Origin of the sequence: Anaeromyxobacter sp. SG64 (assembly GCF_022690745.1) — a bacterium.
Lineage (GTDB): Bacteria > Myxococcota > Myxococcia > Myxococcales > Anaeromyxobacteraceae > Anaeromyxobacter > Anaeromyxobacter soli.
In genome coordinates this window covers 1-56,755 of the sequence record NZ_JALCZB010000020.1, presented here as the reverse complement: position 1 = coordinate 56,755, position 56,755 = coordinate 1, and the positions used below count along the sequence as shown (strand labels likewise).

At 74.0% G+C, this 56,755-nt stretch carries 47 protein-coding genes (1 of these 47 cut by a window edge); 22 read left to right on the top strand and 25 right to left on the bottom strand.

Annotated features, from left to right (window positions below):
- Positions 1 to 1,604, bottom strand: the 5' portion of a protein-coding gene (locus MNZ29_RS08680) for an APC family permease (RefSeq protein WP_242336408.1). Its footprint begins 343 nt before the window's first position; only the first 1,604 of its 1,947 coding nucleotides appear in the window; the start codon lies at positions 1,602 to 1,604; its stop codon lies beyond the left edge, outside the window.
- A gap of 412 nt (positions 1,605 to 2,016) precedes the next feature.
- Here MNZ29_RS08680 and MNZ29_RS08675 point away from each other — a divergent pair, with 412 nt between their 5' ends.
- From MNZ29_RS08675 to MNZ29_RS08640, 8 genes are all read left to right on the top strand, one after another.
- Positions 2,017 to 2,190, top strand: coding sequence for a hypothetical protein (locus MNZ29_RS08675; protein ID WP_242336405.1), 174 nt, complete (start codon positions 2,017 to 2,019; stop codon positions 2,188 to 2,190).
- Entirely contained in the window at positions 2,187 to 2,279 is a 93-nt protein-coding gene (kdpF, locus tag MNZ29_RS08670) for a K(+)-transporting ATPase subunit F (protein WP_242336402.1), read from the top strand. Before MNZ29_RS08675 ends, kdpF begins: the two co-directional genes overlap by 4 nt.
- On the top strand, positions 2,276 to 4,021 hold the full coding sequence (gene kdpA / locus MNZ29_RS08665; protein ID WP_242336399.1) for a potassium-transporting ATPase subunit KdpA: 1,746 nt from the start codon (positions 2,276 to 2,278) through the stop codon (positions 4,019 to 4,021). The genes kdpF and kdpA overlap by 4 nt, the downstream gene beginning before the upstream one ends.
- A gap of 3 nt (positions 4,022 to 4,024) precedes the next feature.
- Positions 4,025 to 6,109: a potassium-transporting ATPase subunit KdpB gene (gene kdpB, locus MNZ29_RS08660; RefSeq protein WP_242336396.1), complete on the top strand. Its 2,085-nt coding sequence runs from the start codon at positions 4,025 to 4,027 to the stop codon at positions 6,107 to 6,109.
- A gap of 8 nt (positions 6,110 to 6,117) precedes the next feature.
- Positions 6,118 to 6,684, top strand: coding sequence for a potassium-transporting ATPase subunit KdpC (kdpC, locus tag MNZ29_RS08655; RefSeq protein ID WP_242336393.1), 567 nt, complete (start codon positions 6,118 to 6,120; stop codon positions 6,682 to 6,684).
- A 33-nt stretch (positions 6,685 to 6,717) separates the two neighbouring features.
- A complete protein-coding gene (locus MNZ29_RS08650) occupies positions 6,718 to 9,414 on the top strand; it encodes a sensor histidine kinase KdpD (RefSeq protein WP_242354904.1) in 2,697 nt (898 codons plus the stop codon).
- On the top strand, positions 9,411 to 10,112 hold the full coding sequence (locus MNZ29_RS08645) for a response regulator (RefSeq protein ID WP_242336387.1): 702 nt from the start codon (positions 9,411 to 9,413) through the stop codon (positions 10,110 to 10,112). The genes MNZ29_RS08650 and MNZ29_RS08645 overlap by 4 nt, the downstream gene beginning before the upstream one ends.
- Before the next feature lie 84 nt (positions 10,113 to 10,196).
- Positions 10,197 to 10,577: a hypothetical protein gene (locus tag MNZ29_RS08640; protein ID WP_242336384.1), complete on the top strand. Its 381-nt coding sequence runs from the start codon at positions 10,197 to 10,199 to the stop codon at positions 10,575 to 10,577.
- 33 nt (positions 10,578 to 10,610) lie between these two features.
- On the opposite strand, the gene MNZ29_RS08635 is transcribed toward MNZ29_RS08640, so the two are convergent.
- The 6 genes from MNZ29_RS08635 to MNZ29_RS08610 all read right to left on the bottom strand — a co-directional run bounded on the left by MNZ29_RS08635 (position 10,611) and on the right by MNZ29_RS08610 (position 19,049).
- Positions 10,611 to 12,110, bottom strand: a complete 1,500-nt coding sequence (locus tag MNZ29_RS08635; protein ID WP_242336381.1) for an RIO1 family regulatory kinase/ATPase — start codon at positions 12,108 to 12,110, stop codon at positions 10,611 to 10,613.
- Between the two features lie 27 nt (positions 12,111 to 12,137).
- Positions 12,138 to 12,893: a translation initiation factor 2 gene (locus tag MNZ29_RS08630; protein ID WP_242336378.1), complete on the bottom strand. Its 756-nt coding sequence runs from the start codon at positions 12,891 to 12,893 to the stop codon at positions 12,138 to 12,140.
- 133 nt (positions 12,894 to 13,026) lie between these two features.
- Entirely contained in the window at positions 13,027 to 14,046 is a 1,020-nt protein-coding gene (locus tag MNZ29_RS08625; protein WP_242354902.1) for an electron transfer flavoprotein subunit alpha/FixB family protein, read from the bottom strand.
- 17 nt (positions 14,047 to 14,063) lie between these two features.
- The gene (locus MNZ29_RS08620) at positions 14,064 to 14,876 is read right to left on the bottom strand and encodes an electron transfer flavoprotein subunit beta (protein ID WP_242336372.1); all 813 of its coding nucleotides are present in this window, start codon (positions 14,874 to 14,876) and stop codon (positions 14,064 to 14,066) included.
- 52 nt (positions 14,877 to 14,928) lie between these two features.
- Positions 14,929 to 16,749: a 4Fe-4S ferredoxin gene (locus MNZ29_RS08615; RefSeq protein WP_242354900.1), complete on the bottom strand. Its 1,821-nt coding sequence runs from the start codon at positions 16,747 to 16,749 to the stop codon at positions 14,929 to 14,931.
- 74 nt (positions 16,750 to 16,823) lie between these two features.
- Positions 16,824 to 19,049 (bottom strand): acyl-CoA dehydrogenase, encoded by a 2,226-nt coding sequence (locus tag MNZ29_RS08610; protein ID WP_242336366.1) that lies wholly within the window; start codon positions 19,047 to 19,049, stop codon positions 16,824 to 16,826.
- Between the two features lie 347 nt (positions 19,050 to 19,396).
- On the opposite strand from MNZ29_RS08610, the gene MNZ29_RS08605 reads away from it, so the two are divergent.
- Positions 19,397 to 19,912: a superoxide dismutase family protein gene (locus MNZ29_RS08605; RefSeq protein WP_242354898.1), complete on the top strand. Its 516-nt coding sequence runs from the start codon at positions 19,397 to 19,399 to the stop codon at positions 19,910 to 19,912.
- Between the two features lie 112 nt (positions 19,913 to 20,024).
- Entirely contained in the window at positions 20,025 to 20,426 is a 402-nt protein-coding gene (locus MNZ29_RS08600) for a four-helix bundle copper-binding protein (protein WP_242354895.1), read from the top strand.
- 88 nt (positions 20,427 to 20,514) lie between these two features.
- Here MNZ29_RS08600 and MNZ29_RS08595 read toward each other — a convergent pair whose 3' ends face one another.
- Entirely contained in the window at positions 20,515 to 20,874 is a 360-nt protein-coding gene (locus MNZ29_RS08595) for a pyridoxamine 5'-phosphate oxidase family protein (protein ID WP_242336358.1), read from the bottom strand.
- A gap of 79 nt (positions 20,875 to 20,953) precedes the next feature.
- Between MNZ29_RS08595 and MNZ29_RS08590 the strand changes: the two genes are divergently transcribed.
- On the top strand, positions 20,954 to 21,322 hold the full coding sequence (locus tag MNZ29_RS08590; protein WP_242354893.1) for a DUF488 domain-containing protein: 369 nt from the start codon (positions 20,954 to 20,956) through the stop codon (positions 21,320 to 21,322).
- A 46-nt stretch (positions 21,323 to 21,368) separates the two neighbouring features.
- On the top strand, positions 21,369 to 21,821 hold the full coding sequence (locus tag MNZ29_RS08585) for a copper-binding protein (RefSeq protein ID WP_242354891.1): 453 nt from the start codon (positions 21,369 to 21,371) through the stop codon (positions 21,819 to 21,821).
- Positions 21,822 to 21,919: 98 nt separating this feature from the next.
- On the opposite strand, the gene MNZ29_RS08580 is transcribed toward MNZ29_RS08585, so the two are convergent.
- Entirely contained in the window at positions 21,920 to 23,158 is a 1,239-nt protein-coding gene (locus MNZ29_RS08580; RefSeq protein WP_242354889.1) for an MFS transporter, read from the bottom strand.
- Between the two features lie 222 nt (positions 23,159 to 23,380).
- Here MNZ29_RS08580 and MNZ29_RS08575 point away from each other — a divergent pair, with 222 nt between their 5' ends.
- Complete coding sequence (locus MNZ29_RS08575; protein WP_242354887.1) at positions 23,381 to 24,238, top strand: pirin family protein; 858 nt, start codon at positions 23,381 to 23,383, stop codon at positions 24,236 to 24,238.
- Between the two features lie 43 nt (positions 24,239 to 24,281).
- Here MNZ29_RS08575 and MNZ29_RS08570 read toward each other — a convergent pair whose 3' ends face one another.
- Complete coding sequence (locus MNZ29_RS08570) at positions 24,282 to 25,133, bottom strand: hypothetical protein (RefSeq protein WP_242336344.1); 852 nt, start codon at positions 25,131 to 25,133, stop codon at positions 24,282 to 24,284.
- 511 nt (positions 25,134 to 25,644) lie between these two features.
- Between MNZ29_RS08570 and MNZ29_RS08565 the strand changes: the two genes are divergently transcribed.
- The gene (locus tag MNZ29_RS08565) at positions 25,645 to 26,244 is read left to right on the top strand and encodes a YceI family protein (protein WP_242354886.1); all 600 of its coding nucleotides are present in this window, start codon (positions 25,645 to 25,647) and stop codon (positions 26,242 to 26,244) included.
- Positions 26,245 to 26,311: 67 nt separating this feature from the next.
- Here MNZ29_RS08565 and MNZ29_RS08560 read toward each other — a convergent pair whose 3' ends face one another.
- Positions 26,312 to 26,554, bottom strand: a complete 243-nt coding sequence (locus tag MNZ29_RS08560; RefSeq protein ID WP_242336339.1) for a DUF2249 domain-containing protein — start codon at positions 26,552 to 26,554, stop codon at positions 26,312 to 26,314.
- 350 nt (positions 26,555 to 26,904) lie between these two features.
- Between MNZ29_RS08560 and MNZ29_RS08555 the strand changes: the two genes are divergently transcribed.
- Positions 26,905 to 28,410, top strand: coding sequence for a Ppx/GppA phosphatase family protein (locus MNZ29_RS08555; RefSeq protein ID WP_242336337.1), 1,506 nt, complete (start codon positions 26,905 to 26,907; stop codon positions 28,408 to 28,410).
- A 41-nt stretch (positions 28,411 to 28,451) separates the two neighbouring features.
- On the opposite strand, the gene MNZ29_RS08550 is transcribed toward MNZ29_RS08555, so the two are convergent.
- From MNZ29_RS08550 to sixA, 3 genes are all read right to left on the bottom strand, one after another.
- Entirely contained in the window at positions 28,452 to 29,414 is a 963-nt protein-coding gene (locus tag MNZ29_RS08550; RefSeq protein WP_242354884.1) for a CHAD domain-containing protein, read from the bottom strand.
- A 3-nt stretch (positions 29,415 to 29,417) separates the two neighbouring features.
- Positions 29,418 to 29,924, bottom strand: coding sequence for an inorganic diphosphatase (locus MNZ29_RS08545; RefSeq protein ID WP_242336331.1), 507 nt, complete (start codon positions 29,922 to 29,924; stop codon positions 29,418 to 29,420).
- A gap of 91 nt (positions 29,925 to 30,015) precedes the next feature.
- Positions 30,016 to 30,528 (bottom strand): phosphohistidine phosphatase SixA, encoded by a 513-nt coding sequence (gene sixA / locus MNZ29_RS08540; protein WP_242336328.1) that lies wholly within the window; start codon positions 30,526 to 30,528, stop codon positions 30,016 to 30,018.
- 198 nt (positions 30,529 to 30,726) lie between these two features.
- On the opposite strand from sixA, the gene ptsP reads away from it, so the two are divergent.
- Entirely contained in the window at positions 30,727 to 32,454 is a 1,728-nt protein-coding gene (gene ptsP, locus MNZ29_RS08535; RefSeq protein WP_242336325.1) for a phosphoenolpyruvate--protein phosphotransferase, read from the top strand.
- Positions 32,455 to 32,503: 49 nt separating this feature from the next.
- On the opposite strand, the gene MNZ29_RS08530 is transcribed toward ptsP, so the two are convergent.
- Positions 32,504 to 32,884, bottom strand: coding sequence for a response regulator (locus MNZ29_RS08530; protein WP_242336322.1), 381 nt, complete (start codon positions 32,882 to 32,884; stop codon positions 32,504 to 32,506).
- Positions 32,885 to 33,101: 217 nt separating this feature from the next.
- Between MNZ29_RS08530 and MNZ29_RS08525 the strand changes: the two genes are divergently transcribed.
- On the top strand, positions 33,102 to 33,482 hold the full coding sequence (locus MNZ29_RS08525) for a tautomerase family protein (RefSeq protein ID WP_242336319.1): 381 nt from the start codon (positions 33,102 to 33,104) through the stop codon (positions 33,480 to 33,482).
- Between the two features lies 1 nt (position 33,483).
- On the opposite strand, the gene MNZ29_RS08520 is transcribed toward MNZ29_RS08525, so the two are convergent.
- The 8 genes from MNZ29_RS08520 to glk all read right to left on the bottom strand — a co-directional run bounded on the left by MNZ29_RS08520 (position 33,484) and on the right by glk (position 42,149).
- Positions 33,484 to 33,894 carry a hypothetical protein gene (locus MNZ29_RS08520; protein WP_242336316.1) on the bottom strand — a complete coding sequence of 137 codons (411 nt, stop codon included), beginning with the start codon at positions 33,892 to 33,894 and terminating at the stop codon, positions 33,484 to 33,486.
- A gap of 145 nt (positions 33,895 to 34,039) precedes the next feature.
- Complete coding sequence (gene pgl, locus MNZ29_RS08515) at positions 34,040 to 34,798, bottom strand: 6-phosphogluconolactonase (RefSeq protein WP_242354883.1); 759 nt, start codon at positions 34,796 to 34,798, stop codon at positions 34,040 to 34,042.
- A gap of 11 nt (positions 34,799 to 34,809) precedes the next feature.
- On the bottom strand, positions 34,810 to 36,342 hold the full coding sequence (zwf, locus tag MNZ29_RS08510; RefSeq protein WP_242336310.1) for a glucose-6-phosphate dehydrogenase: 1,533 nt from the start codon (positions 36,340 to 36,342) through the stop codon (positions 34,810 to 34,812).
- Positions 36,339 to 37,364 carry a phosphogluconate dehydrogenase (NAD(+)-dependent, decarboxylating) gene (gene gnd, locus MNZ29_RS08505; RefSeq protein WP_242336307.1) on the bottom strand — a complete coding sequence of 342 codons (1,026 nt, stop codon included), beginning with the start codon at positions 37,362 to 37,364 and terminating at the stop codon, positions 36,339 to 36,341. The genes zwf and gnd overlap by 4 nt, the downstream gene beginning before the upstream one ends.
- A gap of 14 nt (positions 37,365 to 37,378) precedes the next feature.
- Entirely contained in the window at positions 37,379 to 38,518 is a 1,140-nt protein-coding gene (gene tal, locus MNZ29_RS08500) for a transaldolase (protein ID WP_242336304.1), read from the bottom strand.
- On the bottom strand, positions 38,499 to 38,981 hold the full coding sequence (locus MNZ29_RS08495; RefSeq protein WP_242336301.1) for an RpiB/LacA/LacB family sugar-phosphate isomerase: 483 nt from the start codon (positions 38,979 to 38,981) through the stop codon (positions 38,499 to 38,501). The genes tal and MNZ29_RS08495 overlap by 20 nt, the downstream gene beginning before the upstream one ends.
- A 5-nt stretch (positions 38,982 to 38,986) precedes the next feature.
- Positions 38,987 to 41,086 (bottom strand): transketolase, encoded by a 2,100-nt coding sequence (gene tkt, locus MNZ29_RS08490; RefSeq protein WP_242336298.1) that lies wholly within the window; start codon positions 41,084 to 41,086, stop codon positions 38,987 to 38,989.
- Between the two features lie 76 nt (positions 41,087 to 41,162).
- Positions 41,163 to 42,149, bottom strand: coding sequence for a glucokinase (gene glk / locus MNZ29_RS08485; protein WP_242336295.1), 987 nt, complete (start codon positions 42,147 to 42,149; stop codon positions 41,163 to 41,165).
- Between the two features lie 168 nt (positions 42,150 to 42,317).
- Between glk and MNZ29_RS08480 the strand changes: the two genes are divergently transcribed.
- From MNZ29_RS08480 to MNZ29_RS08470, 3 genes are all read left to right on the top strand, one after another.
- On the top strand, positions 42,318 to 45,983 hold the full coding sequence (locus MNZ29_RS08480) for a phosphoketolase (RefSeq protein WP_242354881.1): 3,666 nt from the start codon (positions 42,318 to 42,320) through the stop codon (positions 45,981 to 45,983).
- Positions 45,970 to 48,819 (top strand): cation-translocating P-type ATPase, encoded by a 2,850-nt coding sequence (locus MNZ29_RS08475; protein WP_242354879.1) that lies wholly within the window; start codon positions 45,970 to 45,972, stop codon positions 48,817 to 48,819. Before MNZ29_RS08480 ends, MNZ29_RS08475 begins: the two co-directional genes overlap by 14 nt.
- A gap of 214 nt (positions 48,820 to 49,033) precedes the next feature.
- A complete protein-coding gene (locus MNZ29_RS08470; protein ID WP_242336286.1) occupies positions 49,034 to 49,696 on the top strand; it encodes a DJ-1/PfpI family protein in 663 nt (220 codons plus the stop codon).
- Positions 49,697 to 49,852: 156 nt separating this feature from the next.
- Here the strand turns inward: MNZ29_RS08470 and MNZ29_RS08465 are convergent, their stop codons facing one another.
- Entirely contained in the window at positions 49,853 to 52,579 is a 2,727-nt protein-coding gene (locus MNZ29_RS08465; protein WP_242336283.1) for a hypothetical protein, read from the bottom strand.
- Between the two features lie 884 nt (positions 52,580 to 53,463).
- Between MNZ29_RS08465 and MNZ29_RS08460 the strand changes: the two genes are divergently transcribed.
- Positions 53,464 to 54,747 (top strand): NAD(P)/FAD-dependent oxidoreductase, encoded by a 1,284-nt coding sequence (locus MNZ29_RS08460; RefSeq protein WP_242354877.1) that lies wholly within the window; start codon positions 53,464 to 53,466, stop codon positions 54,745 to 54,747.
- A gap of 44 nt (positions 54,748 to 54,791) precedes the next feature.
- On the top strand, positions 54,792 to 56,225 hold the full coding sequence (locus MNZ29_RS08455) for a GuaB1 family IMP dehydrogenase-related protein (RefSeq protein ID WP_242336277.1): 1,434 nt from the start codon (positions 54,792 to 54,794) through the stop codon (positions 56,223 to 56,225).
- Here the strand turns inward: MNZ29_RS08455 and MNZ29_RS08450 are convergent.
- Positions 56,198 to 56,536 carry a ubiquitin carboxyl-terminal hydrolase 14 gene (locus tag MNZ29_RS08450; RefSeq protein ID WP_242336276.1) on the bottom strand — a complete coding sequence of 113 codons (339 nt, stop codon included), beginning with the start codon at positions 56,534 to 56,536 and terminating at the stop codon, positions 56,198 to 56,200. The two genes, MNZ29_RS08455 and MNZ29_RS08450, sit on opposite strands and share 28 nt — an antisense overlap.
- Positions 56,537 to 56,755 lie beyond the last annotated feature (219 nt).

Sequence of the window (56,755 nt, the reverse complement as noted above, 5' to 3'; positions counted from 1 at the left end):
TCCACCACCCCGACCGAGATGAAGACGAAGTTCTTGAAGAAGTTGGGGAACGTGCGCTGCACGGTGAGGAGCGCGTGCACGCCGAGGCCGCTGTAGCCCCCGACGAGGAGCACCGCGGTGGGCGCGCGCGGGTCCATGGCCGGCCGGGGACCACCCGGCGCCGGCGGCAGGACCTCGAGGATCGCGTCGAGCCGCTTCAGGCTGTCCTGCACGGCCCGGTAGTGCCGCCGGATCACGAAGCAGAGCCCGACGACGAGCCCCGTCACGGCGATGGTGATCCAGCCGCCCTGCTCGCCCTTCTCGTAGATCGTGCCCGCGAGGATCGACGCGCAGAGCGCGAAGGCGACCCCGTGGATGGCGAGCCCGCGCCGGCGGCCGGCCGTCCGGGTGCGACGCCAGTAGCGCAGCATGGCGAACTGGGAGATCGAGAACGTCACGAACACGTTGATCGCGTACATCGTGACGAGCCGGGTGATGTCTCCCCGCGTGTAGTAGAGCGTCGCGAGCGACGCCGCGCCCATGAGCAGCACGCCGTTCTGCGTGGTGAGCCGGTCGGAGAGCTGGGCGAACCGGTGCGGCAGCCATGAGTCGGTGGCCATGTTCGCCATCACGCGCGGACCGTCGATGAAGCCGGCCTGCGCGGCCACCACGAGGAGCGCGGCCTCGGCGAGCAGCGTGACGACCACGAACCCGTGGCCCACGGCGAGACCGCCGGGCCGGAAGCCGCCGGCGAACCGCTCGAGCAGCACGGCGTTCATGGTCTTGCCCGGCTCCGGCGCCGCGCGGAAGAGCAGGTAGCAGACGAGGATCCCGGCGGCCGTCACCGCGAGCGAGACCGCCATGTAGGTCATGGTCCGGCGGGCCGTCGCGACCTTCGGCTCGCGCATGATCTGGATGCCGTTCGAGACGGCCTCGATGCCGGTGTACGTCCCGGCGCCCATCGAGTAGGCGCGGAGGAAGACCGCGAAGAGGCCCACCGCGCCGAGCTCGGCGACGCCGGCGCGCAGGCCATGCGTGACCTCCCCCGCGACGCGGGGCACCTCGGTGACGTGCGAGCCGACGCCGCCGGCGATCAGGATCACGTGGGTGACGAGGAACAGGCCGAAGATCGGCGCGAGGAAGGAGACGGACTCCTTCACGCCGCGGAGGTTGAGGACGACGAGCAGCGCGATGGCGGCGATCTCGGCGGGCAGCTTCCACGGGCTGGAGCCGCCGGAGAGGAAGCTCCAGATCGCGTCCCCGCTCGAGGCGATCGACACGGAGATCGTGAGCACGTAGTCCACGAGCAGCGCCGCCCCGGACACGACCCCCACCCGCGCCCCGAGCAGCTCGGTCGCGACCACGTACCCGCCGCCGCCGAAGGGGAAGCGCTTGATGATCTGCCCGTAGGCGACCGAGATGATGAGGACCGTGAGGCCGGTGGCGAGCGCGAGCGCGACCGCGAGCGACGTGTGGTGGCCGAGCGCCCGGAATGCCTCGTCGGGACCGTAGGCGGACGACGAGAGCCCGTCGGCCCCGAGGCCCACCCACGCGAGGAGCGCGACGAGCGAGATGCCGTGATGCGTGCGCGGGTCCTGGACGTCCCTCGGCGCTCCGAACAGCACGCGTCGAAGGCGGGCGCCGAGGGTCGCCGGGCTCTCCGCCTGGGAAGGTGCCGTCTCGGCCGGCGCCGGTGCGCCGTTCCCTTTGCGTCCTTGGAGGGGCTCTAGCGGGGGGTTTGCCATGTGCACGGAGAGCTTCGCGGCCGGGACCTCGGCCCGGCATCAAGACTGCGCATGCCCGTATCAAGGCGGCGTCAAGGTGCCCGGTGCCGGGCGAGCGCGACCTCCGCCGGCCGCCGTGTTCGTTGACGGGACGCTGACGGCGCGGCGACGAAGCTTGACCCGGCGCTGACCTCCCCGCCCGTACGCTCCAGGGTGAGGAGAGATTATGCCGTCACGACCCGGCCGACTTCGACTCGTCGTCACCTCGCGAGAGGGCACCGCGGCCGCGTCCGTGCCCGCCCGCGGAGATCTGGTGCTCCTGGCCATGCTCCTCGCGGTGAACCTCGTCCCCGTGATCGGGGAGATCGCTCACCTTGGCCGCTGGGGCGGCTCGACGCTCGGCTTCGCGACGGCGTGCGTGCTCGTCACGGGCCGGGAGCTCTGGCTCGAGGTCCGGGCGTTCGCCCGCGCCCGGAGGACCGCGTGACGATCCTCACCTCGATCGCCGGCGCGCTCGCGCTCGGCCTGACCGTGTACCTCGTGTTCGCGCTGCTCTTCCCGGAGAGGCTCTCGTGACCGGGGCGGCGTACGCCGAGATCGCGGTGTTCTTCGGCACGCTCACGGTGCTGGCCGTCCCGCTCGGCGGCTGGATCGGCCGCGCGATGCGCGGCGAGGCCCCGCTCGTGGGACGTCTGCTGGGCCCCGTGGAGCGCGCGGTCTACCGGCTCGCCGGCGTCGATCCCGCGGAGGAGATGAGCTGGCGCCGTTACGCGGCGGCCGTGCTCGCCTTCAACGGTGCCGGGCTCCTGCTGCTCTACGCGCTGCAGCGGCTCCAGCCGGCGCTGCCGCTCGACCCGGGGCGGCTCGCCGCGGTCCCGCGCGACGTCGCCGTGAACACCGCCGTGAGCTTCGTCACCAACACCAACTGGCAGAGCTACGGCGGCGAGGCGACGCTGAGCCCGCTCGTCCAGATGGCAGGGCTCGCGGTCCAGAACTTCCTCTCGGCGGCGACGGGGATCGCGGTGCTCGCCGCGCTCACGCGCGGGCTCGTGCGCCGCTCGACGCAGGGGCTCGGCAGCTTCTGGGTCGACCTGACGCGGAGCACGCTGCACGTCCTGCTCCCCCTGTCGCTCGGCCTCGCCCTGCTGCTCGCCGGGCAGGGGGTGGTCCAGTCCTTCGGTGGCGTGGGGCGATGGCCGCTCCGCGACCCGGTGCCCGACGCGAGCGGTCGGCCGGTCGTCGAGCAGGCCATCCCGATGGGCCCCGTGGCCTCGCAGGTCGCGATCAAGCAGCTCGGCACCAACGGAGGCGGCTACTACGCCGCGAACTCGACGCATCCCTTCGAGAACCCGACGCCGCTCACGAACCTCGCGGAGGCGCTCGCCATCCTCCTCGTGCCGGCGGCGCTGTGCTTCACCTTCGGCGGGTGGGTGGGGGATCGGCGGCACGCGTGGACGCTGTACTCGGCCATGCTCGTCATCCTCGTTCCGCTCACCATGGCGACCGTCGCCGCCGAGCAGGCCGGTAACCCGGCGATCACGGCGGTCGGCGTGGACGAGCAGCCCGGGCCGCTCCAGGCGGGCGGAAACATGGAGGGCAAGGAGGCGCGCCTCGGACCGGTGGACGCCGGGATCTGGGCGGCGGCGACGACGGCCGCGTCGAACGGCTCCGTCGACGCGCAGCACGACAGCCTCACGCCGCTCGGCGGCCTCTGGCCCATGTGGCTCATGCAGCTCGGCGAGGTCGTGTTCGGCGGCGTCGGCTCCGGGCTGTACGGGATGCTCCTGTTCGTCGTCGTGGCGGTGTTCGTCTCCGGCCTGATGGTCGGCCGCACCCCCGAGTACCTCGGCAAGAAGATCGAGGCTCGGGAGATCAAGCTGGCGAGCGTCGCCATCCTCCTGCCGTCGGCGGTCGTCCTCGGCGGTACGGCGCTCGCGTGCCTCGTCCCCTCCGCGGCGGCCGCGGCGGCGAACCCCGGGGCCCACGGGTTCAGCGAGCTCCTCTACGCCTTCTCCTCGGCGGCGAACAACAACGGCTCCGCGTTCGGCGGCTTGACCGCGGACGGACCGTTCTGGACGCGCGCGACGGACGTCGCGATGCTCGTCGGTCGTTACGGGGTGCTCGTCCCCGTCCTCGCCATGGCGGGAGCGCTCGCGCAGAAGCGCACCGTTCCGCCGAGCGCAGGGACGCTCCCGACCCATGGCCCGCTCTTCGCCGGGCTGCTCGTGGGGACCGTCCTCCTCGTGGGCGCCCTCACGTTCCTGCCTGCGCTCGCGCTCGGGCCGATCGTGGAGCACCTGCAGCTCCACTCCTGGTGATCCATGGACGTCGCCGCCCATCCGCCTGCCCGAAGCCGGACGCTGCTTCCACGAACGGTCGTCGGGGCCGCTCTGCTCGACGCGCTGCGGAAGCTCGACCCGCGAACCCTGGTCCGCAACCCCGTGATGTTCACGGTGGAGGTCGGCAGCGCCTTCACGACCGCGCTCTTCCTCCACGCGCTCGTGACCGGGCGGGGCGACGCGCCCGCCGGGTTCATCCTCGCCGTCGCCGCCTGGCTCTGGTTCACCGTGCTGTTCTCGAACTTCGCCGAGGCGATCGCCGAGGGGCGCGGGAAGGCGCAGGCCGACACGCTGCGCCGCGCCCGCCGCGAGGTGGTGGCGACGCGGCTCGCGACCCCGTCCCGCGCCTCGCCGCGCGAGGACGTCCCCGCCGCTCGCCTCCGCCCGGGGGACGTCGTCTGGGTGGAGGCTGGCCAGATCGTGCCCGGCGACGGCGAGGTGATCGAGGGGATCGCGTCGGTGGACGAGAGCGCCATCACCGGCGAGAGCGCCCCCGTCATCCGCGAGAGCGGCGGAGATCGGAGCGCGGTCACGGGCGGGACGCGCCTCCTCTCCGACTGGCTCGTGGTCCGCATCACCGCCGAGCCTGGCGGGTCGTTCCTCGACCGGATGATCGGGCTCGTGGAGGGCGCGAAGCGCCAGAAGACCCCCAACGAGATCGCGCTCGACATCCTGCTCGCCGCGCTCACGCTGGTCTTCCTCCTCGCGACCGCCACGCTCCTGCCGTTCTCGGTCCACGCGGTCCGGACGGCCGGCGCCGGGGCGCCGGTGGGGCTGACGGTGCTCGTCGCGCTCCTCGTGTGCCTCATCCCAACGACCATCGGCGGGCTCCTCTCCGCGATCGGGATCGCCGGGATGGACCGGATGATCCGCGCGAACGTGATCGCCACCTCCGGCCGCGCCGTCGAGGCCGCCGGCGACGTGGACGTGCTCCTCCTCGACAAGACGGGGACGATCACCCTCGGGAACCGCCAGGCCACTGCGTTCCTGCCGGGCGACGGCGTCGCGGAGCGAGCGCTCGCCGACGCGGCGCAGCTCGCGTCCCTCGCGGACGAGACGCCGGAGGGGCGCAGCATCGTGGTGCTCGCGAAGGAGCGGCACGGGCTCCGCGGGCGGACGCTCGAGCCCGGCGCGCTGTTCGTCCCCTTCGCCGCCCAGACGCGGATGAGCGGCGTCGACGTCGGCGCCCGCCGCGTGCGGAAGGGGGCGCTGGACGCCGTCGCCCGGTTCGTCGAGGCGGAGGGTGGACGCCTCCCGGACACCGTGCGCACGATCGCCGAGGACGTCGCGCGCCGCGGGGCGACGCCGCTCGTGGTCGCCGACGGGAGCAGGGCGCTCGGCGTGATCGAGCTGAAGGACGTCGTGAAGGGCGGCATCGCGGAGAAGTTCGCCGAGCTGCGGCGAATGGGGATCCGCACCGTCATGATCACCGGCGACAACGCCCTCACCGCGGCCTCCATCGCCGCGGAGGCAGGCGTCGACGACTTCCTGGCCGAGGCCACGCCGGAGATGAAGCTCGCGCACATCCGCGGCTGGCAGGCGAAGGGCCACCTCGTGGCCATGACCGGCGACGGCACGAACGACGCGCCTGCCCTCGCCCAGGCCGACGTCGCCGTCGCCATGCACACGGGCACGCAGGCGGCGAAGGAGGCCGGCAACATGGTCGACCTCGACTCGAACCCGACGAAGCTCATCCAGATCGTCGAGATCGGAAAGCAGCTCCTCATGACGCGCGGGGCGCTCACGACCTTCAGCATCGCGAACGACGTGGCCAAGTACTTCGCCATCATCCCCGCGGCGTTCGCCACGACCTACCCGCCCCTCCGCGCGCTCGACGTCATGCGGCTCCACTCGCCCGCGAGCGCGATCCTGTCGGCCGTCATCTTCAACGCGCTCGTGATCGTCGCGCTCATCCCGCTCGCGCTCCGCGGCATCGCCTACCGTCCCGCGCCGGCGAGCGCGATCCTCGCGCGGCACCTGCTGCTCTACGGGCTGGGGGGGCTCGTCCTGCCCTTCGCGGGCATCAAGCTCATCGACCTCGCGCTCGCTGCGCTCCACCTGGCCTAGAGGTGCCCGTGATCCGCGCCGTCTCCGTGCTGCTCGCCGCCTTCACCCTCCTCCTCGGCGGCGTCTACCCGGCCGTGGTGACCGGCCTGTCGCGCGTGCTGTTCCCCGCGCAGGCGACCGGCAGCGTCGTGAGCGCCGGCGCTCGCCCCGCCGGCTCGGCGCTCGTCGGGCAGCCCTTCACCTCGCCGCGGTACTTCTGGAGCCGGCCCTCCGCGACGACCCGCGTGCCCTACGACGGCCTCGCGTCCGCGGGATCGAACCTGGGCCCGACGAGCCCCGCGCTCGTCGCGGCCGTTCGCCGCCGCGTCGAGGCGCTCCGGACGGCCGACCCCGGGAACGTCGCGCCCGTTCCGGTGGATCTCGTGACCGCCTCCGGCAGCGGGCTCGACCCGCACGTGTCGCCCGCCGCGGCGCTCTATCAAGTGCGGCGCATCGCGCGCGCGCGCGGCCTTCCGCCGGACCGGGTGCGCGCGCTCGTCGAGGCGCACGTCGAGCGGCCGCTCCTCGGGCTCTTCGGGGCTCCCCGGGTGAACGTCCTCGCGCTCAACCTGGCGCTTGACGGGCTCGGTCAGTGATGGCTTGGGTTCGGAGGTGACTGGAGCGCGGCCATGACACGGCAGCCGGGGCGCCCGGATCCGGACGCGCTCCTCGCGCGCGTCACGGCCGAGGCGCGGCGCGAGGCGCGCACGCGGTTCAAGATCTTCTTCGGCTTCGCGCCCGGCGTGGGCAAGACGTATCGCATGCTGCAGGTCGCGCGGGACCTCGAGGCCGAGGGGGTCGACGTGGTGATCGGCGCGATCGAGACCCACGGCCGCTACGACACGGCCGGCCTCATGCTCGGGCTCGAGATGCTGCCGCGGCGTGCGCTGCCGTATCGCGGCCGGGTGCTCGAGGAGTTCGACCTCGACGCCGCGCTCGCACGCCGCCCCCGCATCCTCCTCCTCGACGAGCTCGCGCACACGAACGCCCCCGGCTCGCGCCACGCGAAGCGCTGGCAGGACGTGGTCGAGCTGCTCGACGCGGGCGTCGAGGTGTACACGACCCTCAACGTCCAGCACGTCGAGAGCCTGAACGACGTGGTGGAGCAGATCACGCACGTCCCCGTGCGCGAGACGGTGCCCGACTCCATCCTGGAGCGCGCGGACGAGGTGGAGATCGTGGACGTCGCGCCGGAGGAGCTCCTCCAGCGCCTCCGGGAAGGCAAGGTGTACCTGCCCGAGCAGGCGGAGCGCGCCCGGGAGCACTTCTTCCAGCGCGGGAACCTGCTCGCGCTCCGCGAGCTCGCCCTGCGCCGCATGGCGGAGCGCGTGGACTCCGACGTCCTCGAGTATCGCGCGGAGCACGGGGTGGACGTGCCCTGGCCCACCGCGGAGCGCGTCCTCGTGTGCGTCGGCCCCGCGCCCGACTCGGCCCGGCTCGTCCGCGCCGCGCGCCGGATCGCGGCGGGCCTGCGAGCTCCCTGGGTCGCCGCGTCGGTGCAGGCCTCGGGGAGGCCGCCGCTCGGCGACGAGGATCGCGAACGCCTCGAGGCCCACCTGCGCCTCGCCGAGTCGCTCGGCGCGGAGGTCGCGCGGCTCACGGGGGTGGGCGTCCCGGACGCGATCCTGGAGTTCGCCCGGCGGCGCAACGTCACGCGCATCGTGCTCGGCAAGCCGCGCCACCCGCGCTGGCGCGACCGGCTTCGCGGCTCCCTCCTCGACGACATCATCCGCGGCAGCGGGGACATCGAGGTGACCGTGCTCGCCGGCGGGGCCGACGATGATCACGAGCGCGTTTCTGCGGTGCAGCGAGCGCCCGCGCGCGGCGCCGGATACCTGCGGGCGCTCGTCGTCATCGCGCTGACCACCGCCGTGGCGCGCGCGGCGCGGGCGCTCCTCGGCGTCCCCGACGTCGAGATGCTGTTCCTGCTCGGGGTGATGATCGCGGCGCTCACCACCGGACGCCGCGCCTCCGTCCTGGCGGCGGCGCTGGCGGTCGTCTCGTACGACTTCTTCTTCGTGCCGCCGCCGTACACGCTGAACGTGTCCGACGCGCGTTACCTCCTCACCTTCGTGATGCTCTTCGGCGTGAGCGTCGTCATCGGCACCCTCACGCTGCGGCTGCGCGAGCAGCAGGCGGCGGCGGTCGGCCGCGAGCGCAGGACCTCGGCGCTGTATGGGATCAGCCGCGAGCTCGGCGCGGCCCTCGACGACGAGGGCGTCGCGGCCGTGTGCGCCAGGGCGATCGCCGAGGCGTTCGACGTCGAGGTCGTGTTCCTGCGCGTACGTGGCGACGGCGATCTCTCCGACCTCGCGGCGGTTCCGCGCGAGGCGGCGCTCAGCCCGTCCGAGCGCGCGGTCGCGCAGTGGGTCGCCGCGCACGGGCAGCCCGCCGGGCGCGGGACCGACACCCTCCCCGGGGAGCCGGTGATCTGCGCACCCGTGCGCGCGTGGGGTGACGTCCTCGCGGTGCTCGCCCTTCGGACCGAGGGCGAGCGCGGGCTCGGCGCAGAGCAGCACACGCTGCTCGAGGCGCTCGCGCGCCAGGTGGCGCTCGCCCTCGATCGCGTGCGGCTCGCCGCGGAGGCGCGTCAGGCTGCGCTGCGGGCGAAGACCGAGGAGCTGCGCAGCGGGCTCCTCTCCTCGGTCTCCCACGATCTCCGGACGCCGCTCGCGGCCATCACTGGGGCCGCCTCGACGCTGCGCGCCGAGGCGGAGCTGGATGCCGCCACGCGGAGGGATCTCACGGACGCGATCTGCGAGGAGGCGGAGCGGCTCGAGCGGCTCGTCGCGAACCTGCTCGACATGACCCGGCTCGACTCCGGCACCGTGGAGCCGAAGCGCGAGTGGGTGCCGCTCGTCGAGGTGATCGGCGGGGCGCTCACCCGGCTCGAGCGCCGGCTCGCGGGGAGGCCCGTCACGACCACGCTGCCGGACGATCTGCCGCTCGTCTCGATCGATCCGGTGCTGCTCGAGCAGCTGTTCAGGAACCTCCTCGAGAACGCCGCGAAGTACACGCCCCCGGGCTCGCCGCTCGACATCCGCGCGGAGCGCGACGGGGGTACGCTCTCCGTGGACGTGGCGGACCGCGGCCCCGGGATCCCCTCGGGCGACGAGGAGCGGATCTTCGAGCGGTTCCACCGCGGCGCGCACGCCGGGGTCCGGGGCGTCGGCCTGGGCCTGCCCATCGCCCGCGCCATCGCCCAGGTGCACGGGGGCAGGCTCGTCGCCGCCAATCGCCCCGGCGGGGGCGCCGTGTTCCGGCTCACCCTGCCCTTGCCGTCCGAGCGGCCGCCGCCCGCCGAGCCCGCGGAAGGCAGCGCATGACGGCGACCGGACCGCTCGTGCTCGTCGTCGACGACGAGGCGCAGGTGCGCCGGTTCCTGCGCGCCGCCCTCACCTCGCGGGGGTACCGGCTCCTCGAGGCCGAGACGGCGCGCGAGGCCGAGCAGCTCGCGACGAGCCACACCCCCGACGTCTACCTCCTCGACCTCACGCTGCCGGACGGCGACGGGGTGGATCTGGCGCGGCGCCTGCGCGAGTGGACGACGGCGCCGATCGTCGTGCTGTCGGCGCGAGGCCGCGAGGAGGACAAGGTGAACGCCCTCGACGCGGGCGCGGACGACTACCTCACGAAGCCGTTCGGCGTGAACGAGCTGCTCGCCAGGCTCCGGGTCGCGCTGCGGCATGCCCAGGCGCGGCCCGGCGAGCCCGCCGTGATCGAGGCCGGACCGCTCCGCGTGGACCTCGCCCGGCGCGAGGTGACCGTGGACGGTCGCGAGGTGCGGCTCACGCCGACCGAGTTCCGCCTCCTCGCGCTGCTCGCGCGACACGCCGGAAAGGTGCTCACCCACCGTCAGATCCTGCGGGAGGTGTGGGGTCCGAACGCGACGGAGGCGCACTACGTCCGCGTGCACATGGCCGAGCTCCGCAAGAAGGTCGAGGCGGACCCCGCCCGGCCCCGCCTGCTCGTCACCGAGCCGGGCGTCGGCTACCGGCTCCGCGACCGCGTCGAGGGCGCCTGAAGCGTTCGCCGCGGGGCGCACGGGCCGCGCCGGTGGCCGCCCGCCGAGCGCGAGGCCACCTTCTCTGCAGGGAGGGAGAAGATCATGCGACTGTCACTGTTCGTGTCGGCGCTCGTCCTCGCCGCGGGGCTCGCGGGCTGCGCGACGTCCACGCGCGAGACCCAGCGGCCCGCCAGCCCGGCGGCCGCTCGCTCGCCCATCGCCAGCGACCATCCGTTCGAGGTGAAGGGCACCGTGAAGTCGGTCGGCGATGGGCTCCTCGGGATGGGGCGCAGCGTCACCATCGCGCGCGAGGGCGCGCCCGCCGCAGAGCTTCACGTGGCGGAGGAGACCCGCGTGACGCTCGACGACCGTCCGGCCAAGCTGTCGGACCTGCGCGAGGGAGACGAGATCCGCGCGCGCTTCGACTTCGACAAGAGCACGCCGGTGGCGATCGAGCTCCAGGCGAAGCCGAAGCGACGCTGACGCGCCGGGCGCCTCGCCGGCTCGACCGATGTTCTACCCGCGCCTGCGGTGCGGGTGACGGCGCTCGTGCTGGGGGGACGGCCCCTCCCCGCGCGGAGCGCCGGGAGGCGGACCGGAGGGTCTGCCCTGCTGCGGTGCGACGGGTGCAGCCGGGCCGAGCGGCGGACGACTCACGCGGATCACCTCCGGCGCGGGAGCGTCGCGGCGACGGGCCGGTCCGCCACGTCCAGGCTGCCGCGGTCCGCCCGCGCGCGGCGCGTTCTGCGGCTGGCGCGGTCCGGACTGCTGCTGCGGCTGGCGCTGTCCGGGCTGCTGCGGCTGGCGTGGCCCGGACTGCTGCTGCGGCTGGCGCTGTCCGGGCTGCTGCGGCTGGCGCGGTCCGGGCTGCTGCGGCTGGCGCGGCCCGGACTGCTGCTGCTGCTGGCGCGGCCCGGACTGCTGCTGCTGGCGCGGCCCGGACTGCTGCTGGCGCTGTCCCGGCTGCTGCTGCTGGCGCTGTCCGGGCTGCGCCGGACGCTGTCCGGCCTGCTGCGTGGTCGGCTCGTGGCGTGCGCCGGGCGAAAGGTGCGAAATCTGCCGCGGCCCGGACCCGGAGGGCTCGTGGTGGGCGCGCGGCTGCGCGGGCGCGTGGGTCTCGCGCGCCGGGGGCGCGTGCGCCGGCCGCTCCCGCCGTTCCTGCCAGACGCGATCCCGGCGCGGCTCCTGCTGCTGCGGCCGCTGCGGGTGACGCTCGCCGTGACCGCGCCCGTGCCGCTGTCCCTGCCTCTCGCCTCCCCGCGCGGCGGGCTCCGGCGGCCGGCCACTCGGCACGAAGTCGGAGCTGAGCTCGCGCCGTACGTACGCGCGCCAGATCTCGTGCCCGTCCCCGGAGGCGGCGTGGAGCTCGGGGGCGATGCCGGCGAAGAACCGCCGCACGTTCTCGAGGTCGCGCTGGAAGAACGACTCCGCCTGGCTGTTGTGCGCGGCGCCGACCACCTGCGGGAAGTCGATCACCACCGGGCCGTTCCAGCCGAGGAGGATGTTGTAGGGCGAGAGATCGCCGTGGATGAGATCGCACCCGAGCATCCGGACGATCTGGCTGCGCAGGTCGGCGTAGAGCGCCGCCGCCTCCTCGGGCGCGACCTGCGCGTCCACGAGGCGCGGCGCTGGGTGTCCGTTCGCGTCGACGACGAGCTCCATGAGGAGCACGCCCTCGTAGAACATCACCGGCCTGGGGACCCGGACGCCGGCGGCGTGCAGCGCGTGGAGCGCGTCGGCCTCCTTCGCCTTCCACGCCTCCTCGGCGGCGGCCTGCCCGAAGCGGCTGCCCCGGTCCATCGCGCGCTGCATGCGCGAGTCGCGGACCTGCCGCCCTTCCTTGTAGCCGGCGTTGTTCCGGAAGCTCCGCGCCTCGCGCGCCTTGTAGACCTTGGCGGCGACGACCTCGCCGCCGTGGCGGACGAGCCAGAGGTCCGCCTCCTTGCCGCTCTTGAGGCGCGCGCAGACCTCTTCGATGACGCCGTCCGCCAGGAGCGGTGCGAGGGGATCGTGCATGCTCGTCGGGTGGGTCCTTGCGCGAGGCTACTTCTTCGGGGCACCGCCCGGACGACCGCCACCGGCGCCGCCACCCGGCCTCCGGCCACCGCCGCCCGGCCGTCCGCGACCGCGCTCGTTCTTGCGATCCTCGCGGAGCGAGTCCATCGAGAAGCCGCCGGTCGCGCCGGCCTTGGTGCCGCCAGCGCCGCGGCCGCCACCGCCGCCTCCCCGACCGCCGCCGGGTCCACCGCGACCGCCACGGCCACCGCGGCCGCCGCGCTCGTCGCGGGGAGAGCTCACGGTCTGCTTCATGCTCTGCGGGAAGAAGTCCACGAGGTACTGGTGACCGCCGCTCGTCTTCGCGCCCGGGACCGGCTCCTCGACGCCGAACACGCGGACGAGCCGCACGTCCTCGGCCCGGCGCCCCACCACCTCGACGGCGGCGCGAAGCATGGCGAGCCGATCGCCCGACAGGCCCGTGGCCGTCGCCACTGCGGCGTCGAGCGCGGCCTTGACCGCCTCGCTCTCTCCCTCCGCCGCGGGCTTCGGCGCCTCTGCCGTCGCCGCGGGCGCTGCCTCCGCCGTCTCGGCGGGCGCAGCGGCCTCGACCGGCGCGGCCTCCTGCGCCTCGGTGGGCGCCTCGGCGACAGCGCCCTCCGGCGCGGCCGGGGCCGGCGCCTCGGCGGCCGCGGCGACGGGGGCGGCCGGCTTCTCCTCGGCCGGGAGTGAACGCCGGGCCTGGGCGACCGCGGCCGCCGCCGTCCTAATCAGGGATCCGCTGAGCTCGGTGAGCGTCTTCATGCGGGCGTAGCCATACACCGTCCGGGCGGTGTCGGCAAAGGGCTGCCTGGCGCGAGCGCTCGTCTGCCGGCTCCGCGAACCCGGCGACGCGAGAGGAGCGGGGCCTGGTCCGGCGCCGGCCGGTCGAGGTTCGTCACCTCTTCGCGGCGAGAAGCGCGTTCACCTTCTCCATCACCGCGAAGGCGTCCGCCACGTACAGCACGTCCGCCTTGCCCCTCGCCCACCCGCAGCCCGCGTCGAGGTTCACCGCGCGCCGCTCGCGGATGAAGCGCCAGCCGACGACGTGCGGCTCCTCACCGTGGCAGCAGGTCGCGAGCCCCTTGGGATGGCGAGGGGTGGAGCCGGTCTGGCCGACCTGGTTCAGGTGTGTCATGAACTCGAACACCTTCTGCCCCTCCCCCGCCTGATCCACGAGCGACTTGGACGAACCGAGCGAGGCGCCGGCGCTTCGCAGGAGGCCGAGGATGAGCTGCTCGGCGCGCTCCGGCTCGGGCTTCCCGGACGCCTGCTTCTTCGTCCAGCCCGCCCCGGCGACGAAGAGGAGCTTCGCGTCGGGGCGGATCGTCTGCTCGCCCGACGAGGGCGCCCGCAGCCCCAGGACCTTCGTCCGCGTCAGGCCGTCGGCGGAGAGCGCGAGCCGCTCGACCACGGGGGAGGCGCCGCCTTCGACCGTCGCCGCGGGGTACGCGCCCGGATCGACGAGCAGCACCCAGGGGCGCTCCTCGCGCCGGAGCTTCGCCTCGATGCGCTGCTTGTAGAACCAGCGGGTGATGGCGACGCCGCCGTCGGACGCGACCTGCGTCACGTGGGTGTCCACGCGCCCGCCGAGCCGCTGCGCGACCCCGGCCGCCACGCGCGCCATTCGGCTCGTCGCGGGCGCGACGACGACGGTCGCGCCGGAGGCCCTGGCGAGCGCCGTGGCGGCCGCCGCGTCGGTGCCGTAACGCGGGTCGTCGAAGGCGGGGCCCTCGACGGCGAGCACCTTCGTGGCGCCTGCGCCCGCGAGCGCCGCGGCCGCCCGCTCGACGGAGGCGCCGAACAGGCCGACGGCGAGCGGCCCGCCGACAGCGCGCGCCGCGGAGAGCGCCTCGAGCGCGGCGCGCGGGAGGCCGCCATCGGCCTCGGTGTGGGTGAGGAGGAGGACGGTGTCCATGGTCGGGCTCCCTCGCGCTAGTCCTGGGCGATCCACTCGACGAGCTCGCGCGCGACGTCGTCGGGGCTCATGTCCTTCACGATGCGGGTCTCGCGCTGCGTCCTCGGCACGGCGACCGAGAGGTACTCGACGCGACCGGTGCCGACCGGCGCGGGCGCGGCCTTCTGCAGGGCCGGCATGATCGCGCGCATGTTGGCCATGCCGACCTGCGGGTTGTTCTTGGGCTCGCCGAGGCTGCCGGTCGCCCAGCCGAGCACCGCGGGGGCGCCGGCGCAGGAGGACACCTGGTGCCTCCCGCCCTCCACGCGCTCGAGCACCTCGAACGCGCCGTCCGGACCTGGCGTGAGCTGGTCGACGCCCTGGAACTGATCGGGGATCTCGAGCCGCTCGCCGACGAGCTGGAGGGTGACGCCCGCACCGCGCGAGGCCGACTCCCAGCCGCCGAACAGGAGCAGCCGGGAGCGATCGAGGCCGGGGAGCGCCTTCACGGCGTCGGCGAGCCTCGCCGCGACCTCGTGGGGATCGGTGAAGCCGCCGGCGGGGCCGTCGAGCGCGACGAGCTCGAAGGGGACCCGCTGGCCGACCGCCATCATGACCTGCTGGAGCTTCGCCTTCGGGCCGAGCGAGAGGAGCGTCACCTTCGAGCCCGGCGTTCGCGCCGCGAGGTTCGCCGCCTCGTACAGCGCGTGGGCGGCCCACGGGTCGAGCACGTGCGGCAGCATGAGCTCGTTCTTGAGGCCCGGCCCCTGCGGCGTCTGGGCGGGCTCGAGGGTCTGGAGCGGGTCCGGGACGACGCTCCCGAGGACGACGATCTGGTATCCGGTGCTCATGGGCTCCTCGTCGTGCGCGCCCGCCGGCGAGCGGCGGGGGCGGGGTTTGCGATCAGTTCTCCGCGGAGTGAAGCCCGCCCGTCCCGGCGCGGAGCTCGAGGTTCACCTCGTCGGTCCCCTCGAGGCGTCCGGTGCAGCTCCACAGGCACGCGCCGCAGTGGACGCACTTCTCGCGATCGAAGCTCGGCACGCCGTCGGCGCCCGGCCGGAGCGCCTCGGCCGAGCAGATCTCGACGCAGACGCGCTTGCCGCAGGCGCGGCAGCGCTCGGCGGAGCGGAACCCGACGTGATCCGCGTAGCCGGGGGGCGCCTGGACCTTGCCGCCCATGAGGAGCGCGTCCTGCTGCGACACGAGGAGCTTCCCGTCGAGCGGCACGGCCGGCCAGCCGGCGCGATCCATGAGCGCGTCGTGCAGCGGGACGCCCCTCGCCTCGCACTCCGCCCGCAGCCGCGCGAGCTCCTCGGCCGGGATCCGGCCCGCGTAGAAGTCCTCCAGCGTGCCGACCGCGTCGGCCGGGTGCGGCGGCTCGTGGCCGAGCGACACCCTGCCGCGCGTGAGGCCCGCGAGCGCCATCCCGACGAGGCCGGGCACGAACCCGCGCTGGAAGCCGTCGCGCGCCTTCTCGGCGATCCTCGCCTCCGCCTCGATCCAGCTCGCGCGGCGACGGGCGACGTAGGCCTCCTCCAGGCCCTCCTTCGTGAGCGGCCTCCCCGCCTCTAGGAGCGCGATGACGCCCTCCGCGAGCTGGACGCCCGTCGTGAAGGCCTCGTCCACGCCCGAGGACGTGAGGACGTTCGTCGAGCCGGAGCCCTCGCCGATCCGCGCGAACCCGTCGCCCGCGAGGAACGGCTCGCCGCGCCGCCCGGACTCGAGGAGCGACTTCGCCCCCCAGGACCGGAGGCGCGCGCCCTCGAGGTGCCGCCAGATCGCGGGGTGCTGGACGTAGTGCTGTAGGTAGCGATAGGTCGTGCGCGCCGGCGACGCGAAGCCGCTCGGGACGAAGATGCCGACCGACGCGACGTGATCCGGGTGGACGTACAGGAACCCGAAGATCTCCGGCTCCGGGAACCCGAGCGTGTGGAGCACCGTGCCCGGCTCGAGGCGCGTTTCCTCCGGGAGGTCGACCACGAACTTCATGCCGACCGCCCACTCGCGCCGCGCGTTCCCGGGGGGCATGCCGAGCTCGGCGTCGAGCTGGCGCCCGACCGCGCCGACCGGCCCGTCGCCGACGACGGTCAGCGCGGCCCGGACGTCCATGCCCGGCATGAACGCGGCGTCCGGGAGCCCCTGGCGATCGACGCCCTGGTCGACGAGGCGGACGCCCCGGACCTTGCCGTCCTCGACGAGCGCCCGCGCGACGGGTGTCCCCGGCCAGAGCTGGACCGCGCCGGACGCGAGCACCTGGGCGCTCATCCACTGCATGAGCTGGCCCATCGAGAAGACGAAACCGTCCTGCTTGTGCAGGAACTCGGGCGTGAAGGGGAGCTCGAGCGCCTCGTCGGCGAAGGGCAGCACGCCGCGCAGCGCGCGGATGGTCCGATCCGCCGCGCGCAGCGAGGCCGACCGGCGGCTCGCGCCGAGGGGATCGAGCAGGTAGAGGACGCGCTCGTCCTTCACCCTCGCCGCCATGGGGATCTGCGCGCCGTCGAGGTCCGGGAACGCGGCGCGCAGGCCGCGGGCGCGCGTCACGACGCCCGACACGCCGAAGCCGAGGTCGTCGGCGCGCTCGTAGCAGACCACCTGCAGCGGCAGGCCCGGCGCCGCGGCGCTCTCGAGTGGCGGGAGGTCGGACGCGGAGAGACGGCGCGACAGGGTGGTGAGGAAGCCGGCCGTGGCCGGCCCGAAGCCGACGCAGGCGATGTCCACGGACATCGTCTGGCGCTCCGGCTGTTCCTGGGTCCCGAGGGGCTGCAATGGCGTCTCCCTGGCGACGAAGGCCGCCGCGGCTACTGCGGGTAGTCGAGCGCCTCGGGGATCATCACCTTCGAGAGCGCCTCCGCCGCGCGGTCCTTCGCGAGCAACGCGCCCGTCAGGCACCCGTCGATCTTCACCCGCATCGTCCGGAAGTCGCTGATGCCCTGGCAGGAGGCGCAGGGGCCCTCCTTGTCCGGGTGGCCGCCCTCGGCGACCACGTCGCCGGTGCAGCCCGCGAGGCCGGGGATGATCCCCTCGAGCGCCTCGGCGTCGCTCGCCGACCAGCACGCCGCGCACCCCTCCGCGTCCCACGACGGGTGGCGGTTGTAGCCGTGGACGAGCTCGGCGCAGATGCGCCCCACCTCGCCCGCGGCGCGCGCCGCCTGGACGTGGCACAGGTCCGCGAAGAAGCGGGCCGTGCCCGCGTGCGCCTCGCCGAGCACCGGCGCGCCCTCCTCGGCGAGCACGACCGCGTCGAGGATCTGGCTGCGCGCGGCCATGAGCCAGCCGAGCGCGTCCGCGAGCTTGAAGGTCACCCCCTGCCGCGGCGACTGGACGAGCTTCGCGCCGTCCGCGTCCGTCGACCGCTCGAGGTGCCGGTACGTCCAGAGCCAGAGCTCCATCGCCGACGCGAGCGCGCAGGCCCCGGTGCCCGGATGCGCGCCCGCCACGTGGCGCAGCTCGCGGACCCACGCCTTCTGCTGCGCGAGGAAGAGCGGGTTCGCCATCGTCACCGAGAGCTGCCGGCGCTGCACGGCCTCGGGGCCCTCGTAGGTCGCCTCGAGCTGGGCGTCCATCCACTTCTGGCCGAGGAACCCCGGGCAGTCCTCCGTGATGCCGTAGCCGCCCATGAGCGAGACCGCCTCGCGCATCACGCTCGCGCCGACGCCGGTGTTCCAGAGCTTCGTCGCGGGGCAGAGGACGTTCGCCTGCGCGTCGAGGAGCGCGAACCGGACGAGCTCGTCGGCGCGGAGCTCCGCGATGCGCGCCTCCTGCTTCTCGCCGCGGGGGTGCGCCTCGAGCTCCAGGAGCTCGAGCCCCTTCTGCTCGAGGGCCTTCGTCCACTTGAGGGTGGCCTTCATGCCGGAGATGCCCTGGGCCGCGAGCGCGGCGTCCTTGCGCCGCTCGAGCGGATCGAGCTCGTCGAACAGGCGAGCCGTCGCGAAGCCCAGCGACGCGCCCGCCTCGCCCGCCGCCCAGACCTCGACGAGCCGGTGCAGCGCGTCCTCGCGCTGCTGGATGCCGAGCTCGTAGCGCACCGATCCGGGCGCGGCCTGCTCGGCGCCGCGGAACCGCCCGCGCTGGTAGCGGATGACCGGCTCGATCGCGCTGAGCAGCTTCGCGGAGGTCATGACGCCGACCGTCACGCGCGTGCGCCGGAACACCGCCTCGATCACCTCGGAGTGGTCGAACCTCGGGACGATGACGCCGTCCTTCACGGTGTACCCGCCGACGATGCGGCTCGCCGGAACTTGCAGGCTGAAGATGGGATCGCTCGTCGAGGAGAGCTGGTGCACGAGCTTCTTCGTGGGGGTGCCGCGGTCGAACGTCCCCGCGTCCGTCTCCTCGAGGATGACGAGGCACGAGGACTTGATGCGCGGATCGTCGGTGTCCACCGCGGCGGTGACGAAGTTCGCGAACCCCATGTTCGTGATGAACCGGCCGCGCTTCTCGACCCGCAGCACGGGCTCCTCGCCCTCCTTCCACTCCGCCACGCTCACCTTCCCGGAGAGCATGCCGGTGTCCACGCCGACGTAGGGAATGGGCTCGGTGAGCGCGAACGCCGCGCGCCAGGGCCGCCGGTCCTCGCCGGGCTTCGCGGGCGCGGCGAGGCTCATGTAGTGGCGCACCTGCTCGGGCGTGCCGCGCTCGTGGATGGGCGACAGGCCCAGGAAGCCGGCGAGGGCGCCGGTCGCCGCGCCCGCGTCCACCCAGGCGAGCTCGAAGGCGGCGAGCGCGAGGGCGAGGTTCTTCGGGCCGGCGATGAAGCCGCCCTCCTCCGGCTCCATGAACGCCGCCGTGATCCCCGACGCGTCGTAGTGGGCGAGGAGCTCGTTCTTGCGCGCGGTCCACTCGTGCTCGTTCCTCCCGCCCTCCGCGACGAGGCGCGCGACCGGGCCGCGCGCGACGCCGCGCGCGGACTGCACCAGCATCTGCAGGTCGTACCGTTCCGCGAACCGCCACATGAGCTGCCGGACGTCGTCGCCGGGCAGGGTGCGGAGCGTGTCGGGATGAGCCTTCAGGGCGGGCGTCGCCATGGGGTGTTCCTCGCGGGGCGGGTGCGCGTGGGAGCGCACTGTGAGGAGAACAGTGACCGTGGTCCGAGCGGCGTGCGGCGGACAGTAGCAGAGGAACGGGGCCCGATTGCAATGCGTCAGGCCCGAGGATCGGCGGTGATTGCCCAATCCATTGTTCGGGATCATCGGACGACGCGACACTCTGCCGCGCCCGCGACCGTTCGCCACACTCTGCGGACGTCCGCCACACGGGTCTGCCGGCCGTGAGCTTCGGCGGATCCCTGCCCCTGGATCGAGGTGCACTGCCCGCGAAAGGGCGCACCCTTCCGGTCCGAGCCGCGGCAACACGCCCGCCGTACCTGTCGCGCATGACGACTCGAGCGTTCTCCCTGTTCCTGGCTCTCGCCGTTCCACTCACCGTCACCGCCGCCGCTCCCGCCGCGAAGGCGGTCCTGAAGGACGCCGACGGCAAGGAGGTCGGGACGGCCACGCTCACGCCGACTCGCGGCGGCGTGAAGCTCGCGGTCGCGGTGGCCGGGCTCCCGCCGGGGAAGCACGGCATCCACCTCCACGGAGCGGCCAAGTGCGAGCCGCCCGACTTCAAGTCGGCCGGCGGTCACTTCAACCCGTTCGGCAAGAAGCACGGCGTCCACAACCCGGAGGGCGTGCACGCCGGCGACCTGCCGAACCTCACGGTGGGGAAGGACGGCAAGGCGAAGGCGACCTTCACCGCGAAGGGGGCCACCCTGGGCGCCGGCGAGGGCTCGCTGCTCGGCCCGGACGGCACGGCCCTGGTCATCCACGCCGACCCCGACGACGAGAAGACCGATCCCGCCGGCAACTCGGGCGCGCGCATCGCCTGCGGCGTGGTCGAGAAGCAGTAGGGAGCCGGCGCCGGGGCGCTCACGCACGGGCCGGGCACTCCGCCCGGCTTGTCCCGAAGGCCCGTCCCCCCAATGTTCCCCTCCGAACCCTCGAAACCAAAGCGGAGGGGACATGGCCACCGTCAGCGGGCAGCAAGGCTTCCAGGCGACCTTCCAGGCGACGCCGCACTTCAGCCACATGGCCGAGCAGATGCGGCGGTCCATCCAGGAATGCCTGTCGTGCTTCAGCGTCTGCGAGCAGACCCTCGCGCACTGCCTGCAGAAGGGCGGCGAGCACGCGGCCGCCGATCACGTGAAGCTCCTGATGGACTGCGCGGAGAGCTGCCGCATGAGCGTGGCGCTCATGTCACGCGAGTCCGCGTTCCACGCCCACCAGTGCGCGACGTGTGCGGAGATCTGCAAGGCCTGCGAGGAGTCCTGCGAGGAGTTCGCGGGCGACGCGCAGATGAAGGCCTGCGCCAACGCGTGCCGCTCGTGCGCCGAGGCGTGCAGCGCGACGGCCGCCCTGGCGTAGCCGCCGGAGCCGGCCGCATCTCACGCCCGCGCGAGGTCTTGGCGTCCGCCGCCCGGGGGAGCGGCGGCGCGCCCCGACTCCCGGCGCGCTAGCCGAGCACCTTCTCCGCCTGCGCCACGTGGAGCAGCACGGCGGCCCGGCACCAGGGGAAGTCCCGCTTCAGCTGCTCGTGGACCGGCGTGCCCACCTGGAACTCGGCGCGTCCGGAGAGGCGGAAGCCGACGCCCTTCGGGTGCTTGGCCCCCAGGATCATCTGCACCCCGCTGCCGCTCCGGACGTTCTCCTCCGTCCGCCGGTAGCCGCCGGCGGGGAACGCGAGGGTGGTGTCGTCGAGGACGCGGAGGTAGCTGTTCCACGTCGCGACGAGGTGCGGCCCCGCCGGCCCCTCCGTCACGAAGGCGGCCGAGCCCTCCTGCGTCAGCGCTGCGCGAATCTCCTCGGAAATCATGAACGCACTCCTCCTGGCTCGCGGTCGCGTTTCTCGCGCGCGACGGTGTGCGCCCCCGTATAACGCGGGCGAGGAGCGGATGATCCGATTGAAGCGCGCCTACGACGGGCCCGAGCGGAGCGATGGCTACCGCGTGCTCGTGGACCGGCTCTGGCCGCGCGGCGTGAAGAAGGAGGCGCTCGCGCTCGACCTGTGGGCGAAGGACCTCGCGCCGAGCCCGGGGCTCCGGCGCTGGTTCGGGCACGACCCCGCCCGCTTCCACGAGTTCGCGCGGCGCTACCACGCCGAGCTCGGGACGGGCCCGGCGCAGGTGCTCCTCGCGGAGCTCGGCCGCCGCGCAGCGCACCGTACGGTGACGCTCGTCTACGGCGCGCGCGACCGGGAGCACAACGGCGCCGTCGTGCTGCGTGACCTGATCGCGGAGGGGCCGGGGGAGCACGCGAGGTGACACCATGCCGCATGCGGCCGCGGCAGGCGGCGATGAAGATGACGGGATGACCTCCGGTCCGACCCGTACCGCGTGGCTGAAGTGGCTCTATCCGGTGATGCTGACGCTCGCGGGCGCGCTCCTCGCGACGGGCCCGGGTTGCCGCGAGGGTGGCTCACGCTCCGGAGACGCCGCGCCTGCGAACGCGCGGCGCTACACCGTGCGCGGCGAGATCGTGCGGCTCTCCGCCGCGGCGCGGCAGGTCTCCATCCGTCACGAGCCCATCGACGACTTCGCGAACGAGGCGGGGACGGTGGTGGGGATGGGCTCGATGGTGATGCCGTTCGACGTTTCGCCGGAGGCCGCGCTCGACGACGTGCGCGTCGGGGACAAGGTCGAGGTCCGGATCGCCGTCTCGTGGTCGCCTCCCGTGCTGCGGATCGAGCAGCTCCGCAAGCTCCCCGCCGACACCGCCCTCCGGTTCGGAGAGGCCCGCCCGAAGGCCGCCACGCGTCCCTGACGACCGTCGGCGGGCCCCGCGTCCCGGGACCCGAGCGCCCCCCGCCGCTCCGCCCTCGCCTTCTCGCGCGCCCTGCCGGCGCTCGACCCCCTCGCCCGTCAGCGTCCACGAGCCTCGCGCCTGCCGGGCACGACCACGAGGAGCGCGACCGCCGCCACGAACGCAAGCGTCGCGCCGTAGGCGAACGCGGCGGGAGATCCCAGCCGGTCCCAGATCAGGCCGAAGATCACCGAGGCCGGGAGCGCGCCGAGCCCGATCGCGAGGTTGTACCAGCCGAACGCGGCGCCGCGCCGGTCGGGCGGGACGAGGTCGGCCACGAGCGCCTTCTCCGCTCCCTCGGTGAGCCCGAAGTAGACGCCGTACAGGGAGAAGAGGGCCCACGCGTGCCACGCTGCGCTCGCGTGGCCGAAGAGGAAGTAGACGAGGGCATAGACCGCCCAGCCGACGACGATGAGCGGCTTGCGTCCGACCCGATCCGAGAGCGCGCCGCCGGGGGTGCTGGAGAGGGACTTCACGACGTGCAGCAGCGCCCAGAGGATCGGGGTGAGCGCCTGGTTCACGCCGAGCTGGGAGGCGCGCAGGAGGAGGAACGCGTCGGTCGCGTTGCCGAGCGTGAAGACGAGGAGCACGACGAGGTAGCGCCAGAACCCTCGACCCAGCGGGCCTGACGCGGCGGGGGCCTCGCGCCTCCCGTCCACCTCGCGCGGCACCTCCGACACGGCGGATGCGAGGACCAGCACCGAGAGCACGCCGGGGATCGCCGCCAGCCAGAAGACGCGCCGGAGCGGCGCGCCCGTCCACCACGTCAGGATCGCGAATGCGATGAGCGGCCCGACGACCGCGCCCGCGTGGTCGCCTGCCCGGTGGAGGCCGAAGGCCCTGCCGCGGATGGACGGCGCGACCGAGTCCGCGATGAGCGCGTCGCGCGGCGACGTCCGCACGCCCTTGCCGACGCGGTCCACGACCCGGATGACGAGAACCTGCGAGGCCGCCTGCGCGACGGCGACGAGCGGGCGCGCGAACGAGGAGATCACGTAGCCGAGGAGGACGAGCGGCTTGCGCCTCCGGACCCGATCCGACCACCACCCGCTGGCGAGCTTGAGGAGCGCGGCGGTGGTCTCCGCAGTTCCCTCGATGAGCCCCACCGCGCTCGCGCTCGCGTGGAGCACGCTCGACAGGAAGAGCGGCAGGAGCGGGTAGATCATCTCGCTCGAGACGTCGGTGAGGAAGCTCACCACCGCGAGCGCGATCACGTTCCGGCCGAGCCGCGGGCGCCCCTCCACGCTCGTCTCGCGCTCGGTCCGGCGGCCTCGAGCTCCATTTCCGGGAAGGCGCATGCGGCTCCTCGGGCGAAGGGTAACGCTGCTCGCGTCTCGCGGGGCCCCGCAATCGCGGCTGGCGGGCAGGGCCGCGCCGCCGGGTGCGACGCGCGGGGCGAGCGAACGGCCCTCGCGCGAGGAGCCTCGAGCCGGGATTGTTCCGCGCCGCGGGACACGGTGGTGCGCGCGCGCGACTTGTCCCGATCGCCTCGGCGGTTATGGATCCCGTCGGAGAGACCCATGATCGAGCGAGGACTGAAGGACGTGGTGACCCCCGTCGCGACGAGCGACGGCGCAGGCGTGCGGCTCCAGCGCAGCATCGCCACGGAGCGGCTCGACCACCTCGACCCGTTCTTCCTCTTCGACCATTTCGGGTCGGAAAACGCGAACGACTACGTCGCCGGCTTCCCCATGCACCCGCACCGGGGCATCGAGACCATCACCTACATGCTCGACGGCAGCGTTGCCCATCGGGACAGCCTCGGGAGCTCGGGCGTCATCGGGGCGGGCGACGTGCAGTGGATGACCGCGGGGAGCGGCATCCTGCACGAGGAGATGCCGAAGGTCGGACCGCGCCGGCTCGACGGCTTCCAGATCTGGGTGAACCTGCCCGCGAAGCTCAAGATGACCCGGCCGCGCTACCAGGACGTGCCCTCGAGCGCGATCCCCGAGGTCGCGCGCCCCGACGGCGCCCGCATCCGCGTGGTGGCGGGCGAGGTGGACGGCGTTCCCGGCGCGGTCCGCGAGATCTTCGCGGGACCGACCTACCTCGACATCGCGCTCCCTGCCGGCCGGACCTTCGAGCAGCCGGTGCCGCGCGGCCACACCGCGATCCTCTACGTCTTCCAGGGAGAGGTGAGCGTGGGCGGCGCCGCGCCCTCGCGCGGGCCCGCCATCCGCGCCCCGCACCTCGCCATCCTGGAGGACGGTGACGTCGTCCGCGTCCACGCCGGCGGCGCGGGCGCGCGCTTCCTGCTCCTGTCGGCGCAGCCGCTCCGCGAGCCGTACGCACGCTACGGCCCGTTCGTCATGAACACCCGCGAGGAGATCGCCGAGGCGCTCGCGGAGCTCCGCGCGGGGACGTTCATCAAGCCCTGACGGCGGCGCGGCTCGTCGCGCCGAGCGAGCCGCGCCCCCGCCGTCACCGCGTCGCGCCCGCCTTCCCCGGCGGCGTCTCGGCGCGGGCGCTCTGCGGCGCCTGGACAACGCCGAACCCGTACCACCACCCGGTCACGGCGGACTTGCTGAACACGACCGTCCGCTGGCGTTCACGGAACGTATATCGAACCACGCCCTCCTTCTTCGACAGCATCTCCGTGAAGGCCTTGTCGACCTCGGGGCCGAGCTCCTTCGGGTTCGTGAAGACGAGCGTGGGATCCCATACGATCGCGAGGAGCGGCGTCGCGTCGAACGAGTAGAAGATGAGGTCGTCTCCGACATTCATCTCCTCGCGGATCCGGGCGCTCAGCTTGCCGAGGTAGATCGACGCGCCGAGGACGCCGGACACGACGCCGTCGCGACCCTTCACCGGCACGGCGACGATGGCGACGCCCTTGCCCGTCGCCTTGCTGACGACGAGGTCGCCGATCACGGTCTCCCCTGCGAGGACCTTCGGAAAGTAGGCCCGCGTGGAGAGGTTTCCCTTCTCGCGGCCGTTCTGGACGCTCCAGTACGACCCGTCTGGCAGGGCGAACCAGTTGAGCGCGGCGTCGTTCAGCTTGGCGATCTCGCCGAGCTGGCGCTCGATGTTTGCCCAGTCGGCGGAGCGCGTCTGCTCGGACAGCGCGAGCACCTGGAGCGAGTCCGCCATCTTCCGAAGGTGGCCGTCCGCGAGGGCGACGAACGCAGCGAGCACGACCTTCGCGTCCACCTCGAATGCCGCAGCCTCGGCGGGTGCCTGCGGCGGTGCGGCCCGTGCGATGCCGCTCGCCAGCGCCATCGCCAGCGCGAGCGCGAGACCCCTCCCGAATACGCCTCTCGATGCGGGGAACATGCCCTGCCTCCTTCCACGCCGGCCGGGTCGCGCCGCGCGACGAGCCTGCCCGAGCCCGGCCTCTCGTCGCGCACGCCTCGACCGGTCCACCCCACGATACGCTCCGAGGCGCGCTCACCTTCGCATTGCGGACGAGGGCCTTCGGGTTCGGACGATCGGCGTGCCCGCATCGTGGTGAGGAGATCACCCGTGCGCTCCTCTGGCTCACCGATCCGCGTGGACGGCCGCGCGCAGTGACGCTCGCCCGAACGGCGCCGAGGGCGCGGATCGCCGCCGGCCCGCGCACGTGCGCGCGAATGCGGCGCGGTCCGACGCGGTCGCGCCGACCGGCAGGACCGACCGTTCCAATCCTGGAACAGACCTGTGCTAAGGCGCCGATTGCGCCGCATCGGGAACGCCGCCAAGAATGCTCCCGTGCCGAGCGGCAGCGGGAGAGGGCCGAGAGAAGGCCCCGCCCCGCCGATGAGACCGCCGCCGCGGCCCCCAACGCTCTCCCGAAGGAAGGCCGAACATGAAGAAGCTCCTCGCCTCGCTGCTCGCCGTCGCCCCGATGCTCGCGCTCGCCGCGCCTGCCGCCTGGAACGTCGACGCGTCCCACTCGCAGGTCGGCTTCGCCGTGAAGCACCTCGTCATCTCGACGGTCCGCGGCGAGTTCACGAAGTACTCGGGCGTCGCGCAGCTCGACGACGCGGATCCGGCGCGCTCCACGGTCGAGGTGACGATCGACGCGAACAGCATCGACACCCGCGTCGCCGACCGGGACGCGCACCTCAAGTCGCCCGACTTCCTCGACACGGCGAAGTACCCGGCCATCACCTTCAAGTCGGCCAAGGTCACCAAGGCGGGCAAGGACAAGCTGAAGGTCGCGGGCGACCTCACCCTGCACGGCGTCACGAAGCCCGTCACGCTCGACGTGACGACGTCGCCCGAGGTGAAGGGCATGTACGGCGAGACCCGCCGCGCGTTCTCGGCCGTCACGAAGATCAGCCGCAAGGACTACGGCCTCTCCTGGAACAAGCTCGTCGAGGCCGGCCCGGCGGTCGGGGACGAGATCGCCATCACGCTCGACGTCGAGCTCGTGAAGGACGCGCCGAAGAGCGCGTCGAGGTGAGGACGCCTGGCGCGCGGTGAGTCCGGGCCGGCTCCGCGAGCGCGGGGCCGGCCCGCGCCGTCCGTGGTCAGGGGCTCGCTCTCCTCGCGATGCGGACGCGCCAGTCGGCCGGGCCGCGCTCGAGGTACTCGGACTCCGCCTGGCCGGGCCGCACGAACCGGAACTGCTGCAGCAGCGGCGCCGGGTCGTGGTCGTTCACGATCACGAGCGCCTCGCCCGGTCCGAGCGCGTCGAAGGTCTGGAACACGAGGCCGTGCCGCAGCTCCGGCGGCAGCTTGCGAAGGTCGAGCTCACGGGGCGATCCGGTCATCGGAAGAGGCTCCTCGGGACGGGGTTCGGTCGCCGGGCGGTGCACCTCGCGTGCCTTCCGCGCGCGGCGCGACCCGCCGGCGCGGCGCTCTTGCGCTCGCCGCTCCGGCCCAGCGATTTCCCGCGGGGCGCCTCCGACCGCGCGCCCGGCGCGCCGGCGCACGATCGCGGCCCCGCGTGTTCCACGCCGTTCCGGTCTGGAACGTAAGGGGGATCGAGGACCCTCGGGGCACCCCCGGTGCTAGAACCCTTGCCGAGCGGCGCGGTCCGCCACCCGGCCCGTGTGAGCCCACTCGCATCCCGGCCGTTCCTGCGACCGTGCGGGCGAATAGACTCGACGCGGGAGGCCGATTGGCGCACGACCACGAAGGACAGCGCATCCTCGCGGCCATCGACGTGGGGACGAACGCGGTGCGCCTCGAGATCGCGCGCCCGCTGCCTGACGGCACGCTCGAGACCCTCCACCAGGAGCGCGATCCGGTGCGCCCGGGCGAGGGGGTCTTCGCCACCGGCTCGATGTCCCGCGAGGTCGCCGACCGGCTCCTCTCGGCCCTCCGCCGGTACGCGGCCCTCTGCCGCCGCTACCACGCCACCGTGCGCGCCGTCGCGACGAGCGCCGTCCGCGAGGCGCGGAACCGCGACGACCTCGTGAAGCGCGTGAAGCGCGAGACCGGGCTCGACCTCGAGGTCGTCTCCGGGCGCGAGGAGGCCCGCCTCATCTGCCGCGGCGTGCTGAACGGCCGGCCCCGGCGCGCGCGCTCGCTCGTCCTCGACATCGGCGGCGGGTCGACCGAGGTCGCGACCGCCGTGGGGGAGGAGGCGAAGGATCTCTACAGCGTCGGGCTCGGCGCGGTCCGGCTGACCGAGATCTTCGGCTCGGCGGGGAAGGTCTCGCCGCAGCGGCTCGCGGCCATGCGCAGCTTCGCCGACGAGGCGTTCCGCGACTCCGTTCCGCGGCGGCTGCCGCACGGCAACGTGGCGCTCGGGTCGTCCGGGACGATCAACGCCATCGTCGCGGCCCACGGCGAGGGCCGCCGCATGACGCTCCGGGACGTGAAGCGCGCGGTCGAGGAGCTCGCCTCCGACTCCATCGCGGAGCGGCGCAGGCGGTTCGAGCCCCGCCGCGCGGAGATCATCGTCGCGGGCGCCGTGATCCTCGAGGCGGCGATGCGCCACCTCGGCCTCGACTCGATCGCCGCGGTCGACACCGGGCTCCGCAACGGCATCCTCGTCGACCTCGCGCGCCGGTCGCCGGCGGCGGTCGCGGCCGCCCAGGCCTCTCGCGCCGCGGCGGCGCTCGCGTTCGGCCGCCGGTTCAACTTCGACGAGGGCCACGCCCGGCAGACGGCGCGCCTCGCGCTCGATCTCTTCGATCAGCTCGCCGAGCTGCACGCGCTCCCCGCGAGCGCGCGCGGGCTGCTCGAGGCGGCGGCGCTCCTCCACGACGTCGGGCACGCCGTCTCGCCGACCCGCCACCACAAGCACACCTTCTACCTCGTCTCGAGCGCCGACATCCCCGGGCTGTCCGACAGGGAGCGGCTCCTCGTCGCGCTCGTCGCCCGCTATCACCGGCGCAGCCCGCCGGAGCGGCACCGCCCGGATCTCGAGGACCTCCCCGCGGGCGAGTTCCGGCTCGTGCGGCGGCTCGTCGCCCTGCTGCGCGTCGCGGACGCGCTCGACCGGAGCCACCACCAGCCGGTCGTCTCCGTCCGGGCCGCCCGGAAGAACGGCGTCGTGAGGGTGCTCGCGCGGACCCGCGGCCCCGTGGACCTCGAGCTGTGGGACGTCGCCCGGGAGGCGTCGCTCTTCCGCGCCGTCTTCCACGCGTCGATCCACGTCGAGCGAGCGCGGAGGTAGGGCCCGGTCGCGAGCCGCGACCGCGACCTCGAGCCGCGTCGTCACGCCGCCGGCGCGTCCGCCGCGTGCCCGTTCGCCGCCGCCGCGACCTTCACCCCGAGCTTCACGCGCCGTCCGCCGCGCGAGAACCCGCGCCGCAGCGCCCGGACCACCCTCTCCTCCCGCCACCGCGAGAGCTCGCGCCGGAGCGCCCGGGCCTCGCGGGCGCGCTCCTCGTGGAGGACGGCGAGCGTCGCGCGCGCGGCCCGGCGCTCGCGCCGCTGGCCCCGGCGGGCGAGGCGCTCGAGCCGCTCGATCCGCACGTCCGTGTCGTGGAGATCGCCGAGCCGCTCCTGGAGCGGCACGAGCGCGGCGAGCATCCCCTTCGCCGCGCCCGGGAAGCCGGGCTCCACGAGCTCGGCGACGTAGCGGAGCTTCTTCGCCGCGATGCGGAGGCGGTGCACCTTCCGTGGCGATCGCGCGTCCCGCGCGGCCGCGAGGCGGCGCTTCAAGGTCGCGAGCCGCGCCCTCACCTCCTTCGCGAGCCGCTTCCCCTGGAGCCGCCCCTTCCCTGCCGCGTCGTCCGCGGCGCGCGCGATCGAGGGCGCGACGGCGCCCTGCCAGCCACGGATCGCGCGGCGCAGCCGCTTGCTGGCCCTCGGCAGGCCTCCGCCCGCCCACGCCGCGAGCCGCCCGCCGCCATCCTGCCTCCGGGCGTGCCGCTCGAACCAGCGCCGCTGCACCTGGCCGTCGCGGACCTCGCCGAGCGCGTCCTGGAGCGCCTTCACCTCGTCCTCGAGCGCCGCGAGGTCGCCGCGGCCGAAGAGCTGGAGCGCGGCGCGCAGCCGCCGCGTCGCGATCCGCATGTCGTGCACCGCGTCCACGTCCGGCTCGCCGTCGCCCGTCCCCACGGCCGCGGCCTCGTACCGGCGCACGTCGTCGAGGCGCGCGCGGACGAGGAGCGGGCCCGCCACGGAGAGCGGCGTGCCGGGCTCGAGCCCGGGGATCTCCGTCGGCTTCGCCACGCGCTAGCTCCCGGCGAGGAGCCGCTCCACGTCCTCGGGCCCGTGCCATCCGAGGACGCGGGGGTGCTTCGGCTCGAAGAACACGGACGACGTGAAGAAGTGCTCGATCTCCTCGAGCACCCGGCCGTCGAGGTCCCGATGCGTGCGCAGCGCGGCGCCGCGGGGGTGGACGAGCGGGAGCGCGAGGATCCGGTCGTTCCGCTCCCGTCCTCCGCCCTTCGCGTCCTGCTCGAGCGCGAGGACCCCGAGTGCGCGGCAGCGGAGGACGACGCCGGGGTAGCTCGCGACGTCCCAGTAGACGAGCGCGTCCACCGGGTCGCCGTCGGAGGCCTTCGTCCCCGGCACGAAGCCCCAGTCGTACGGGTAGGCGAACCCGAGCGGCAGCGGCCGGTGGCCGATCATCACGTCGAGCTCCGGATCGTGCTTGAGCTTGAGCGTCGCGCCGCGCGGCGCCTCGACGACGACGTGGAATCCGCCCTCCGTGCGGGCGGGAACGGACGAGATGGGCATGCCTCGAATCTGCGGTCCGGCGTCACGACCCGCCACCGGCGAGGCGGGCGGCGAGCGAGCGCCTCCCTGGACGCGCTCGACGGTGTGCGCGTCACCTCGCCTTCCGCGCCCCGAGCAGGCGCAAGAGCCTCGCCGTCGCGAGCCAGCGCAGCCGCCCTCCCCCCGGCCGCGGGGCGCCGTCGAGCTCGAGGAGGCACGCGCCGCCTTTGCGAAAGGTGAACAGCGGCTCGGGATCGCCGGCGACGAGGAGCGCCGCGAGGCCAGAGAGGTGCGGCTCGTGCCCGACGAGCGCGACGGTCCCGCCGTGGCGCGACGCGCGGAGCCACTCGAGCAGCTCCTGGGGCGGATGGCCCGGCGCGAGCGCCGGGAGCCCTTCCTCGGGCGAGAGCTCGAACGCGTCCGCGACGATCCGCGCCGTCTCGACGGCCCGGACGAGGGGGCTCGGGACGACGGCGTCGAGCTCCGCGACGAGCGCCATGAGCCCCCGCGCACCCCGGGCCATGCGCCGGCGTCCCTCGGCCGTCAGCGGCCGGCGCGCGTCGGCCGCCTCGCCGCGCGACGAGGCCCGCTCGGCGATGGCGTGGCGAATGAGCAGGAGCTCCATCTCCCTGCTCGATAAGGCCGGGCGCGGCCCGGCGGCAGCGGCGCGCCCCATTCCCGTGCACGCTCGGGGCCCACGCGAGGCGGGCTCCCCCGGTCGCTCGCGCGCCCGACCGGGTGGGGAGCGGGGGCGGACGGCGCGGCCCGTCTTCGTGGCGGCCGCGGCCCGCCGCCGCTTATGAGCGAAGAAAGGATCCCTCAGATGCTCAGAGGCACGGGCGTGTCGCCGGGAGTCGCGCGGGGCAAGGCCCTCGTCATCGCGTGCGGCTACCGGTCCGCGGCCCCCCGGCGCAGCATCCACCCGTCCGAGGTGGAGGGCGAGCGGCTGCGCCTGGACGCAGCCCTGGCCACCGCCGGCGCGGAGCTGGCCGCGCTCCAGGCGGACGTGACCGAGCGGCTCGGCCAGAGCCAGGCCGACATCTTCGGTGCCCAGGCGCTCGCGGTGGACGATCCGGAGCTGCGCGACCGGGTCCTCCGCCGGGTCCGGGAGAAGCTCATCAACGTCGAGGCGGCGCTCTCGGAGGTGATCGACGAGTACCTGCGGATCATCGAGGCGATCCCCGACGCCTACCTCCGCGAGCGCGCGGCCGACGTCCGCGACGTGGGCCGCCGGGTCCTGTCGACGCTCATCGAGCGCCGGGGCCCCTCGAGCCTCGTCATCCCCGCGGGCGCCATCATCGTGACGGAGGAGCTCCTGCCGTCCGTGACGGCGCGCCTCGAGCTCGACCGCGTCGGCGGCCTCGTGACGGAGCGGGGCAACCGGTTCTCGCACAGCTCGATCCTGGCGCGCTCCCTGGGGACCCCCGCCGTCGCCGGGGTGCCCGAGGCGTCGCTCCGGATCAGGACGGGAGATCGGCTGATCGTGGACGGCATCGGGGGCGTGGTCTTCGTCAACCCGGAGCCTGCGCTGGAGCGCGAGTACGATCGCGTGGAGGCGGAGCTCCGCGCCGGCAAGGAGGAGCTCACGCACCTCGTCGGCGTGCCCTCGGTGACGCGCGACGGCACGGCGGTCCCGCTCTACGCCAACGTGAACAAGCTCGCGGACACGGAGTCCGCGCTCCGCTTCGAGGCCGAGGGGATCGGCCTCTACCGCACCGAGTTCGCGTTCTCGATCCGCCCGGCGTTCCCCACCGAGGAGGAGCAGTACGAGTACCTCGCGCGGGCGGCGGAGCGCTTCCACCCGCGGAAGGTCGTCTTCCGTCTCCTCGACCTCGGCGGCGACAAGGTCCTGCCGTACTTCCCCCTGCCGCCCGCCCGCAACCCCTCGCTCGCGCAGCGCGGTGTCCGGCTCCTGCTCCGCCACCCCGAGGTGCTGAAGCCGCAGTTGCGGGCGTTCCTGCGCGTCAGCGCGGATCACCCGGCCTCCATCCTGCTCCCCGTCGTCGGCGGGCTGGAAGAGGTCCGGGAAGCCCGCCGGATGGTGAGGCAGGTGCAGGCGGAGCTCGCCGCCGAGGGCCTGCGCTTCAACCCCGACGTCCCGCTGGGCGCGATGATCGAGGTCCCCTCGGCGGCACTGATGGCGCGCACGCTGGCGCGGGAGGTCGAGTTCCTGAGCCTCGGGACGAACGACCTCGTGCAGTACGTGCTCGCGGCCGATCGCGAGGACGAGACCATCGCTCCCTACTACCAGCCCCTGCACCCGGGAGTGCTGCGCCTCATCCGCTCCGTCGCGGAGGCCGCGGAGGCCGCCGCCCGTGAGCTCACCATCTGCGGCGAGATGGCCGGCGATCCGCTCCACACCGAGCTCCTCCTCGGCCTCGGCCTGCGCGCGTTCAGCGTCGCCCCGGGCGAGATGCTCGAGGTGAAGAACGCCATCCGCGAGACCCGCCTCGACGCGGCCCGGGAGCTCGCGCAGCGCGCCGTGGAGCTGGGATCGGCCGCGGAGGTCGAGGCGCTGCTCGGCGAGCGGACCCGCCCCCGGAAGGATTGAGCCGCCGGCGGCCGGGCGAGCGAGCGAGCCGCCGGGCAGCGCGCGCGGCTCAGGCCGCGATCGCGCGGCCGGCCCGGACCGCGGCGACGGCGCGGAGGAGGTCGGAAGCGGCGTACGGCTTGGCCAGGTATCCGCTCGCGGCGAGCGCGCCGGGCTCGGCCGACGAGGTGACGAGCACCGGCACCTGGGCGAGCACGGGGTCGCGCAGCTGCTCGCGGCGGAACTCCCAGCCGGACATGACCGGCATCTCGAGGTCGAGCAGGATGAGCTCGGGCGTGAGCTCGCCCGCCTTGAGCCGAGCGAGGGCCTCGCGCCCGTGCCTCGCCGTCACCGTCTCGAAGCCCGCGTCGGTCAGGACCTGGACGACGAGCTCCCGGAGGTCCTCGTCGTCGTCGACCACCATCACCACGCCACCCGTCCGCTCGACCATGCCGTCCTCCCCTCGGACGCCGAGCTCAACGCTACGCCCCGTCCCGCGGCCGTCGAGCTTTCGGCGCCCGGGAACGCCAGCTCTCGTGGGTTCGGCCGACGGGAGGAGCGGCGGAGCCGGCCGGGCGCGTCAGGGACGCTCCGCGTGCCCCAAGTGCGGCCCTCGGCAGGGGGATGCGTGGCGATAGATCCCCGGTCCTTTCCCCAGGGAGATCCCGATGCCGCTCGTTCGCATCTCGCTCAGAGCCGGAAAGCCGGAGGCCTACCGCACCGCCCTCGGCGACGCGGTCCACCGCGCCATGGTGGAGACGATGAACGTCCCCGCGAAGGATCGCTTCCAGGTCATCACCGAGCACGACGCCGCGGGGCTCGTCTACGACCGGTCCTATCTCGACATCGCGCGGAGCGACGATCTCGTCGTCGTGCAGATCACGCTCAACGCGGGACGGACCGTGGAGATGAAGAAGGCGCTCTACGCCCGGATCGCCGAGCTGCTCTCCACGTCACCCGGGGTCCGAAGGGAGGACGTCCTCGTCTCCCTCGTGGAGGTGGGGAAGGAGAACTGGTCGTTCGGGAACGGGATCGCGCAGTACGCGTGACTCAAGGCGCCGCGACCACCCAGACGTCCTTCACGCCCTGCCCATTCGTGTCGCCCGGCTTCTTGTCCCCGACGAACGTGTAGAGCGGCTTGCCCTTGTACGTCGTCTGCTTCTTGCCGTCCTCACGCGTGATGGCGCCGAAGTCGCCCGCGCTCGGCCCCCCCGCCGGCTCGACCTTCTCGCGGTAGTAGATCGGCCAGTTCGCCACGCACGACCCTGCGCACGCGCTCTTCCCGCCCGCGTCCATCTTGAACACGTAGAGCGTCATGCCCTTGTCGTCGGTGAGGTAGCTCCCGACCTTCTCGCTCTTCGCCACCGTGACCGTGTCGCCGGCCGCCCGCGCGCCACCGGCGAGCCCCAGGACGGCGGCGGAGGCGATCGCCGCCACGAACCCACGCTTCGAAACGCGCATCTCGAGTCCCTCCCGCCCGTACGGGCGCGATGAACGTAGGGCGAGGAGGCCCTCGCGATCGCGGCTCGCGCGGGGCCATCGTCGCCTTTGCGCGGGTGCTGCCTTGGCGGGAACCGCGCGCGGTCGGGCGCGCGCGCCGGCGGGGTCAAGGCGCCGCGAGGAAGGGCGCTGCGGCGCGGTCGACGAGCCAGAGGACCGAGCCGTGCGCCGGCCGGACGCGCGCCGCGGGGAGCGCCTCCGCCCCGCTCTCGCCGGAGAGCACGCGCGCGAGCGCCGGCGCCTTCTGCGCGCCCGAGACGAGGAAGACGGCGTGCGCCGCCGCCTGCAGCGCGCGCAGGGTGAGCGTGATCCGGGCGGGGCCCGCGGCGGGCGCGGGCACCGCGGCGACGAGCCGCGACGGCTCGTCGATCGCGGGGCTCCCCGGGAACAGCGAGGCGGTGTGACCGTCCGCGCCCATCCCGAGCAGCAGGAGATCGAAGCGGGGCGCGACGCCGAAGAAGGCGCGCAGCGCGTCCTCGTAGGAGCGGGCGGCCGCGCCGGGCTCGTCCTCCCCGCGGATCCGGTGGACGTTCTCCGGCGGGAGCGCCACGGACGAGAGGAGCGCGCCGCGCGCCATGCCGTAGCTCGACCGCGGGTCGTCGGGCGGCACCGCCCGCTCGTCCCCGAAGAACACGTGCGTGCGCGCCCACGGGAGCGCGTCGCGGTAGGGGGCGGCGGGATCGGCGAGCAGCGCGTAGACCGCGCGCGGGGTCGCGCCGCCGGAGAGCGCGACCGCGAAGCGCCCCGACGCGGCCACCGCCGCGAGGGCCCGGAGGCGCCACTCGTCGGCGGCGGCGCGAGCGAGCGCGACGTGGTCGTCGAGGACCCGCACCTCCCGCCCGGACGTGTCCCCCTCCGCGCCCACGCGGCCCGCCCTCAGCCCACCACCCAGCGCCGCCCGTCGCGGCGCAGGAGCGTGTCCGCCGCCGGAGGCCCCCAGGAGCCGGCGGCGTAGTTCGGGAAGTCGGGGGCGGGGCGGCTCGACCACGCGTCGAGGATCGGGGTCATGATCCGCCACGCCGCCTCGACCATGTCGGCGCGGTGGAAGAGCGTCGAGTCGCCCACCAGCGCGTCGTACAGGAGCCGCTCGTACCCCGTCGCCGCGCACCCCTCGCCGATGCTCCCGTAGTCGAAGGAGAGCCGCACGTCCTCGACCCGGATGGCGGCGCCCGGCGCCTTCGCCTTGATGTCGAAGGAGATCGCCTCGTCGGGCTGGATGTGGATGTGGAGCCGGTTCGGCTCGAGCTCCGCGACGCCCGACTGCTGGAAGAGCGTGAGCGGCGGCTTCCGGAACTGGACCACGATCTCGGTGCAGCGGCGCGCGAGCCGCTTGCCCGATCTGACGTAGAAGGGCACCCCGGACCAGCGCCAGCTGTCCAGGTCGAGCCGCACGGCCGCGTAGGTCTCGATCGTCGACTGCGGGTCCACGTCCGGCTCCGACCGGTAGCCGGGCACGCGCGCCCCGGCGATCGTCCCCTCCCCGTACTGCCCGCGGACGGCGCCCGTCGCGCGGATCGTCTGGAGCACCTTCACCTTCTCGGCGTGGACCGCGTCGGCGTCGAGGCTCGCGAGCGGCTCCATGGCGACGAGCGTGACGAGCTGGAGGACGTGGTTCTGGAGGACGTCCCGCAGCGCCCCCGCGCTCTCGTAATAGGAGCCGCGCCCCTCCATCCCGAGGTCCTCCGCCACGGTGATCTGGACGTGGTCGACGTAGCGGCGGTTCCAGATGGGCTCGAACACGCCGTTCCCGAAGCGGAAGACGAGGATGTTCTGGACCGTCTCCTTCCCGAGGTAGTGATCGATCCGGAAGATCTGATCTTCCCGCAGCACCGCGTGCAGCTCCGCGCCGAGGGCCTTCGCCGAGGCGAGATCGCGCCCGAACGGCTTCTCCACGACCACGCGCCGCCACCCCTGCGCCTCGCGGGTGAGCCCCGCGGCCTCCAGGCGGCGGACGATCGTCCCGAACGCCGCGGGCGGCGTCGCGAGGTAGAAGAGGACGTTCCCGCCGGTCCGGTGGCGCGCGGACACCTCGGCGAGGCGGGCCTTCAGCCACCCGTAGGTGGCGGGGTCCTCGAACGCGCCCTGCACGACGCACATCCGCTCGACGAAGCCGTCGAAGCTGCGCTCGTCCTCCGGCGGGCACGCCGCGACCTCGCGCACGCTCGCGCCGATCGCCTCGCGGTACGCGGTGTCGGAGGCGACCTTGCGCCCGACGCCGATGATGGCGAAGTCCTCGGGCAAGAGCCCGTTCGACCACAGGTTCCACAGCGAGGGGAAGAGCTTGCGGCGCGCGAGATCGCCCGTGCCTCCGAAGATCACGAGCGCGGCGGGGTCGGCCGGCCGCTCGAGCGGAGCCGGCTTCGGCTTGCCTCCCTCGTCGGGCGCGATCCGCGCCTCGGGCTCGCTCATCGCCGTCGCTCCCGGGAGGTCCCCGGCGCCGACCCGGGCGCGCTCGGCGGCGGGGCCTCCGCGTGGCCGCCGAATTGCCGCCGCATCGCCGAGAGGAGCTTCTCGCCGAACGTGTGGTCCTGCCTCGAGCGGAACCGGGCGTAGAGCGCCGCGGAGATGACGGTCGCCGGGACCGCCTCCTCCACAGCGGCCTGCACCGTCCAGCGCCCCTCGCCGGAGTCCGGCACCCTGCCCCCGAACGCGTCGAGCCCGGGGTCCTGCGCGAGGGCCGCGGCGGCGAGGTCGAGGAGCCAGGAGGAGACGACGCTGCCGCGTCTCCAGACCTCGGCCACCTCGGCGAGATCGAGCCGGTAGCGGAGCTCCTCGGGCACCTCGTCCCCGGCGGCGCCGCGCAGGATGTCGAACCCCTCGGCGAACGCCTGCATGAGGGCGTACTCGATGCCGTTGTGGACCATCTTCACGAAGTGCCCGGCGCCCGCCGGACCGCAGTGGAGCCAGCCGTCGTCGGCGGTGCCCGTCCGGCCCTCGCGGCCGGGCGTGGCCGGCACCGCGGCGCGCCCCGGCGCGAGCGAGCGGAAGACCGGCTCGAGGAGGCGGACCGCCTCGGCGTCCCCGCCGATCATCAGGCTGTACCCGCGCTCGAGCCCGAAGACGCCGCCGCTCGTGCCGACGTCCACGTACCGGACGCCCTTCGCCGCGAGGCGCCCTGCCCGCCGCACGTCGTCCTTGAACCAGGAGTTGCCCCCGTCCACGACCACGTCGCCCGCCTGGAGCCGGTCCGCCAGCGCCGAGACCGTCTCCTCGGTGGGCGCTCCCGCGGGCAGCATGACCCAGACCGCCCGCGGAGGGGCGAGGCGGCCGACGAGCGCCTCGAGCGACGGCGCCGCGGCCGCTCCCTCCCGCTCCAGGGCCGCTCCCGCCGCGGGCTCGCGGTCGTACGCGACGACGCGGTGACCGGCGCGCAGGAGGCGCCGCGCCATGTTCGATCCCATCCGCCCGAGCCCGACCATCCCGAGGTGCATCGCGCCGTCTCCTCTCATGGGGCCGCGGGCGCGCCGAGCCCCGCGCGCCGCGCCTCGATCGTGGCGAGGAGCGCCTGGAACGGCTCGGCGAACTTCCGGACCCCCTCCGCGAGCACCTCGTCCGTGACCGCGTCCATCGAGATCCCGAGCGCCCTCAGCGCCGTGAGGTCGGCGTGGGCTCCCGGCACGTCCTCCTCGAGCGTGGGGCGCACCGTGAGGCCGCGGCGGAGGGCCTCGAGCGTGTCCGGCGGCACCGTGTCCACCGTGTCCGGGCCGACCAGCGCCTCGACGTACATGAGCTCCGGGTAGCGCGGATCCTTCACGCTCGTGCTCGCGAAGAGCACGCGCTGCGTGCGGGCGCCGCGGGCCGCGAGCCGCTGCCAGCGCCCGGTCGCGACGAGGGCCTTGTAGTCCTGGTAGGCCAGCTTCGCGTTGGCGATGCCGGCCTTGCCGCGGAGCGCCACGATGCGCTCGCGCTCGCTCGGCCCCGCCGCGCGGCCGGCCAGCGCGTCGAGCCGGCGGTCCACCGCGGTGTCGATCCGCGAGACGAAGAAGCTCGCCACGCTCGCCGCCCGCGAGAGCTCCTCTCCCCTGGCCGCGCGCGCCTCGAGCCCGGCCATCCAGGCCTCCGCGGCCAGTCGGTACGCCGAGCGCGCGAACAGCAGCGTGACGTTCACGTTCACGCCCTCGGCGGCCAGCGCCTCGATGGCCGGCATGCCCTCGGGCGTGCCCGGGACCTTGATGAAGACGTTCGGTCGCGAGAGCGCCCTCCACAGACGGAGGCCCTCCTCGATCGTCCCTCGCGTGTCCTTCGCCAGGAGCGGCGAGACCTCCAGGCTCACGAAGCCGTCGCGCCCGTCCATCGCGTCCCAGACCGGGCGCAGGAGATCGGCCGCCGCGCGCAGGTCCTGGAGCGCCAGCGCCTCGAAGATCGCCTTCGCGTCCGCGGTCCCCCGCCCCAGCGCGGCGATGTCGGCGTCGTAGTCGGCGGTGCCCGCGATCGCCTTCTCGTAGATGGACGGGTTCGTGGTGAGCCCGCGGACGCCGTCCTCGACGAGCCGCGCGAGCGACCCGGTGCGGAGGAGATCCCGCTTCAGCCCGTCGTACCAGAGGCTCTGCCCGTACCTCGCGAGCTCACGGATCGGCTCGATCATGTGCGCCTCCTTGCAGCGCCCGCGCCTCGATGGAGCGCGTCAGCGAGACCCGACGGCGGTGCCGCTCCTCGGCGGAGGGGCGGGCGCCGAGGAAGGCCCGGACGATCTCCCGCGCGAGCGCCTCCCCGACGACCCGCGCCCCGAGCGCGAGGACGTTCATCGCGTCGTGCTCGACGCCCTGGTGCGCCGAGTAGGTGTCGTGGCACACGCCGGCATAGACGCCCGGCAGCTTGTTCGCGGCGATGGCCACCCCCACGCCGCTCCCGCACACGAGGACGCCGCGCTCGGCCCGGCCGGACCGGACGGCCTCGCCCACCCGCACCGCGTGCTCCGGGTAGTCGTCCTCCGGTCCCGGCGCGCGCGGGGCGAGATCGACGATCTCGTGGCCGCCGGCGGCGAGGTCCTCGCGCAGCGCCTCCTTCAGGGCGAAGCCGGCGTGGTCGGCGGCGAGGGCGACGCGCACGGGCGCTAGCCCTCCCCGCGCGCGAGGAGCGCGCTCGCGGTCGAGACGATCGCGTCCGGCGTGAACCCGAAGCGCGTCTGCAGCGCCTTGAGCGGCGCGGAGGCGCCGAAGGTGCGCATCCCGACGACGGCGCCTTCGCTCCCCACGTAGCGATCCCAGCCGAACGTGGAGGCCTGCTCCACCGCGACGCGCGCCTTCACCTCGGGTGGGAGCACGCTCGCGCGGTACTCCGGCGGCTGCTGCTCGAAGAGCTCGAACGACGGCATGCTCACCACGCGCGCGCGGACGCCCCGCGCCGAGAGCGTCTCCCAGGCCGCGAGGGCGAGGTGCACCTCGCTCCCGGTGGCGAGGAGCAGCAGCGCGGGGCGCCCGCCGGGGGCGTCGGCGAGCACGTAGGCGCCGCGCGCGAGTCCCGACGCCGGGGCGTAGCGGGTGCGATCGAGGATCGGCACCGGCTGGCGGGTGAGCACGAGGGCCACCGGGCCGTAGCGCCGCTGCATCACGACGCGCCAGGCCTCCACCACCTCGTTCGCGTCCGCCGGGCGGAGCGTGACGAGGCCCGGGATCGCCCGGAGGGAGGCGAGGTGCTCCACGGGCTGGTGCGTGGGGCCGTCCTCGCCGAGCCCGATGGAGTCGTGCGTGAAGACGGCGATGACGGGGAGCTCCATGAGCGCGGAGAGCCGCAGCGCGGGGCGCATGTAGTCGCTGAAGACGAGGAAGGTCGCCTCGAAGGGGCGCAGCTTCGTGAGCGAGAGGCCATTCGTCACCGCGCCCATGGCGTGCTCGCGGATCCCGAAGTGCAGGTTCCTGCCGCCGGGGGTGTCCGCCTCGAGGTCCAGGGCGCCGTCGAGGGCGAGGCGGGTCTTCGTGGAGGGCGCGAGATCGGCGGCGCCGCCGAGGAGCCAGGGGACGTTCGCGGCGACGGCGGTCGCGACCTTCCCGGACGCGTCGCGCGTGGCGATCCCCTTCGCGTCGGCCGGGAACGCCGGGAGCCCCCGGTCCCACGCCTCCGGCAGCTCGCGGCGCTGGATCCGCTCGAGCTCGCCGGCGAGGTCCGGGTGGCGCGCCCGGTACGCGGCGAACGTCCGCTCCCACGCGCCGCGCAGGCGCGCGCCGCGGGCCCCGATCCCCGCGCGGAAGTTCTCGCGCACTCCCTCCGGCACGAGGAACCGGCCGTCCTCCGGCCACCCGTAGCGCCGCTTCGTGTCGCGGACCTCGTCCTCGCCGAGGGGCTCGCCGTGCGCCTCGGAGGTGTCCTGCTTCCGCGGCGCGCCCCAGGCGATGTGGCTGTCCACCACGATCAGCGTCGGGCGGTCGCGGGTCGCGCGGAACTGCTCGAGCGCGCGAGCGAGCGCGTCGAGGTCGTTCGCGTCGCCCACGCGCGTCACGCTCCACCCGAGCGCGATGAAGCGGCACGCCACGTCCTCGCTGAAGGCGAGCTCGGTCCGCCCCTCGATGGTGATCCGGTTGTTGTCGTAGATCCAGCAGAGGTTCGGCAGCCGGAGGTGGCCCGCGAGCGACGCCGCCTCCTCGGAGATCCCCTCCATGAGGTCGCCGTCCCCGCACAGCGCGTAGACGTCGTAGTCGAACAGCGTGAGGTCGGGGCGGTTGTACCGGGCGGCGAGCCAGCGGCCGCCGATCGCGAGGCCGACGCTCGTCGCGACGCCCTGCCCGAGCGGACCGGTCGTCGCCTCGACGCCGCTCGTCCACCGGTACTCGGGGTGTCCGGGGCACTTGCTGTCGAGCTGGCGGAACCGCTCGATGTCCGCGAGCTCGACGGCCAGCCGGCCCAGCGTCTCGTAGTCGGGATCGACGGCCTTCACCCCCGCGAGGTGGAGCAGCCCGTAGAGGAGCATCGACGCGTGCCCGTTCGAGAGCACGAAGCGGTCGCGGTCCGGCCAGACCGGATCCTCGGGGTCGTATCGCAGGAAGCGTTGCCACAGCACGTAGCCCACCGGCGCGAGGGCCATGGGCGTGCCCGGGTGGCCCGAGCGCGCCTTCTGGACGGCGTCCATGGCGAGGGTGCGGAGCGTCGCCACCGAGAGCTGGTCGACATCGCGGTCCACCACGGCTCCTGATCTGGATGCGACGCGCGCCGATCGCATCCCCTCGGCGCTCGCGTACCGGATCGTCCTGCGAGTGCGCGAGCGCCCGCACGGACGCGCGCTCCGTGCGCTCTTCTCAACCGCGCGCCGGGACCTCCATCGCGCGGCGCGCGGCGCCGAGGAGCCCGGCGCGGTCGTCGAGGATGACGTGGACCGGGATCTCCTCGAGCAGCGCGGCGAGCCGTCCCTTGTCCGTGAAGACCTCGTGGAACACCCCGCGCCGGAGCCAGGGCAAGATGTGCGGCGCGATGCCGCCGCCGAGGAAGACGCCGCCCGTCGCGAGCACGCGGAGGGCGAGGTTCCCCGCCTCGGCGGCGTACGCCGAGGCGAACAGATCGAGCGCCGCCGCGCAGACGGGATCGCGCCCCTCGAGCGCGGCCGACGACACGGCCTTCGCCGCGCCCGCGCCGGCGATCGCGCGGACGAGCTCCGGCGGCTCCGGGACCCCGCTCCGCTCGCGGAGGAAGCGGTACGCGTCGCCGAGCCCGGGGCCGGAGAGCACGCGCTCCCAGCTCACGCGGCCGTGGCGCGCCCGGAGCCAGCGGAGGAGCTCGATCTCGAGGTCGGTGCGCGGCGCGAAGTCCGCGTGCCCCCCCTCGCTCGGGAGCGCGACGAGGCGGCCGGAGATGGACAGGAGCGCCGCCTCGCCGAGCCCCGTCCCCGCCGCGATCACGGCCCGCGCCGCGGACGGGTCCGGGCGGCCCGCGTGGATCGTCCCGAGCGCGTCCGCGCCGAGCACGTCCAGTGACCACGCGAGCGCCTCGAGGTCGTTCATGAGCACGACCTCGGCGAGCCCGAGCGCCGCCGCGAGGCGATCCGCGTCGACCACCCAGGGCAGGTTCGTGGTCACGACGACGCCGGCCCGCAGCGGCCCGGCCACGCCGAACGCCGCCGAGTCGATGGAGCCGCCCTCCTCGCGCAGGAAGCGCTCCAGGATCTCCTCGAGGCGGCCGAAGCGGTCGCTCGGGTAGATCCGGAGGGCGCGCAGCGCGGGCCGTCCGCCCCGGACGTCGAAGGTGGCGAGGCGGGCGTTCGTCCCGCCGATGTCCCCTGCCAGGATCACGAGCCTCTCCGGGCCGCCTCGATCGTGCGAACCTCGCTCATCGCGTCCCATGCCGCGCCCGAGCGCGCAGGGCTCGTCTCGCACGGGCCATCGGGGCGGTGCGCGCTCCTGGCCTTGCGCGCGAGGCGCGCGGGTCGAAGATCCGGCACCGACGGGGTGCGCCGGCAAATGCCCGACAGGATCCTGGTCCTCAACGCGGGCTCGTCGTCCATCAAGTTCTCGCTCTTCCGCGGGCGCGATGGGGCGCTCGCGGCCGACGTCCGCGGCCAGGTCGACGGGCTCTCGCCCGAGGGCGCGCCGCGCTTCGTGGCGCGCGGGCCGGGCGGCGCGGTGCTCGCGGAGCGTCGCTGGCCGGCGAGCGCGTACCTCGACCACGCGGGCGCGGTGCGGGCGCTCCTCGACTTCGTCCGCGGGGCGGCGGAGGGCGGGGCGCTCGCGGGCGCGGCGCACCGGGTGGTGCACGGCGGCGCCGTCTTCGCCGGGCCGGAGCTCGTCGACGACGGCGTGCTCGCCCGGCTCCAGACCTTCGTCCCGCTCGCGCCACTCCACCAGCCGCACGGCCTCGCGCCCATCCGCATCCTGCGCGAGCTCGACCCGGCGCTCCCGCAGGTCGCCTGCTTCGACACCGCCTTCCACCGCACCCTGCCCCCCGTGGCCGAGCGCTTCGCGCTCCCCGAGGAGCTGCACGCGGCGGGCCTCCGGCGCTACGGCTTCCACGGTCTCTCGTACGAGTACGTAGCCTCGACGCTCGGGTCGCTCGATCCCGCCGCCGCGTCCGGGCGGACGGTCGTCATGCACCTCGGCAGCGGCGCCAGCATGTGCGCCCTGCTCGAGGGTCGCAGCGTCGCGACGACGATGGGTTTCAGCGTGCTCGACGGGCTCTGCATGGGGACCCGCTGTGGCGCGCTGGATCCGGGCGTCGTGCTCTGGCTCGCGAGCGAGCGGGGCCTGGATCCGCGCGCGATCGAGCGGCTCCTGTACGACGAGTCCGGGCTCCTCGGGGTGTCGGGCATCTCGAGCGATCTCCGGACGCTGCTCGCCTCGCCCGATCCGCGCGCGCGGCTCGCCGTGGACCTCTTCGTCTACCGGATCGACCGCGAGCTGGGGTCCCTCGCGGCGGCGCTCGGCGGACTCGACGCCGTCGTGTTCACGGCGGGTATCGGCGAGAACTCCGCCGAGATCCGGGCGCGGGTCTGCCGCGACGCCGCCTGGCTCGGCCTCGAGCTCGATCCTGCGGCGAACGCCGCGGGGGGCCCGCGGATCTCCGGCGGCCGGAGCCGCGTGTCCGCCTGGGTGGTCCGCACCGACGAGGAGCTGATGATCGCGCGGCACGCGCGCCGGATCCTGGCGCGCGCGGTCGCGGGGGAGGGACGAGCCGTGAGCGAGCAAGCGCCGAGGACCCCGGGAATCGCCGACCTGTCCGCGTTCGGGCCTGCGCGCTCCACCGTGCGCGGAGCGCTGCTCGCGCCCGAGGAGGTGGGCCGGATCGACGCCTTCTGGCGCGCCTGCAACTACCTCGCGCTCGGCATGATCTTCCTGCAGGACAACCCGCTCCTGCGCGAGCCGCTCCGCCCCGAGCACGTGAAGAACCGGCTCCTCGGCCACTGGGGCGCGAGCCCGGCCCTGTCGTTCGTCTACGCGCACCTCGACCGGATCATCCGCGCGCGCAACCTGGACGTGCTCTTCCTGGCGGGGCCGGGGCACGGCGCGCCCGGCGTGCTCGGCCCGGTCTACCTCGAGGGCACCTACTCCGAGGTCTACCCGGACAAGAGCCTCGACGAGGAGGGGCTCCGGCGCCTCTTCAAGCAGTTCTCGTTCCCGGGCGGCGTCGGCAGCCACTGCACGCCCGAGCTGCCGGGCTCGATCCACGAGGGCGGAGAGCTCGGGTACGTGCTCTCCCACGCCTGCGGCGCCGCGTTCGACGACCCGGACCTCATCGTCGCGGCCGTCGTGGGGGACGGCGAGGCCGAGACCGGCCCGCTCGCGACGTCGTGGCACGTGAACAAGTTCCTGAACCCGATCCGCGACGGCGCGGTCCTCCCGATCCTGTCCCTGAACGGCTACAAGATCGACAACCCCACCCTGCTCTCCCGCATCCCCTCGGACGAGCTCACGCAGCTCCTCGCCGGCTACGGCTGGACGCCCTTCCTCGTGGAGGGCTCCGAGCCCGAGTCGATGCACCAGGCGATGGCGGCCACCCTCGATCGCTGCGTGGAGCTCGTGCGCGGGGCGCAGGCCGAGGCACGCCGGACCGGCGTCGCCGCCCGGCCGCGCTGGCCGATGATCGTGCTGCGCGCGCCCAAGGGCTGGACGGCGCCGGCCGAGCTGGACGGCCACGCGCTCGAGGGCTCCTGGCGCGCGCACCAGGTCCCCATCCCGGGCGTCAAGCGGGACCCCGCCCGGCTCGCGCTGCTCGAGCGCTGGCTCCGGAGCTACCGCCCCGAGGAGCTCTTCGACGCGGCGGGCGCGCCGGTCGCCGCCGTGCGCGAGGCGGCGCCCCGGGGGCCGCGCCGCATGGGCGCGAGCGCGCGCGCCAACGGCGGGCTCCTCAAGAAGGCGCTCCGGCTCCCCGACTTCCGGGACTACGCGGTGACGGTGGAGTCGCCCGGGGGCTCGCAGGCGGGGAACACCGGTCCGCTCGGCGCCTTCCTGCGCGACGTGCTGCGCGCGAACGACCGGAACTTCCGGTTCTTCTCGCCCGACGAGACCACCTCGAACCGGCTCGACGCGGTGTACGAGGCGTCGGGGAAGCTCTGGCTCGGCGCGAGCCTCCCGGAGGACGCCGACGGCGGCCGGCTCGCCCCCGACGGCCGCGCCGTCGAGGTGCTCTCGGAGCACACGCTCGAGGGGATGCTGGAGGGCTACCTCCTGACCGGGCGCCACGGGCTCCTCGCGTCCTACGAGGCGTTCGTCCACATCATCGACTCGATGTTCAACCAGCACGCGAAGTGGCTCTCCATCTGCAACCGCCTCTCGTGGCGCGAGGAGATCGCGTCGCTCAACCTGCTCGTCACCTCGACCGTCTGGCGCCAGGACCACAACGGCTTCACCCACCAGGACCCCGGGTTCCTGGACGTGGTGGTGAACAAGAGCGCCGAGGTGACCCGCATCTACCTCCCGCCCGACGCGAACTGCCTGCTCTCGGTGGCGGACCACTGCCTCCGGAGCGAGAACTACGTGAACGTGATCGTCGCCGACAAGCAGGTCCACCTTCAGTACCTCTCGATGGAGGCGGCCGTCGCGCACTGCGCGAAGGGGATCGGCATCTGGGACTGGGCGAGCAGCGACGAGGGGCACGACCCCGACGTCGTCATGGCGTGCGCCGGCGACGTCGCCACGCTGGAGGCGCTGGCCGCCACGGCCATGCTGCGGGAGGCGTTCCCCGACCTGCGCCTCCGCTTCGTGAACGTCGTGGACCTGTTCAAGCTCCAGCCGGAGACGGAGCACCCGCACGGCCTCTCCGACCGGGACTTCGACTCGCTCTTCACCGGGGACGCGCCGATCATCTTCAACTTCCACGGCTACCCCTGGCTCGTCCACCGGCTCGCCTACCGCCGCAGGAACCACCCGAACCTGCACGTGCGCGGCTACAAGGAGAAGGGGAGCATCAACACGCCCCTCGAGCTCGCGATCGAGAACCAGATCGACCGGTTCAGCCTGGCCATGGACGTGATCGACCGCGTGCCGCGGCTGCTCGGCCCGGGCGCTCACGCCAAGGAGCGGTTCCGCAACCGGCAGATCCAGTGCCGGCTGCACGCCCAGGAGTACGGCATCGACCCGCCCGACATCGTGGGCTGGCGGTGGCCGGCGGGGGACGCCGTTGGCCGCGGTTAGCCCCACGGACGCATCTCCTCAGCGCCGCGCCGTCGCGGACGTCGTCGCCGCGCTCGCGAGCGACGCGCGGCGCGGGCTCTCGGGCGGCGCGGTCGAGGAGCGCCTCCGGCGCCACGGCAGGAACGAGCTGCCCTCGCCGCCGCCGGTCCCCGCCTGGCGACGCTTCCTCGCCCAGTTCGCGGACGTCCTCACGATCCTGCTGCTCGTCGCGACGGTGGTCTCCTTCGTCGCCTGGTGGATCGAGCGGGAGACCCCGCTCCCGTACGAGACGCTCACCATCGTCGCGATCGTCCTCCTCAACGGCGTGCTGGGCTTCGTCCAGGAGAGCCGGGCCGAGCAGGCGGTCGCGGCGCTCCGGGCGATGACCGCCCCGACGGCCCGCGTCCTGCGCGACGGGAAGCAGGAGCTCGTCCCGACCGCCGGGCTCGTGCCGGGCGACGTCCTGCTCCTCGAGGAGGGCGACACGGTCCCGGCGGACGCCCGCGTGCTCGAGGCGATCGCGCTCCGGGTCGCCGAGGCGGCCCTCACGGGCGAGAGCACGCCCGTCTCGAAGGACAGCGCCCCGCTCGCCGTCGAGGCCGGGATCGCCGATCGGACGAACATGGTGTGGAGCGGCACGGCCATCGCCTCCGGCCGCGGCCGGGCCGTCGTCACCGCCACCGGACCCTCGACGGAGCTCGGCCGGATCGCCGGCTCGCTCCAGGAGACCGAGGAGGTCGCGACGCCGCTCCAGCGGGAGCTCGACCGCGTGGGCAAGCAGCTCGGCGTCGCGGTCGTCGCGATCGCGCTCGCGATCAGCGCGACGATCCTGGTGCTGGAGGAGCTGCGGTCGCTCACCGACCTGGTCGACGTGCTGCTCCTGGCGGTCTCGCTCGCCGTGGCCGCCGTCCCGGAGGGGCTCACGGCGATCACGACGATCGTGCTCTCGCTCGGGACGCAGCGCATGGCCGCGCGCCACGTCATCGTGCGCAAGCTCTCGGCGGTCGAGACGCTCGGCTCGACCACGACGATCTGCTCCGACAAGACCGGGACCCTGACCCGGAACGAGATGACCGTCCGCGCCGTCGTCACGGCGAGCGGCGCCGTCGAGCTGAGCGGGACGGGCTACGATCCCACCGGCGAGGTGCGGAGGGACGGCGCGCCGGTGGAGGACCCCGCGCTGCTGGAGGAGGTGGAGAAGACGCTCGGCGCCGGGCGGCTCGCGAGCAACGCCACGCTCGTCGAGCAGGACGGCCGCTTCACGATCCAGGGCGATCCGACCGAGGGCGCGCTCCTCGTCGCCGCGAGGAAGGTGGGGCTCGCCGCGGAGGAGCTCGAGGCGCGCTACCCGCGCGTCGGCGAGGTGCCGTTCTCCTCGGACCGCAAGATGATGAGCACCGCCCACGCGGACGCCGAGCAGGAGCGGGTGCTCGTGTTCGCGAAGGGGGCGCCCGACATCCTGCTCGCGCGCTGCACGCAGGAGCGGGTCGGCCAGGGGACGATGGCGCTCGGCGAGGAGCGCCGCGCGGAGCTCTCGCGCGCCGTCGACAGGCTCGCCGCGTCGGCGCTGCGGACGCTGGGCGTCGCCTACCGCACGCTGGGCCGGGACGCGGTCACCGGCGAGCTGACGGACGAGGTCGAGCAGGAGCTCGTGTTCCTCGGGGTGGTCGGCATGATCGACCCGCCGCGCCCGGAGGCCCGCGCCTCGGTCGCGCAGGCGCAGGGCGCAGGCGTCCGGCCCGTGATGATCACCGGCGACCACCCGATCACCGCGGCGGCCATCTCCGCCGAGCTGGGCATCGCCGCCGCTGGCGCCAGGGTGCTGACCGGCGCCGAGCTCCAGCGCATGGACGACGAGGCGCTGCGCGAGGCCGCCCGCGACGTCTCCGTCTACGCCCGGGTGTCCGCCGAGCACAAGCTGCGGATCGTCCGGGCGCTGCGCGCGAACGGCGAGATCATCGCCATGACCGGCGATGGCGTGAACGACGCCCCGGCGCTGAAGGCGGCGGACATCGGCGTGGCGATGGGCATCACCGGGACCGACGTCGCGAAGGGCGCCGCCGACATGATCCTCACCGACGACAACTTCGCCTCCATCGTCGCCGCCGTCGAGGAGGGCCGCTCGATCTTCGCCAACATCCAGCGCTTCCTGCGCTACCTGCTCTCGTCGAACATCGGCGAGGTGCTCGTCATGCTCCTGGGCGTGCTGCTCGCCGGGGTCGTCGGCCTCGCGCCCGAGGAGGGCTCGGCGGTCGTCGTCCCGCTGCTCGCGACCCAGATCCTCTGGATCAACCTCTTGACCGACTCGGGCCCGGCGCTGGCGCTCGGGGTCGAGCCCCCGGACCGTGACGTCATGCTCGAGCCGCCGCGCGACCCCCGGAGCCGGGTGATCGACGCACGGACCTGGCTCGATCTCATCCTGGTCGGCGTGGTCATGGCCGCCGGGACGCTCGCGGTGATGGACCTCGCCTTGCCCGGCGGGCTCCTCGGCGGCGGCGCCTCGGCGCCGGGGCAGGGCCTCCGCCGTGCCCAGACCCTGGCGTTCACCACCCTCGTCCTGTTCCAGCTGTTCAACGCCTTCAACGCCCGCTTCGTGGCCCGCAGCGCCTTCCACCGGGCCTTCGCCAACCGCTGGCTCTGGCTCGCGGTGGCGATCTCGGCGGGCCTGCAGGTCGCCGTGGTCCACGCCCCGTTCCTCCAGCGTCCGTTCCGGACCGTCGCGCTCGACGCGAAGGACTGGCTCCTCTGCGTCGCCGTCGCGAGCTCCGTGCTGTGGGTGATGGAGGCGAAGAAGGCGGTGGTGCGGCTCGCCGCGCGGTCCGGCGCCGGGCGGCTGCCGCGAACGCGCCCGGCCTGAGCGCGAAGCGCCGCGGCAACAGGGACGCGGCAGACCTGCTTACCGGTACGTCAGCCGTCTCGGCGCGGCCCAGATGGGCTCGGCGGACGCCCGCGCGCGGGCCGCACGACCGAGCGGCGCGTCGCCCGAGCGGAGCGCGACGCGCCCCGCCGAGGCCCCGACACGGCAGCGCGCGCCGTGCATCGGTGAGGAGAGCTCGACGAGGAGGTACGACATGGCCCCGACTCGCCCGGGGTTCCGCCTGGGCATCTACGTCTTCAAGGACGCCGAGATCGTCGACTTCGCCGCTCCGCACGGCGTCTTCTCGGTGGCGCGCCGGTACGATCCGGAGCTGGACGCGTTCCTGGTCGCGGACGCGATGCGCCCGGTGCAGGCCCAGGCCGGCTTCACGGTCCTGCCGAACTACGGCTTCTCGGACCGCCCTGCGATGGACGCATTCCTGATCCCGGGGGGCTACGGCACGAGGCAGGAGCTGCACAACCGGCGCCTCCACGAGTTCATCCGCAGCCAGCCCCAGGAGACGCTCCTCGTCTCCGTCTGCACGGGCTCCTGGATCTACGGCGCGATGGGCCTGCTCGACGGCCTCCCCGCGACGAACCGCAAGGAGCCGGACCGCGCCGAGGCGACGCCGCCGGGCCTCGTGCCGCTCGAGCGGCTCGCGCGGATCGCGCCGGCGTGCAAGCCGAGCCGCGCCCGCGTCGTCGACGCCGGACGGATCATCACCGCGGGGGGGATCACGTCGGGGATGGAGATGGGCTTCCATCTGCTCCGCCGCGCCGGGTATCCGGAGAGCTTCATCGCCGACGTCGCGCGCGTCATGGAGTACACCGCGGCGTACGAGCTGTACCGGGACGATCGCGAGGAGCCGCGGAGCTGATGGCGCCCGTCGCTTGCGTCGAGCCGTCGCGAGACGCGCGATGCCGTCGCCGAGCCGGGCCCGGGCTCGCCGGTCGCGGTGGACCGGCGGGCGCGGGCCCGGAGCTTCAGGAGCGACGCTCCCGGCGCGGCGGAGCGCGCCGGGAGCGGGCGTCGCCTACAGGCAGGTCGCCGCGCAGGCCGCCGCCGGCGTCGCCGCCTTCAGCGCCTCGTCCGTCGCCTGCAGCACCTCGAACACGAACGTCGGGTTGTGGATGGCGTTCGAGCCGTCGTTCACGAGGCCGAGGTTCCACAGCGACCGCGAGAGGACGCCGTCCACGCCGGCGAGCGCGAACGCGCCCGTCGCGTCCATGACCTTCCCGGCCGAGGCGCGGACCGTCTTGGTCGAGACCGTTCCCGACGGGAACGTGACGTCCACCGCCGCGACGAGGTTGAACACGATGGTCGTGCCCTCCACGTCGATGCTCGCGATGTTCGTGAGCGCGAGGACGAGCGGCGTGCCCTCAGGGGCTCCGTGGCCCGCGCCCGCGGGCGTGACGGTGAACCCGGCGGTGCCGGCCACCGCGGCCTCGAGGGTCGCGCTGAGCTGCGCGATGACCTGGGCGCGCGCGTTCGCGTACGCCGTCTCGATGGCCTCGCCGTTCACCTCTTCGCCGTGGCACTCCTTGCAGATCGACTTCGCCGCGTCGAAGCCCGCGTCGTTCGTGAAGCCGAACGTGTGGTTCGTGATCGTGTAGCGGAGGCCCTCGACGGCGGTCTTCATGTGGCAGCCGACGCAGGTCTCGGACACGGCGGCGTGGCCGGAGACCTTGTAGCCGTTGGCGTCGCCGATGAAGTACGCGTTCATGCCCATCAGCACCTCGGTCTGGGTCGGCGCGTGCGGCGTCGCGAAGCCCGTCATCGGGACGGCGTCGCCCCTGAGACCGCGGCGGCCGTTGTGGCAGGTCATGCAGAGCGCGCCGGTGCCGGCGCCGGAGACGGTGAAGCCGGCGGCGACGTAGACGGGGGCCTTGCCGTCGATGCGGACGGTGGTGGAGTGCGAGTCGTGGCACGCGGCGCAGGTCTGCGGCTCGACGTTCTCCTTCGTGGCGCCGCTGTCGACCGAGTCCTGCAGCGTGTTCGCGGCGTACTTCACGAAGCCCTGCGCCGAGTGGCAGCGCGCGCAGCTGGAGTTGGCGCGGGCCCCGGTCGACTCGCCGAAGGCGAGGCCGGTGTTCGCGTGGCCGGAGCGGCGCCAGAGCGCGACGCGGTCATGGTTCGTGGGACGGTCGTGGCACACGGCGCACGCGGCGACGCCGTACTCGCCCGCCGGCTTCGAGCCGCCGTTCGCGGCGTGGCGGCCGAGCGGACCGTGGCAGCTCTCGCACTGCATGCCGGCGTAGGCCTTGGCGTCCGCGGGGACGAGGTCCCAGGCGCCGTACTGCGGCTCCGTCGTGACGAGGTCGGGGGGAGTGCCGGTGAGGCCGGTGAGGTACTTGGAGAGGTCGGGGAAGGTCCAGCCCGCGGCCTTGGCGACGTCGTCGAAGCCGTCGTTCTGGAGCGCCGCGTTGTAGCCGGTCGTGTGGCACGCCACGCAGTTCTCGCCGTAGTGCGTGCCCTCGGCGCCCGTCATGCCGTACTCGAACGTCGTCATCGCGCCGGGCTCGGTCCAGAAGACGGTCGGGTTCGCCGTGGGCGCCGGGATGGGCTTGCCGTCGGGGCCGGTCTTCCAGACCAGCTGGCCGTTCGCGTCGTACTCCATGTACTTGAAGAAGTGGTTCCCGTGCGCCGAGTTGCTCCACTTCTTGAACTTGAGCGCCATGGCCGCCTGCTTCTCGGCGGACATGAGGTACTCGTGGCAGCCGCCGCAGCTCGGGTTCGAGCTGACGTAGTTCGAGACGGCGACGCGGAGCCCGTCGAACCGGTAGACGCCCGGGGCGTCCGCGATGAACCAGGGGAACGCGGTGTCGGCGTCGTTCAGCACGGCGCTCGAGGCGATCGGCTTCTCGGTGAAGACGAGCGCGGCGGCGTTGCCGGGGATGCTGGCGATGACGAGGGTGCCCGTCGGGATGGAGCCATTGGCCTGGGCGAGCGTCGCCGGGACGACCGCGACGGTGACCTTGCCCTCGAAGCCCATCTGGTCGGTGACGACGACGTCGAAGTTGTACGTCATCTCCGTGAGCTGCCGGTTGCTGACGCCCAGGAACTCGGGGCGGAAGGGCTTCCCTTCCTCGTCGAGCGACGGACCGAACCCGATCACCTTCTTGTCGGCGGCGACGATGTCGGCGAGGGCGCCCGTCGTGAAGGTCGGGGCCTCGACGTCATTCGCGGACAGCGTGACCGCCGTCGGGTTCGTGGTCCGCGGCGTCCACTTGTACGCGTAGGGCGGCGTGCCGCCGGTGACCGTGACGCCGAGGGTGACCTCGCGCTCGAAGCCGGCCGGGTTCGGCGGCTTCGCGGCCTTGAGGACGAGCGGGGAGATCGCGGTGAGCTCGCGGTTCAGGATGTACTCCTTGCCCGCGGCGATCGAGATGTTCGGCACCTCGAGCGTCTTGAAGCCGTTGCCCGAGAAGACGATGGTGTAGACGCCGATGGCGCAGCCCGAGCCGAGCTCGTACTCGCCGTTCGCGTCGGACGTGGCGGTCCCGCACCAGTCCGGAATGCTCGTCACCGTGACGTTCGTCGCCGGATACTCCTTCCCCGCGACCTTGAACGTCAGCTTGCCCATCACCCCACCCGTCGACCTGCCGTCCGCGCCGTCCTGGCCGCTCGGCCCCACTGGTCCCGCCGCGCCGTCCTGGCCGTTCAGCCCGTCCCTGCCGTCCTTGCCGTTCGAGCCACCGGAGCAGCCGGCGAGCGCGAGGACCATCACCAGCGAGAGCACGCGATGCTTCGTCGCATCCATGAAGGGATTCCCCCCAATTACTTAACGTGAAGAGTCGATTCCAGAGACACCGCCGGTCACACGGCCGGCGGTGCCCGCGGTGCACGTGCGAGAGCCGGGCCGCTCGCTCGCTGATCGCCCGCACTCACCGTGTACCGCGTAACGTCGTCACGGCGGCATGGGAGCCCCGCGAGGTCGAGCCGCGCGGCGACGTGTCGTGCGCGCCGAGTGATCCCGTGCCCTTGAGCGCGCCCGTCCCTCCGCCGCAGCCGGCCCGGCGGTCGGGCGTTTTCTGCCAGGGCCACAAGCGGCGATCCGCGACCGGCGGCGTGTGTGGCGGGGTCGCACGGGTGTGGTCTTACCCTGCGTGATTTCACCCGGGGGATTTCACCCACCGGCGTGGTCACGGAACGTCAACCTATGGAAATGCGGGGCGATTCATCGCACTCCTTGGCAGCTCCTTGAATGGTCTGCCGACCGCCGGGAGCACCCCTGGAGGGACGCCCTGCCGCAAGACGGGCTCTGCCGCAGCGACGTCCGCCGACGCGTTGAAGGCGTTCCCGCGGGCTCGCTCACGCCGGGCGCCGTCCTCATCGTCATGCGCGGAGGTGCCACATGCCGAACGAAGGTGGAGAGCGGCCGCGCACTCAGACGAGCGCTCCCGTGAAGCCCGCCCGCACGACGGAGGACGTACCGGCTCCTCGGCGCGACGCTCCCGATGAGAGGATGCCCGCTCGACGGGCGGCCGACGACGACACGGGCGTGGGCGGCGACCGCATGCCGAAGGGCGCGGACGAGCCTGGCGCCGGGCTGTGACCGAACCGGCACGAGCCCCGGCGCGCGGACGGCTCTCCGGCCGGGCAGGCGCGGGGGAAGGCGGGGAGACGTAGCCTGTCCGTGCAGAAATGGCGGCCAGACGCGCACCGCACGTCATCGTCGTGGGAGCCGGCGCGGCCGGGCTCGCGGCGGCCGCGCTGCTCCGGGACCGCGGGGTGGCGGTGACGCTCGTCGAGGCGCGCGATCGGTATGGCGGGCGCATCGACACGCGCCTCGACCCGGTGCTGGGCCTTTCTCTCGAGCACGGCGCCGAGTTCGTGCACGGCCACCCGGACCGGACGCTCGCGCTCGCGCGCCGCGCTCGGGCCGCCATCCGCGAGGTGCCGGACCGGCACCAGCGCCCGCGAGGGAGTCGGCTCGCCGGGATCACGGCCGCGTACGCGCGCGCGCAGGAGCTCCTCGCGCTCGGCACCCGGGACGACGAGAGCATCGGAGCCCTGCTCCGACGCCGCTCCGCCCTGCGACGGTCGCGGGAGGCGATCCCCCTGGCCCGGGAGCTCGTGCGCGGGTTCTACCTCGCCGATCCGCGCACCGCGTCGTCCCTCGCCCTCGCGCGGTTGAGCCGCGGGATGGAGGAGCTCGGCGGCGACACCGCCGCGCGGATCGACGGAGGCTACGCGAGGATCCTCTCCCCGCTGGCGCGAGCGCTTCGCGGCGGCGTGCTCCGCCTCGGCACCGTCGTCGAGGAGGTCGGGTGGGGTCGCCGGGAGGTGCGGCTCCGGGCGCGCGGTCGCGCCGGAGGCCGGCTCGCGCCGATCACGGGGAGTCACGCCATCGTGACCCTGCCGCTGTCGATCCTGCGCGACGGCGCGGTCCGGTTCGTCCCTGCGCTGCCCGAGAAGCAAAGCGCCGCGAGGGCCCTCGCGATGGGGCCGGTCGTGAAGGTCCTGCTGCGGTTCCGGCGCGCGCCGTGGGGAGGCCGGCGCCTCGTGTTCCTGCACGTCCCCGGCGCCGCCGTGCCGGTCTTCTGGACGCTCGCGCCCGTGGACGCGCCGGTGCTGGTCGGCTGGGCGGGAGGACCGGGCGCGGCCCGCCTCGCGGGGAAGCGGGAGCAGGACGTCTTGCGGGCGGCGATCCGGTCCGCCTCGCACGGCCTGGGCCTGCCGCCGGCCGAGCTCGAGGACCTGCTCGACGGCGCGGCGATCGCCGACTGGACGCGCGACCCGTTCGCGCGCGGGGGCTACGCGGTCTTCCCGGTCGGCTCGGACGGCGCGTCCGCCGCGCTCGCGCGCAGCGTCGAGGGGACGCTGTTCTTCGCAGGCGAGGCCACCGCCGCCGGGCTGGCCGGCACCGTCGAGGGGGCGCTCCGGAGCGGCGAGCGCGCGGCGCGGGAGGTGCTGGAGACGCTCTGAGCGTTTTCCTTCCCTTGCGACCCCCGTTCGCTTATCGCCTGGTCATGCGCTTCCTCCATCCCGAGCACGACGAGGCCCTCGAGCTCTCCCTCGACGACGTCTTCCTCGTCCCCGACTACTTCGACGGCGGCTCGCGCCTCGACGTGGACCTGCGCCCCGTGGACTTCTCCGGGGGCGCGCACCCGGTCGTGTCCGCGAACATGAACGCGGTCACCGGCAAGCGGATGGCCGAGACCATGGCTCGCCTCGGCGGCCTCGGCGTCCTGCCCCAGGACATGGACCTGGAGACGGCTTCGCGCATCATCCGGCACATCAAGGCCGCCGACCCGCGCTACGACACCCCGCTCGCCGTGTCGCCGCGCGCCACGCTGCGCGACGTCCTCGGCATCATCCGCAAGCGCGCGCACGACATGGTGGTCGTGGTCGACGACGAGCGCCGGCCGCTCGGCATCGTCACGCACGCCGACCTGCGCGACCGGGACCAGTACTCGCCCGTCGGCTCGCTCATGTCGTCGCGCCTCGTGACCCTCCCGGCCGGCACCCCGAACCGGGACGCCTTCCTGCTCATGGAGGATCAGCGCGTGAAGGCCGCGCCGGTCCTCGACGCCGAGGGCCGGCTGGCCGGCGTGCTGACGCGCGACGACGCTGTGCGGCTGGAGCTGCTCGAGCCCGCGCTCGACGCGCGGGGCAGGCTCATGGTCGCCGCCGCCGTCGGGATCTCGGCCGGCGCCGCCGCGGCGGCCGCCGCCCTCGCCGAGCTCGGCGTCGCCGCGATCGTGCTCGACACCGCGCACGGGCACCAGCGCCGCATGATCGAGGCGATCCGCGAGGTGCGCCGCGCCATCGGCGCGCTGCCGCTCGTGGCCGGCAACGTGTGCACCCCCGAGGGCACCCGCGCCCTCCTCGACGCGGGCGCCGACATCGTGAAGGTGAACGTCGGGCCGGGTGCCATGTGCACGACCCGCATGCAGACCGGGGCCGGCCGGCCGACGTTCTCGTCGGTGCTCGCGTGCGCCCGCGAGGCTCACCGGCGCGGGCGACACGTGTGGGCCGACGGCGGCGTGCGCGATCCGCGCGACGTGGCCCTCTACCTCGCCGCCGGCGCCTCCCGCGTCATGATCGGCACCGCGCTCTCCGGCACCTACGAGAGCCCGGGCGACGTGAAGGAGGATCGCGAGGGGCGCCCGTACAAGGAGAACTACGGGATGGCCAGCGCCCGGGCGGTGAGCGATCGCTCCGCGGGGCTCGACGCGTTCGAGCGCGCGAAGAAGGGCTTCTTCCGCGAGGGGATCTCGACGTCGCGGATCTACATCCGCGAGGGGCGCGAGAGCGTCGGCGCGATCCTCGTCGACGTGATCACCGGCGTGCAGTCCGCCTTCACGTACGCGGGCGCGCTGACCGTGCCGGAGTTCCACCGCAAGGCGGTGATCGGCGTCCAGACCGCGGGCGGCTACGGAGAGGGGAAGCCGCGGGGGTGAGCGGCGTAGTGCGTTCGCGGCGACTCCGCGGGGAACGCGGGGATCGCCTCGACCAGCTCCTCGTCCACGTAGCACCACGCCCAGTCCTCTCCCGGCTCGAACGCCTTCGCGACCGGATGCCTCGTCGCGTGGAAGTGGCGGGTGGCGTGCTTGTTCGGTGAGCTGTCGCAGCACCCCACGTGGCCGCAGGTCATGCACAGCCGCAGCTGGACCCACGCGTCGCCGCTCTGGAGGCACTCCTCGCAGCCGAGCGAGCTCGGCGTCAGGGCGTGCGACCTCGGTCGCTGGAGGCTGCTCAGGTGCTCGCACATGCCTGCTCTCATGACGGCGCGGCCCCCGGCGGTCAATCCCGGACGACCCCGCGCCCGCCCGTGCTATGCACAGGAGCTGGAGGTTCCATGACCCGCGCCCTGATCCTGACCCTCGCCGCCCTGCTCGCCGCCCCGGCGCTCGCGGACGAGCCCGCGCCGAAGGCGCCTCCGGCGCCCGCGACCGCCGGCGGCGCCGCGCCCCGCGCCGCGAGCGGCGAG

Bases quoted from the DNA above. Each gene is read 5' to 3' on its own strand.
- MNZ29_RS08520 (WP_242336316.1), bottom strand. From the start codon at position 33,894: ATGCGCGTTTCGAAGCGTGGGTTCGTGGCGGCGATCGCCTCCGCCGCC.
- tal (WP_242336304.1), bottom strand. From the start codon at position 38,518: ATGATCGAGCCGATCCGTGAGCTCGCGAGGTACGGGCAGAGCCTCTGG.
- ptsP (WP_242336325.1), top strand. From the start codon at position 30,727: ATGCTCAGAGGCACGGGCGTGTCGCCGGGAGTCGCGCGGGGCAAGGCC.
- MNZ29_RS08590 (WP_242354893.1), top strand. From the start codon at position 20,954: ATGATCCGATTGAAGCGCGCCTACGACGGGCCCGAGCGGAGCGATGGC.
- MNZ29_RS08450 (WP_242336276.1), bottom strand. From the start codon at position 56,536: ATGTGCGAGCACCTGAGCAGCCTCCAGCGACCGAGGTCGCACGCCCTG.
- MNZ29_RS08630 (WP_242336378.1), bottom strand. From the start codon at position 12,893: ATGAAGACGCTCACCGAGCTCAGCGGATCCCTGATTAGGACGGCGGCG.
- MNZ29_RS08565 (WP_242354886.1), top strand. From the start codon at position 25,645: ATGAAGAAGCTCCTCGCCTCGCTGCTCGCCGTCGCCCCGATGCTCGCG.
- MNZ29_RS08480 (WP_242354881.1), top strand. From the start codon at position 42,318: ATGCCCGACAGGATCCTGGTCCTCAACGCGGGCTCGTCGTCCATCAAG.
- MNZ29_RS08585 (WP_242354891.1), top strand. From the start codon at position 21,369: ATGACCTCCGGTCCGACCCGTACCGCGTGGCTGAAGTGGCTCTATCCG.
- MNZ29_RS08530 (WP_242336322.1), bottom strand. From the start codon at position 32,884: ATGGTCGAGCGGACGGGTGGCGTGGTGATGGTGGTCGACGACGACGAG.
- gnd (WP_242336307.1), bottom strand. From the start codon at position 37,364: ATGCACCTCGGGATGGTCGGGCTCGGGCGGATGGGATCGAACATGGCG.
- MNZ29_RS08470 (WP_242336286.1), top strand. From the start codon at position 49,034: ATGGCCCCGACTCGCCCGGGGTTCCGCCTGGGCATCTACGTCTTCAAG.
- MNZ29_RS08635 (WP_242336381.1), bottom strand. From the start codon at position 12,110: ATGCACGATCCCCTCGCACCGCTCCTGGCGGACGGCGTCATCGAAGAG.
- MNZ29_RS08465 (WP_242336283.1), bottom strand. From the start codon at position 52,579: ATGGATGCGACGAAGCATCGCGTGCTCTCGCTGGTGATGGTCCTCGCG.
- MNZ29_RS08645 (WP_242336387.1), top strand. From the start codon at position 9,411: ATGACGGCGACCGGACCGCTCGTGCTCGTCGTCGACGACGAGGCGCAG.
- MNZ29_RS08620 (WP_242336372.1), bottom strand. From the start codon at position 14,876: ATGAGCACCGGATACCAGATCGTCGTCCTCGGGAGCGTCGTCCCGGAC.
- MNZ29_RS08560 (WP_242336339.1), bottom strand. From the start codon at position 26,554: ATGACCGGATCGCCCCGTGAGCTCGACCTTCGCAAGCTGCCGCCGGAG.
- zwf (WP_242336310.1), bottom strand. From the start codon at position 36,342: ATGAGCGAGCCCGAGGCGCGGATCGCGCCCGACGAGGGAGGCAAGCCG.
- MNZ29_RS08545 (WP_242336331.1), bottom strand. From the start codon at position 29,924: ATGCCCATCTCGTCCGTTCCCGCCCGCACGGAGGGCGGATTCCACGTC.
- MNZ29_RS08580 (WP_242354889.1), bottom strand. From the start codon at position 23,158: ATGCGCCTTCCCGGAAATGGAGCTCGAGGCCGCCGGACCGAGCGCGAG.
- sixA (WP_242336328.1), bottom strand. From the start codon at position 30,528: ATGGAGCTCCTGCTCATTCGCCACGCCATCGCCGAGCGGGCCTCGTCG.
- MNZ29_RS08610 (WP_242336366.1), bottom strand. From the start codon at position 19,049: ATGGCGACGCCCGCCCTGAAGGCTCATCCCGACACGCTCCGCACCCTG.
- MNZ29_RS08570 (WP_242336344.1), bottom strand. From the start codon at position 25,133: ATGTTCCCCGCATCGAGAGGCGTATTCGGGAGGGGTCTCGCGCTCGCG.
- MNZ29_RS08615 (WP_242354900.1), bottom strand. From the start codon at position 16,749: ATGTCCGTGGACATCGCCTGCGTCGGCTTCGGGCCGGCCACGGCCGGC.
- kdpB (WP_242336396.1), top strand. From the start codon at position 4,025: ATGGACGTCGCCGCCCATCCGCCTGCCCGAAGCCGGACGCTGCTTCCA.
- MNZ29_RS08605 (WP_242354898.1), top strand. From the start codon at position 19,397: ATGACGACTCGAGCGTTCTCCCTGTTCCTGGCTCTCGCCGTTCCACTC.
- MNZ29_RS08595 (WP_242336358.1), bottom strand. From the start codon at position 20,874: ATGATTTCCGAGGAGATTCGCGCAGCGCTGACGCAGGAGGGCTCGGCC.
- MNZ29_RS08575 (WP_242354887.1), top strand. From the start codon at position 23,381: ATGATCGAGCGAGGACTGAAGGACGTGGTGACCCCCGTCGCGACGAGC.
- MNZ29_RS08460 (WP_242354877.1), top strand. From the start codon at position 53,464: ATGGCGGCCAGACGCGCACCGCACGTCATCGTCGTGGGAGCCGGCGCG.
- tkt (WP_242336298.1), bottom strand. From the start codon at position 41,086: ATGCGATCGGCGCGCGTCGCATCCAGATCAGGAGCCGTGGTGGACCGC.
- MNZ29_RS08640 (WP_242336384.1), top strand. From the start codon at position 10,197: ATGCGACTGTCACTGTTCGTGTCGGCGCTCGTCCTCGCCGCGGGGCTC.
- MNZ29_RS08650 (WP_242354904.1), top strand. From the start codon at position 6,718: ATGACACGGCAGCCGGGGCGCCCGGATCCGGACGCGCTCCTCGCGCGC.
- MNZ29_RS08455 (WP_242336277.1), top strand. From the start codon at position 54,792: ATGCGCTTCCTCCATCCCGAGCACGACGAGGCCCTCGAGCTCTCCCTC.
- MNZ29_RS08525 (WP_242336319.1), top strand. From the start codon at position 33,102: ATGCCGCTCGTTCGCATCTCGCTCAGAGCCGGAAAGCCGGAGGCCTAC.
- MNZ29_RS08600 (WP_242354895.1), top strand. From the start codon at position 20,025: ATGGCCACCGTCAGCGGGCAGCAAGGCTTCCAGGCGACCTTCCAGGCG.
- MNZ29_RS08625 (WP_242354902.1), bottom strand. From the start codon at position 14,046: ATGGACACCGTCCTCCTCCTCACCCACACCGAGGCCGATGGCGGCCTC.